This window comes from Nostoc sp. LEGE 12454, assembly GCF_056620565.1.
In genome coordinates this window covers 1-57,671 of sequence record NZ_JBWQXL010000033.1, presented here as the reverse complement: position 1 = coordinate 57,671, position 57,671 = coordinate 1, and the positions used below count along the sequence as shown (strand labels likewise).

Sequence of the window (57,671 nt, the reverse complement as noted above, 5' to 3'; positions counted from 1 at the left end):
ACGCCGCCTTCCCTAAAGTTACAAACTTGGCCCACTGCTGAAAAGTACGGGATGATTTGGGTTTGGACTGGAGAAATACCACAGCAACCTCTACCTTTTGTTCCAGAGTTAGAACAAAAAGAGTGTGATGTCGCCATCCATTCCCACTTTTTGCTGAACTGTCATCCCAATGTGGTGATGATTAATGCCATCGATGCTCAACACCTCAATACAGTTCACAAATTGCCACTAGAAATTATTTTTGAAAGACATGAACTGAACGAAAATGCAATTATCTTTAGTAATACTACACCCATCAAAGACAATTTCTCGTTCATTAAGCTCATCCGTCTTTTCTACAAAAATGTCATAACTTACAGTATTTGCTATTGGTACGGTAGTATTGGCATTGTGACACTTGGCCCTGATTTCTTCCATGTCCACATGATGGTTGCAGTTCGCCTCCACGAAGGCGGAAAAACTGAAGGTCAAGTTCTGTTGATGACTAAAAAACGTAAAGGAATTTTTGGTTGGTTATGTAATCGAGTTGTACTATGGCTGACTAAGATTACAGCTAAGTACTTTCTCATGGGTGACATCAAGATTCTTCAAACAATTCAGTTTGATTTGAAAACTCCCATCAAACCAGATCACTCAATTATGCAGTTTATTAACCATGTTGAAAAACAGCAATCCCTAATGTGGGGGACTTGGAAAGAAGGGCGATCGCGCGATGTGGAGAGCAAGCCCAGGCGTGAGAGATGGCAAGATACAATGAGTAATGACTAACATCATGTCTATATGACCAAAATTCCGTCAGACTGCTTGGCCAATTAAACGCACACGATATCATAACTATTGTCAACAATCTTTGCAAGAAATGAATCGTTTGTAGAGGCGTACATCTATACGCCTCTACCAATGTATGTCTAGCAAGTATTTTCTGAAATTATATAACAATTAATAAAAATTAAAAGTTTAACAAAGTTACTTTTTTACTGGACTACTAGATAAATAAAAAGAAGTGGCATAAGCCACTTCCTAATTCCCAGGTAGAACCTAAGTTATGAGTATAACGACTACAAAAAAATGAAATAGTATAAACAAACACCAATTAACTGAATATCTCTATTTTCCTTGTTTCTCGGTGAGTAAATCCTGATTTTCATGTACCAAATAACTGTATATTTACATAAGTCTCATGATTGTAATGCAGACTCAAGTTTATCAAGTTCATCGTTAAGATATGCTAGTTTCGCCTCTTCATCAAGAAGTTGCTGTTCTAATTGAAACTTAACTGCCGTAGCAGCCTCAATAGCTACAGCTTTCTTCATCTGCTTTAACTTCTCGCTGCGGATGTCAAACTCTGCCTGAAGTGCGTCTAGTTTTTGTTGCGATCGCACTGTAAAAATGCCATTATTTACACAGATTTAGGATATTGGTTACAAGGTAATTTTTATGAAAACCAATGAGCAACCAGCAAGAGCAAGACAATATTAATTTTTTAATTAAACAACTACACACAAGTCAGGATAACCCAGTTCTCAAACAGGTTGCTGAACGTTTGGGGTTTTTGGATGCTGGTAATGCAGATGTAATTAATGCCTTAATTGAGCTAGTATGCACCACACAAGATGAACCTACGCGCTGGGTAGGAATTCAAAGCTTAGGCAAAATTGGTACTGATAACAATGATGTTATTCAAACACTAATTAAGCAACTCAGTATTGTTCAGCCACCTACTTGTAGGGTAATAGCACAGAACCTAGCTAAAATTGCTGTTTGTAACGAACAGGCAATTACGACTCTGGCTAACCTAGCACGTAGCAGTTCTGATGAAGTAACTCGCGAAGCCATTGCTTATACCTTGGGGTACATCGGTAAAGGTAGCCAAGATGCAATTCAAACTTTGATTTATTTAATACACAATAGTTTTTATGATTATGCTCGCCAAACTTCTGCTAAGAGCTTAAAACGCATTGAGGATACTAGTCAAGATACTATCAATGCCATAGTTGAAACTGCGAGAACTGCACAAGAATATCGTACTCGCTGTACAGCATTATCAATTTTAGAACAAATTGCAGTGGGGAATACTGATGCAATTAATAAATTAACAGAAATGTTCTTATCTGGTAATTATGAGCCTATTATAGGCTATAAAAAACATTATAGTCAAGGATTAATTGCTCGTATTATCGCAAAAATTGATTATAAAACTATAATTAGGTTGGCAGAAAACAACCGTAGCCAAGAATTTATTTTCATATTAGCGGAAAGTTTAGGTTATGTTAATGTTGGAAATTTAGACGCAATTAATGCATTAATTAAACTATTACATCTACCTCAGTATGAAATAGCTATATCAGCAATTGTTTACAGCTTAGAAAAGATTGCTATTGGTAATGCAGATGTAATTACAGTTTTAATTGAAGTACTTCCAAGAACACATACTTTAATACGTCCTGCGGTTATTAGAGGTTTAAGTATGATTGGTGTCAATAACCAGATTGTTCTTCGTACTTTAATTGATTTAGCTTATAATGTTCAGGATTTAGAAGAACGCCGCGCTATAGCTAAAGCCTTCGGAAAAATGACAGTTACTAGTTCAGAGGCTGTTGATGCTTTAACTTCTTTAATGCGTATTTGTGATGACCATTATTTTTGGTGCCTTGCAACTGAAGCTCTCCAAAAAATAGGTATTGGTAATAATAATGCTATTGCCACATTAATTGAACTACTGCCAACGCTTAAAAGTGTTGATTATTGGAATGCCGTTAAGACGTTAGCAGAAATTGGAGTGGGAAATTCGGCTGCAATTGCTGCTCTTACAGAAATCTTTTCTACCTGCCAAGATGATAATCATCGGCGTTTTTTGACTGGTTTATTGGAAAAAATGAGAGAAAATCAATCCTAATAACTAATCGATCCCAGAATGTTTTAAGTTCTTCAATATTAGATCTCTGTAATTTTAATTATTTCCCATTTGACTAATATTCAGATATTCCAATTTATTGAATATCCCAATTTATCCAATAAATTCTGGGTCGTTTAATATTTCCTCCATCATTTCACCAAATGAGCGATAACGCTGTGCTCCAAATGAAGCAGTTGAAAAACTACAAAACCAAGCTTCCCATTCACCATCTATTGCAACGATCTGAGGATTTAGTAAAAATATCAGACCCATATCTTCACTGCTTATTTCCAATGCTGTTTGTAGATACTCTGGTCGGGATATGTCATCATATTGCTCATCGCCATAAACAAAATACTCTTCGTCTGTTAATGGTGATTCAGACCAAGTTTCGATTAATTTATCTATCCAATCTTGACGATCAAGAGCATACCATACAATATCTTCAGTTCCACAAAATTCTAGACCATATTCTGATATAGGACGCAACCCATTAGAAGCTTTCAGAAACTCCCGGTAAGAAGGTGGAAAAGTTACATTTAAACGAGCTTCGGTAGCAACTATTTCCTCCTCAGTTGCACCAGGATAACCTAAGTAGCCAGATTTCCGAACTTCTGGGGACAAACATTCTTCATCATAATTTTCAAGAAATATTTCTATTCGTTTTTGACTCCGTTCTCTAATACGGTTTTTCCAGTGGCTTTTTTTCATTATTTGTAATACTTTCAGAAAGCTAAACTGATGTTTAACATACCACTACTCACTTGAATTCAATACAACGATAATTTCTGCTAACCTAATTCCCAAAGGTTTCCAGTGGGGATTGGTGGAAGAAAAAGTACTATCCCCAGACACTGCTTGATAGTCATTGGGGAACTTTTCAGAAGCATTAGAAGCAGTATCTACTCGGAGAATGAGTTTGCCTTGATAACGGGATAATTTACTACTATCCAACAAAATAGTACCGCCGTAATCCCACGCCAATCCATAAAGTTTAAAATTACCTAATTTCTTGCGTAATTCACTCAAAGGGGTTCCCACTCCAATACCTTCGCGGGTTTTCCAAGCTGAACCCAGGTTACGCACATCTAGAGGTTTGGTACGAGTATTATCACTCCAAACTACCAAGAGCGATCGCCCCTGATTTAGATTTAACTGAGTAGCTGCAAAACTACCTATTCCTTCAGCACCAGAGATAGTTTTATCAACGAGATGGGATGCACCAAACAGTTTGACTAAATCCTGCTTGGTGGTTGTGCGTGTTATCGGTCCCACTCGTTCCCCAGGAACAATTAAGGTATCTTTTAAAGGTTGCGATTTAGCAACAGTAATTGGGTGATTTATTTGCTGGGGTAGTGCAAAGGCTGGGTTTGCTGAATAGTTTAGCAGTAAAGCTAAAGTAGCTGTAGCAATCCCTTTGATTGATAAATTCATAGGTTCTATTATTGGGTAGTAGAATATGAGTGATAAGTACTCATAATTTAACTACTACAAATTACCAATTAAAGATTCCCGATTTCCCAATCACTTTATTTCATCGCTCTAGTTGCGTTTAAAATTGCTAGCATTGCCACTCCGACATCAGCAAATACAGCTTCCCACATTGTCGCTATACCAAAAATACCCAATCCAATAAATAAACCTTTAATTGCTAAAGCAAACCCAATATTTTGCCAAACAATTTTACGAGTTTTTCTGGCGATTTGGATTGCTTCTGCCACTTTTGATGGTGCATCTGTCATGATCACAATATCGGCAGTTTCGATCGCGGCATCTGAACCTAATCCACCCATTGCCATGCCAACATCTGCTCTAGCAATCACTGGCGCATCATTAATGCCATCCCCAACAAAGGCAACTTTACCATGCTTGCCTGCGGTGCTGAGTAACTTCTCAATGGCATTAACTTTTTCTTCAGGTAATAACTCTGCTTCGTAAGTATCTATGCCTAGCTGTTGAGCAATCCGGGAAGCGATCGCTTGATTATCTCCTGTCAACATTACTGTTCTCTCTACACCCATTCGCTTGAGTGCTTGAATAGCAAGCCTCGCATCTTCTTTCAGTTCATCAGCAATGACAATATATCCAGCGTAAATATTATCCACTGCGATATGAATAACTGTTCCCTCTAACTGGCAATTATTATGAGCAATCTTCTCTCTGTGGAGTAGGCGATCGCTTCCTGCTATCACTAGCTTATTTTCAACCTTGGCTCTAATTCCATAACCTGCGATCTCTTCATAATCTCTCACCTCAAATTCATCTATTTTTCCACCATAAGCCTTACGGATAGATTGAGCGATGGGATGATTTGAGTGCGATTCTACTTTGGCAGCTAGTTGCAATAATTCTTGTCCATCAAAGCCATTTTCTGGTACTATTTTTGCTACTTTAAATACTCCTTTAGTTAATGTTCCAGTTTTATCAAAAACAACTGTATTGACTGCATTTAAAGTATCTAAAAAAGTAGATCCTTTAACCAAAATACCACGTCTAGCTGCACCTCCCACACCTCCAAAGTAACCTAATGGAATACTGATAACGAGTCCACACGGACAGGAGATAACTAGTAAAATTAGGGCACGATAAATCCATTCGGAAGATGTTGCACCAGAAATGAATAAAGGAGGTAGTATTGCAACTGCTAGAGATGTAAAAACTACGATTGGCGTATAATATCTGGCAAATTTAGTAATAAATTTTTCTGTTTCTGCTTTTTTACTTTTAGCATTTTGCACTAAGTCTAAAATCTTGGCAATGGAAGATTCATCAAAAAGTTTTGTTACTCTAATGCTGAGAACACCTATTTTATTGATAGTTCCAGCCAGAACTGTTTCTCCAATTCTTACTGTTCGCGGTACAGATTCGCCAGTTAATGCAGATGTATCAACTTGCGAGCTACCATCTATAACTTCGCCATCTAAAGGAATTTTTTCTCCGGGTTTAACAATGATAATATCCCCAATATTCACTGTTTCTGGCGATACTTTTTTTAGTTCCCCTTCTATTTGGATGTTGGCATAGTCTGGACGGACTTCCAATAATGCTTTGATGGAATTACGAGAACGGCTGACGGCAATATCTTGGAACAATTCTCCAATTTTATAAAATAACATGACTCCGACAGCTTCGGGTAATTTATGAATTGCGATCGCCCCTAGTGTCGCTACTGTCATCAAAAAGGTTTCATCAAATATTCTACCTCTGAGTATATTACGCCCAGCAGTTTTTAAAACACTCCATCCACTTAATAAATAGGCAGGGATAAAAAGCAGATATTCACCTATTGAATAAAGCGTATTGTGTAATTGATTTTCAAAAATTACACCAGGCGCATATAAACTTAAAATCGCAACCAAAGGCAATAGTTCATTTTTCAGATTAAATTCTCCACCGTGTTCGTGATTGTGGTCATGGTCATGGTTATGATTCTCATCATGATTGTGATTATGAACATGGTTATGATTCTCGTGATGGTCATGTTCACCGCTGCAACAATCTGAAGATTCCGAATGTACTTTCTGCTTCATTTTTTCTATGTAGGCTAGCAAATTAGTTGAGATATGAGCTTTTTTTTAAATGTAATAAAAAAAAGAAGTTTTTACAAGTTGATATTTTAAGAACGAGAATCTATCTCAAATTTATTGCTAAATATATACACCATCTTTTGATTAAAATTAAGATTTATAATCTTGTAAAGATAGCTATAGCGGCTTTCAATTGTATAGAATTATGTAAGATATAACTTTTGTTCGTAGTGAGCGATTTATTGCTCTGTATAAGAATTTAAACGGCTAGAGCCGCTAATTACTAGCTCTAATTTAATTAAGCTCTTATACTTACATCAAGCAAATAATAACCGTCTTGGCAATCTACAGCGGATTGAAATTTGCTGAATTACATAACGTGGCGTCTAAAAGCTAGACATCAAGCCTGTTTGATTGCTGAATTATGATGTAGTAAATAATTTACGACCAAACTGGTAAAGAGATGGAACTTTTTTGGATAACAAGTGTCTATCTAGCTATTCTTAGGGAAAATTCACTTGAAGTTTGAAAGTTAATCGAATACCCTAATCTAGTAGACAGTTTTCTCAAGGAAATCTATGAACAAAAGAATTCTTCTGAATTTGCTTTCCAGTTCCTCAATTTTTGTGTCGATGATGTCTACGCTGGTGGCATTTCATCCTGCCCATGCTAGTGGTAGCATTACACAGCGATTACTGCACACACAAGACGGTCGTACCTGTATCACTAACCCACATGGTGGAAAAGATTTTGTGTGCATTCGAGATTCAGAGAGAAAACGTCCCTATACCTCTACAAGTTCCTCAACTATTGTCACATCAGTATCAGATCGGAATATTGCCATGTTGAACTTTACTGAAGAGGAAAGCGATGCTGCAATTAGGGTATTTGGCTGCGACTGTCCATTATGTATAAATTCTTTGCGTCAGTTGCAGGGTACTGGAAACTTGGTGTACTAAGATTGAATAGCGCTGATAGCGACTATAACTTTTGTTAGATACACGCGATCGATACGCATAAAAAATATACGAAACCAAAAAAGCATTTTTAACTAAGTACCACTACTATTATTTGGTAACATTTAAGTTCGTTGCTGGGGCAATTCATGAATTGCCCCAACAGCAGCTATTTTTGCATAAGTACTCAGAGAAAAAGACGCACAGAAATTATTAAATACTCTGTGTCTGTCAGAGCGTCCTATTTATTCAACCACCTCATTCACAGGGAATCTATCAATCAACTGCATCGCCCGATAGGCATTACGCAAGAAAGAGTCTCGCAAATGGGGAATGTGGGGTATCTGCGACAATAAATCCAAAGTTCGGCGTAAAATTCTCACGACATCGCCTTCATCCAAGGTAGTGTTCTCGCAGAGTTCAGTCCACTCCATTCCCAGCGCCCATTGTTCGACTATGGCAATTAACTCAAATTCCAACCATATAGGTAGCGCTACGTTATACCGCCGTTGTCGTTGGAACATTTGGTGGCGAATTCCCCGCAATTTTTTCAAGGCTTCTGCCACTTCATTACTAAGCTCAAAGTTAACCTTGCTATCTGGGCGGGGCGTTTCCATCACCAAAGCCGCTGCTGCTGCTGCTAAATGATGCGGGTCTAAGTTGTCCAATTCACCACTAGCAAATACTAAACCCAGCCACAATTCATTTTCCCCGCGAATAGCGGCAGCGATTTGCCCTAATTGTGTGGGGACTAAGTTATCCAAAGCGTCAAAGTGTTGCAGAATGGCGATTAAATTGAGAAATTCTTCCCAATGACGTTGTGACTGTTGTTCTACTTGCCCTTGCAACTGTTCGAGTTCGGCTTCTAGTTCGACATAGCGGGCCCGACGTTTGAAAAGCGTTGCTGCATTGCCTGATTGATGTAGGGGATGAGCTTCTAATTGCTCTTGAACAGCTGTAACGTGACTGAGTTGTTCTGCTACTTCTGGTGCTAGATGCAAAGATTCTATCGGATTGGGAATACGCACAGCGATCGCAAAGCTTTCTTCGTTACCACGGCGTGACTGTCCTGGCTTCAAAGGCATCTCTGGTGGTGGTAATACATTAGGCGGCACTTCAATTCGCGGCAGTTCGGCATACAAATCGACTACATCCCCTGTAGTTGCCACATACCAGCGGTTATCGTGCCCCAAGCATACCAAGTAAGGAGCTTGACCAGAACCAGGTGATTTTCCTACTAAAACTGCCGTTACGGGTGAAGACACTGTGATATTTTTGCCCTTGAGACTCAACAGAGTTCCTGACACTGCAAAGCCCAACATCATCACCAATTCCTCTTGGCGGTTTTCCTGTGCTTGCTCTTGCAAGGTTTTCAATATCTGGCGTTCCACCTTTAGGCGTTGCCGCAATTTTTCATAAACAGCCAGTTCATTTTCATTAACCGCGGCGATTTGTTCATGAAGTTGAGCTAATTGGGTTTGCAATTCGGCAATCTCATCGTATTCCGGCCGTAAATGCAAGGTCGCCATGTACTGCCCAAAACTGCGCTCTATCAGTTCCCTAGTTTGCTCTAGGGTGTGGGTTTGCAGCAAGTTGAGTACCATGCCATAACTGGGCGTAAACTGGCTTACTAGAGGGTCAGGCTTGGATGTCCCCAAATACGCGGCTTCTTTAGCTCCTTCAAAGGGAGTTTGGACTGTCACCACATGACCTTGTTTATCCATCCCCCGGCGGCCTGCTCGTCCCGCCATTTGCAAAAATTCGGAAGCGTTTAACAGGCGGTGTCCAGTATCGGTACGCTTGGAAAGGGTAGAAATTACCGTTGTCCGAGCGGGCATATTAATTCCCGCTGCTAGTGTCTCGGTGGCAAATACGACTTTAATCAGCCCTTGCTGAAATAGTTCTTCTACCAGTGCTTTCCAAGCAGGTAAAATCCCCGCGTGGTGGGCAGCAATTCCCCGATACAGGGGGGCAATTTGTCCAGAACGCCCAGCTTCGGGATTACGGGCTAAAAAGTCATCAATCTGTTCCCGTAAAATTTGCGACTCTTCACTATTTACCAGCCATAAATCACCCACTTCCGCCACCGCTTTATCACATCCCCGGCGGCTGAAGATAAAGTAAATTGCTGGGAGCATATCCCGTTGCTCTAGCTGACTGAGGGTAAAAATTATACCCGGAGCTTCAGGTCTACCATTTCTCCCTCTGTCTCTTTCTCCCCCTTTCCCCTTCTTCTTCTGAAGTCGGGGGTTAATTTTGGTTTTGCTATCATTCAGTAGGGGAAATAACCCTTTGGGATTGCAAAAGTGGAATTCTAAGGGGACTGGGCGAAAATCGGAGTAAATCAGGTCTGTTGGGCCGTGAACGCGATTTAGCCAATCGGTGAGTTGATCGCTATTGGCAACCGTTGCTGAGAGGGCTGCCAGTTGCACTTCACGGGGACAATAGATGATTGATTCTTCCCAAACAGTACCGCGCTGCCGATCGTTCATGTAGTGGCATTCATCAAGTATCACCGCTTCAACGTCTACTAATGAGATGCCGATTTGCCCAATGGGTGTACCATAAAGCATATTTCGGAAAATTTCTGTGGTCATCACCAAAATCGGTGCATCTCTGTTAATAGAAGCATCTCCAGTTAACAGCCCGACTCGATCGAACCCGAATTTTTCTCGAAAGTCACGTAATTTTTGATTCGACAGCGCCTTCAAGGGAGTAGTATAAAATACGCGTTTTCCTCGCGCTAGGGCGCGATAAATGGCGTATTCCCCAACTAATGTTTTGCCCGAACCTGTGGGCGCACATACAACTACGGAGCGCCCAGCGTTCAGGGACGCGATCGCTTCTTTTTGAAACTGATCCAGTTCAAAGGGAAATATAAACCCTAAGTCAAGTTCTGGAGACGGTGCAGGATAATTCACTCAATCACATTTGCAACCAGATTGTTTACTATACTAACGAGTCTTTTGTCAACTTCGTTATTAGTCATTTGTCATTGGTCATTAGTCATTAGTTTTTCACGAAGGATAAAGGACAAATAACAAAGGACTCTTAAATTATTTTCCCAGCTCTTGCGATCGCTCTGTGGCAGCTTTGACTGCTTCAATTAAAGCGGAACGAAATCCTGCCTGTTCTAGCTTGGCAATCCCCGCAATGGTTGTACCACCGGGACTGGTAACGCGATCTTTGAGTTCTGCTGGGTGTATTTTGGTTTCCTGCAACAGTTTTGCTGTTCCCAGTACGGTTTGCAAGGCTAGTTGATTGGCAATTGTTCTAGGTAAACCTGCGGCTACTCCGCCATCTGCAAGTGCTTCTACCATGAGCGCCACGTAAGCGGGGCCGCTACCAGATAGCCCTGTAACTGCATCCATCAGCGCTTCTGAAACTTCCACCACTTCACCCACAGCAGAAAAAACTTGCTGTGCTATTTGGTGATGCTTGGCATTGGTATATGCACCTAAACAAATCGCTGTAACTCCTGCTCCCACTGTTGCCGGGGTGTTAGGCATTGCTCTAATCACTGGCAATTGCAAAAATGCAGCTTCTAGCTGACTTAAGGGCACACCCGCCAAAATAGAAATGATTAGAGGTGTATGTTCTCTATTAAGAATATCAATATGTGCTAATTCTTGAGCGATCGCGCTAAACACCTGCGGTTTCACTGCCAAAAATAGAACTTCTTTTGCTTCGGTGAAAACCTGGCTATTATCTGTCGTCACAGCAACACCGTATTGCTGCTTTAAAAAATCTAAGCGTGAAGATAGGGGTTCGCTAACTATGACTTCTGATGATTGATAAATTCCACGCGCGATAAGGCGGGATAAGAGCGCTTCTCCCATTACCCCACCACCAATTAGTCCAAATTTTATAGTCATTAGTCATTGGTCATTAGTCATTGGTCATTAGTCGTTTGTCATTTGTCACCATGAGCAAAACCCAGGACAAATGACAAAGGACAAAGGACTAACTACTAATTTAACTTTATTGTGCCATCCGGTTAGTTTCGTTGCCCCAGGTTTGATTTGGAGTACCTGTTGTCGGACGAGAGGGACGGACTGGTGGTTGTGGTACTTCATGAAGAACGCCACCTTGGGTACTAACTTGGACACAACTTGGTGTAAACAAAAAGATGCTCTCACCGATGCGTTCTTGATGTCCATCTAGTGCGTAAGTACCACCTGCTACAAAATCTACTGCTCGTTGAGCTTGATCTGGGTCCATGATTGTCAGATTTAATACCACTGACTTGCGTTCGCGCAACGCTTGAATTGCCTGGGGCATTTCTTCAAAGGTGCGTGGTTCGAGTACTAAAACTTCCGAAATTCCGTTAATTGCTCCTGGCATACCAATCACATTCCCCATTGGCTTTGAACCTGCTGTCATATCATCTCCCATTGTAGGCACTGGTTCCCGCCAGCGTCGATTTTGAGCGGCTGGACTCTCTTGTGGTGCTGGCTGGGGATTTTCTTGCTGATACAGATTTTGGTAATTGTTATTATTATCTGTTTCTGGTTCTTCTTCGTAATATTCGTATTCTACCTGCTCATTTAGACCCACAAAGTCTCTGAGTTTGGAAAAAATGTTGTTCATTGTGTGTGTACTCTCCTGGTGCGAATAGCCTGTAATGACTTGGCTGAGGATTAGTTGAGATAGGAGCGCTCGCTACATCGGTGGATACTTCACCAACTGTATTGCTAGTTGTAGCCCATACTACGGGTTTTGGCGATGAACTGACACTTATTGGAAAGGTCTGTGCATCGCCTAAACATAATAATGAGTAAAGATTATATCCTAAGGTTTATCCGAAGGAAACTTCTTTATACCCCATTTTCTATTGGCGATTGCTCTTGTCAATACTATATCCTTTGTTTCCGATTGCACCAGTCTGTTACAAAATTCTTGTCATCAAATCCTTAGCTTCTATTAATACTGAAGAGTAAGGCTGATGATTAATCGGCTAAGAGCGATCGCCAAACAAGATTGTTCCTAATCGTACCATCGTTGCGCCTGCTTGCACTGCCAGTTCGTAGTCGCCTGACATACCCATAGATAGGTGCTGCATTTTAATATGCGACCAGTTTTGCTCCTGTATTTCTTTGGCTAGCTGACGATTGCGATTAAACACACTGAGAATTTCAGAATCTTTTAATCCTGATGGCGGAATTGTCATCAAACCTTGAATTTGTAAACTTTTGTATTGATTGAGTGTGGGTAAATCAGCCAAAAGTTCTGGCACACTCCAACCAGACTTGTTGGGATCGGGGAGAATTTTCACTTGCAGGCAAACCTGGGGACTCACTCCTAGCTGTTGCGCCAATTGGTCTAAGCGCTGTGCCAGCTTCAAATTATCCACGGAGTGAATCCAAGGGAAATGCTCGATGGCTTTTTTGGCTTTATTGCTTTGCAAATGTCCAATAAAGTGCCAGATAATATCCGGTAAGTCTTGCAACTCGGCTTGTTTGCTGGCAGCTTCTTGGATACGACTTTCCCCGAAATCACGAATTCCTGCATTGTATGCAGACCGAATGGCCTGGACAGAAACTTGCTTGCTAACAGCAATCAATTTGACTGAAGTTGGCAGTGAGGAACGAATAGAAAGAATACGTTCGGAAATCGAACTGTTCATTGGAAGGTGCGCTGGAAAACACTCTGAAGCTGATCGTACTCCTGAGAATGCCCACTGCGCCGCAGAGTACGTAAGCGATTTTCCAACATCATTCTCGCCTCAGTACGTCCTAGAGACTGGAATTTAACACCTTTAACGTCATTTGCCACCAAAAAAAATAAGCGCTGGGCATAAAGTGTGGTGAACAAATCCTGGTTCTCATCAACCATACAGATTTTGTAGAGTAAACCCCAAGTTGGATGGTTTATGTAAGTTTCTGCGTTTTCTGGATTCATTTAAGAGTCAAGGTGTAGTCAAGGTGGAAGAGTATATATATCTTTTCGCAGTGAATTCCAAACATTCAGACGATAATACCAACATTCGTCAGAATATTTGATTAAAATGCGAAGCTGCGGTTACGAAGACCTCGATCTAGTTCCTAATGGGCAGATGAAGCTAGTGGTAGTGAAGCGCAATGGTACAACAGAAGCCGCGAAGCGTAGATTCAAAGAGTAGAGGCTGTTCGACAAATATCACCATCTGCTTTGGTGACTTCAATTTAGCAATCTGTAGGGACAAGGCACAAAATATTGCCGCTCCTCTGGTTGAAAGTTCGACGTGGGAAGGAAAAACACCCTTTGAAGTTCCCAACGGCAACGGCGAATTTTTCAACTTCTTTCCATACTGCCACAACTGTCGCCCAATGGCACAAAATTGGGGACTGGAAAGAAAACTATCATTTATGCCAAAAGGTCTATTGATTATCCAGTATTTTCAGTGGTGGAATTTGTGCCTGAGCGTTGTGCAGAGATTCATCAGGGTGTCGGTCAAAAATCTTGAGATTAATTTGTAGGGTTCGCGTAAGGCTGGTTAATAGCTAAAATCTACAGGAAATGGTAGGGGATCAATTTTATGGCTGGGTATCTGTTCAATTTACCCTACCATATTGTTACCTATATCTCAATACTTTTCGGTTAAGGCAAGAGACGCGATGAATCGCCGTCTCTACAATAATTAGTCTTTGGTAGAGACGGCGATTTAATTTTTTACTTCTGACTCCTGAATTCTGCTGTATTACCTCTTACCATTTTCTCAGTGCAAAATTACGCCTGAGTTCCTATAGCTAGTCGTATTCCCCAGAATAAGATTAAAGTTGCGATCGCCAGCCAGTCACGCCCTTTTAATCGTAAGTCGTGCCACTGGACTCGATGCTCATTCGGACTGGTAAAACCCCGCACCATCATGGCATTCGCCATTTGGTCGGCTCGTAAGAGCAGATTTTCTAAAAGTCTCTCTGCGACTGTCATCCAAACCTTAAATGCTCCTTTTAATCCCAGCTTTTTCCAATTAATCGCCCTTGTCATTACGGAGCGAAATAAGTTTTGCACTTCTTCTAAAACCAAGGGAATGAAGCGCAAGGACAAGGTTAAAGTTAAAGCAATTTCTGTGACAGGCAACTTGAAGCGTCGCAAGGGTTGCATTAAGCTTTCTATGCCAGATGTGATTTCTTCTGGTGCGGTTGTCAGCAGATAGAGGTTGGTACTGTAAATGACAGTAAATATAAGTGTACTTAGGCGTACAGCCAAACTCAATGAGTAACGAGTCACTTTAACCGGGCCTTTGTGAAATAGCACGTAGCTGTATGCTTTTTTCTCGGCTGGTGGCTCTTGAATATTATTAGAGAATGCTTGCTGGGTTAATATTTGTTCATTAGCTGGCAAGCGTGACTGATAATCTACACCCAGTCCATCAGGACTGATGGCTGCGATCGCTAGCACAAAAAACGATAGCATTAATAGCCAACCCATTTGCTGCTGCCATACGCGTCGAGGAATTCTGGCAATCAAGGTGGCAACGATTAATATTACCACCAGCAGCACCCGCCAATTGTTGTTGGCTAAAACATAGCTTGTTAAAAAGCTCATCAACCAGGCGAACTTGACTCGCGGATCGATTTTATGCAGCCAAGTTTGGGGTTGTTCTAAATAAAGTCCAAGTGGCAGCGATCGCAATAAATCCATTTTAGAGTTACGAGTGAGAAATGAAGAGTTAGGAGTTTTGACTTTAACTCATAACTTTTACCTTGTGCCGCTATCAAACTCAAGTAGATAGGGTTCTATAGTTAGCAATTTTGACTTTAACTCATAACTCTTGTACAGACGCGATTCATCGCGTCTTCTAACTTATTTTGACGCGAGTTGCTCTATTAACATTACCACTTTCGGCATCACGGACTTTCTTGCTCCGCCACAGCAAAATAATTGGCGTGCCTTTAAATCCTAGCTGTTGCCGGAATTGCCGTTCAATGTAGCGGCGGTAGTTGTCGTTGAAGCGTTTCGAGTCGTTGACAAATAGTGCGATCGTTGGTGGTTGGCTGCTTACTTGTGTACCATAATAAATCTTCCCTTGACGCCCACCACGGGATGCCGGTGGTGAATGCCAGCTGACGGCATCTGTTAAAACTTCGTTAATAACTGATGTGCTGACACGGCGTTTGTGTGATTCCGCCGCCGTTTTCACCAATTCTAAAATCTTTTCTACCCGTTGTCCTGACAAGGCACTTACAAAAATTGTTTCTGCCCATTCGGTAAAATGTAACCGTGATTGCAGAGTTTTTTCGTAGTCGTAGATTGTGTAAGAGTCTTTTTCGACAGCATCCCACTTATTAACGACGATGATGCAAGCTCGACCTTCTTCGATAATCCGCCCAGCTAATTTTTGGTCTTGCTCGGTGACTCCATCGACGGCATCTATTACTAATAAAACCACGTCAGCGCGACGAATCGCTTTGAAAGCCCGATTAATACTAAAGAATTCTGTGCCGTATTCGATGTGTTTCTTTTTGCGAATGCCGGCAGTATCAATCAAGCGGTAGGTTTGTCCGGCTCGTTCGATGACAGTATCAATAGCATCGCGGGTAGTGCCGGAAATGGGGCTGACAATTGCCCTTTCTTCCCCGACAAAAGAATTGAGTAAGCTCGATTTGCCGACATTCGGGCGTCCCACAATTGCTACTTTGATTTCATTCGTGTCTGGAATATCTTCAATAGCAGGGATGTGATTAACTAACTCGTCGAGTAACTCCCCTGTACCACTGCCATGAATCGCGGAGATGGGGTAAGGTTCGCCCAATCCCAATTCCCAAAACTCGGCAGCTTGCATTAAGCCCTGTTCTGGGGATTCACATTTATTTACAGCTAGTAGGACAGGTAAGGGTTGTTGGCGCATCCATTCGGCAATTTCTAAATCTGCCGAGGTGGGGCCTGTTTGACCATCGACTACAAAAATAGCGCCACAAGCTTCTGCAAGGGCTGTCATTGCCTGTTGGCGAATCAGTGGTAAAAATTCGGTATCATCATTAAAAACTAAACCACCGGTGTCTACCACTAAAAATTCACGACCATTCCAGAAAGCTGGAAGATAAGTGCGATCGCGTGTCACTCCCGGTTCATCATGGACAATCGCCGTTTGTTCCCCGGCGAGTCGATTAACCAGGGTGGATTTGCCCACATTTGGGCGTCCGATAATTGCAACAATTGGCAGTGCCATAAAACCAGGGTAAGTGAGAGGTGTAGTATATCACGTTCCTCCATTTTACTCGCTTTAAACTTGAAGTTTTAATAATTTGCCATCATTTGAGGCGATGTCTACGATGGGCTGTTTGGTAATGCCATACTTTGAAAAATAAAAAAGGTAGGAAGTCCTACCTTTTACCCAAAAAAAGCATTTTGTAACCAAATACCAAATTCAATATCACACACGCTTTTGACGTATCTATTGCAAACCTATGACGAGGATGTGACGTTTAATTTGTAGCTGATTTCGCGATTACTCCCAGTTGCAACCCAGGCGGATAGCTACCTTCTTCCTTGATGCGCTTAATTTCAGCATCGGTTATCTGCAAATTTAACTTTTGTGCCAGCGATCGCACAATATCTCCCCGGTCAATTACACCAGCTACAGCACCAGCAGGAGAAAGGACGGTAATTCTCGGTAACTGCTCATTTTCTAGCTTGTTAATTACCTCAGCGATCGCTGTTGATTCTGCAACGGTAGGTATTTCTGTCAACGGATGCACTATGCTGTGTAAGGTTTCGGTTTCCCATTCACTTCTTTGGGTTAAACGGAAATCGTCAATGGAAACTAGACCCCGGTAACGTCCATCAGAAGCGGCAAAATAAACTTGTGAGGGAGTGGTTTCTAAGAGGTATAAATCGGCAAAGGAACGTAATGTCTGGTCAGCATCAATTACGCGAAAGTCACGAGTCATCGCATCAGCCGCCACCACCTTGAGTAGGCTTTCTTGCAATGTAGTCATGTTGTCATAGGTGTTAGCGTTGCGGACAGCAAACCAACCCAACAGCGCAATCCACAAACCAACTACTAACTCTCTGGTGACGAAATCTACAACAAATCCGAGAGCGATCGCAGCATAACCCAATATTTGCCCAGCCCTTGCAGCCCAGTGTACGGCTTGAAAACGATTACCTGTAATTTGCCATAGTGCTGCTTTTAACACTTGCCCCCCATCTAGAGGTAAGCCGGGAATCAGGTTAAATAGAGCCACCACTAAGTTAATTCTCGCTAAATCTCCAACCATGACACTGAGGGGATTCGTATCAGGTATTACAATAGCTGCCAGACGGAGCAGGACAAATAGGATGATACTTACCAAAGGCCCAGCGATCGCTACTTGAAAGGCTTTGAAAGGAGTTTTAGATTCTTCTTCAATGGCAGCAATCCCGCCAAACATAAATAGGGTAATTGAATTAACTCTAATACCTTGCGATCGGGCTACCAAGCTATGACCCAACTCATGTAACAATACCGAAGCAAATAGCAGCAGTGCCATAACTATTCCAGCACTCCAAGCTATAACAGGCCCCCATTCCTGATAAGCTACCCCAAAATTCAGGGTTGCCAACCCTAAAATTACAAACCATAACGGGTCTAAAAACAGGGGAATTCCAAATAATGACCCAATTCTCCAATTTGTTTGCATTACATTGCCCTAAAACTAGATATCGTCAGTACTTTTTATACCGAATTACTACATTTATTCCTATACACATCTATGGTTGAGTATCAATTTGGTAGTAACAAATGACGAAATGCTCTTATTTCTAGAATAGACAATTAATGCCTGTCAGCAACACTCTTGAATTGGGAATTGGGCATGGGGCATAAGTTATTTCTTGCCTACTCCCCCTGCCCAAAATCGGTTTTAGAAGTTTTGCATTGATAGCGGGGTTACAAGTAACACCTCTGTCATCACAAAACTATAGACGACCGATGTTAGTCAGTCCTAAAACGATGCCAACGCCAATAATATGACCAAAAGCCATCGCAGCAACGAATGTTGGAATACTAATCGGCAGAATAGGGAACTTGGGGCCAACTAGGGGTTTTTCAATCCTAGTACTTAGTAAAACCATTACTAAGCTGCTGATGCTGATGATGATTCCTACTGTGGGATTCCACGCAGGTGTTGCGGGAACAGTTTCAGCTGCTGCTAATAAAATAGAGGAAATCAAGCTTTTGTCTCCTAAATGGAAAAGTTAATGTAGACCTACAAGATTATAAAATTACAAGGCCCAAAAATTTTTTAGATAGTTTAGACTTTTCTGATAATTAGTTTAAATTTGTTAAATATTCATGCGCGTTAAGATTTGCGGTATCACTCAACCACAGCAGTCTATAGCGATCGCCTCTCTAGGCGCAACGGCACTAGGATTTATTTGTGTGCCAAACTCACCTCGTTACGTAACTACATCCCAAATTCGGGCAGCAGTGGCAGAACTCTCGGCAAATATTGACACAATTGGGGTTTTTGCCAACGCTAGTATCGCTGAAATCAGTCAGATAGTTGCTGATTCTGGATTAACTGGTGTACAGTTACACGGAGATGAATCATCAGATTTTTGCTACCAATTGCGTCAAGCTTTACCCAATATTGAAATTATTAAAGCACTGAGAATTCGTAGTCTTGAGCATCTTGACACAGCAGATGATTACACCAAATACGTCGATACTTTGCTACTTGACGCCTACCATCCGCAACAACTGGGTGGTACAGGCAAAACTTTAGATTGGACGATGCTAGAGCAATTTAGCCCTAGTTGTCCTTGGCTTTTAGCAGGAGGATTAACAGCTGATAATATTGTGGAAGCCCTAAATCAGGTTAATCCTAGCGGCATTGATTTATCTAGTGGTGTGGAACGGACACCTGGAGATAAGGATTTAGATAAAGTAGCACTGCTATTTCACAGTCTGAAGAACATTGAGTTACTTAGAAGTTAGGAGTCATCAGTTGTAAATTAACTCCTAACTCCTAACTCAGCACGGGCTAAACGCCCCGCTACCGCTAACAGCACTCAGCACTTAAAAGAATGCTGGTTGGTGGCGAATCAAGTTAAAAAATTCTTCGCGGGTTTTGTGTTCCTCTTGGAACGCACCAATCATTGCGCTAGTGACAGTCCAAGAACCTGGTTTCTGAACGCCACGCATTACCATGCACATGTGGCTAGCTTCCATCACTACAGCAACGCCTTGAGGTTCTAGGACGGTCTGGATTGCTTCGGCAATTTGACGAGTTAGTCTCTCTTGTACTTGTAAGCGACGGGAATACATCTCAACAATGCGGGCCAGCTTACTCAATCCGACAACTTTTTGGTTGGGAATATAAGCAACGTGCGCTCTACCCATAAATGGCAGCATGTGGTGTTCGCACAGACTAAAGAAGTTAATATCTCTAACAAGTACCATCTCGCTATGCCCTTCATCAAAGATGGCATCGTTAACGAGTTCTTCAAGAGATTGGGTGTAGCCACTGGTCAGAAACCGCATTGCCTCGGCTACTCGTTTGGGTGTTTTCAGGAGTCCTTCGCGTTCGGGGTCTTCGCCAACTCCCAATATTAGTGTCCGCACGGCGTCCTTCATTTCCTCCAGATGTTCCTCTTTTGGTGGGGACACATCTGCTTGTCGCCCGTTGTGGGTGTTGCGATCGGGTCTAGGAGTTATGGCTTCTGCCAAATCGGGAATCAGAGGCGATTGAGAGCAATTGGAACCGTTGGAACTAGCAATAGTCATGATTCAGTCTTGGTTATGGTTTTAATTTAGTTATGAGTTATGAGTTATGAGTTAAAAATTCTAACTCCTAACTCCTAACTTCTAACTTCGCAATTAGAGTGCGCCAGCGCTGGGCATCAAGATTAATTCATCAATCACTGCCTGTTGTGGTAACAGAACTGTATGGAGAATTGATTGAGCCACAATTTCCGGGGTTAACATTTTAGAACGGTCTAAGTTGACATGGACTGTTTCTGTATCCCAAAGTTCGGTATTGACTGCGCCGGGACAAATAGCTGTGACACGAATGCCGTGAGTGCGTTCTTCTTGTGCCAGGGTTTGAGAGAGGGCTATCAAACCAGCTTTGCTGACGCTGTATGCTCCCCAACCAGGAAAGGGTTGCTTGGCGGAAATTGAGGCGATGTTGATAATTGTGCCTGTGCCCCGATCGCGCATTGAAGGCAAAATCCCCACAATGCACTGAAACACGCTGGTAAGATTCAAGTCAATTACCTGCTGCCAGCCTTCTAGGGGAATTTCGCTCAAAGCGCCTGTATAGGCGATGCCAGCATTGTTTACCAGAATGTTTATATCACCAAAGTCAAGGGCGATCGCTTGGATCTTGTCTTTGACTTCGGAGATCCGCGCTAAATCTACAGCGTAAGCTTTCGCTTCCACCCCAGTATGCTCTACGGCTTCTCTTACCGCCTCCAATTTATCCAAAGAACGGCTGACTAAGGCGACATCTATTCCCGCTTTCGCAAAGGCTAAAGCCGTTGCTTTCCCAATTCCACTACTTGCCCCAGTAATTAGGGCGCGTCGTTTTTGCTCAACACTCATGGTGTCTCCCAATTTTTTGGCAGTTCCCAAAACCTATTACCATCCAATTATTCACACTTCTCGGTTTGGATAGATTAAAGGAATCTAAAAATATGATGATTTTCATTAGGCAAATGCTATGATGCAGCACAACATTCCCCATATTGTGGGTTTTAGCAGTGAAGACAACAAGTTGTTGCCTGGAAAACCACGCCGTACATTTAAATTAGATTATTTACATAAGACAAAACCCACTCAATCAAATTGAGTAGATTTGCCAAACATGCAAATGCCTATGGCTAGATTGTTAAAAATCTTTAAGCACATAGGCAATTATAGCATTGCTGCTTTACTAATCAATCATTATGCAGTGCCGTTAGTGGGCAACTTCTGTAAAAACACCAATTTTGCGGAATTTTTCATAGCGCAGTTGGCGGCGTTCTGGAGCGGTTAAACGATTGAGTTCGTCTAAATTTTCCATCAGCACTTGCTTGAGAGTGGTAGCGGCTTTTAAGGGGTCGGAATGAGCGCCACCAGTGGGTTCAGGCAGTATTTGATCGATAATTCCCAACTTTTTCAGGTCATGGGAAATAATTTTTAGCGCCACAGCGGCTTGGGGAGCTTTACCAGCATCTTTCCACAAAATTGCAGCGCAGGCTTCGGGAGTGGCGACGGTATAAACGGAGTGTTCAAACATGAGTAGGCGATCGCCTACACCAATGCCGAGTGCGCCACCGGAACCACCTTCACCGATAACTGTGCAGATAATTGGCACATCTAAGCAAAACATTTCCCGTAAGTTGTAAGCGATCGCTTCTCCTTGACCTTGGTGTTCTGCTTCTACCCCAGACCAAGCTCCCGGTGTGTCAATAAAGGTTAGTATCGGCATACTAAACTTGTTGGCGTGTTCCATTAACCGCATAGCTTTGCGATAGCCACCAGGGTAAGGCATTCCAAAGTTACGGGCAATATTGTCTTTAGTATCGCGCCCTTTTTGATGACCCAACATCACCACAGGTTGCCCACTCAGACGACCAACACCACCAACTAAAGCCGGATCGTCACCACCACAGCGATCGCCATGCAATTCCATCCATTCATCACTAATTGCCTGAATGTAATCGAGAGTACTAGGGCGACGCGGATGACGAGCGACTTGCAATCGCTGGGACGGGGATAGACTAGTGAAAATTTCCTCACGTAGTTGCATGGCGCGTGCTTCTAGTTGACGAATTTGACCAGAAACATCAACGCCATTTTCTTCTGCAAGTTGCCGAATTTGATCGATTCGGGTTGCGAGTTCTGCTAGGGGCTTTTCAAAATCTAACAGTAGCGGTTTACGCTCGGTAGTTGCCATCGTAGGGGTTATAAGTACGAGTTATAAGTTATCTATCCTTTGTCCTTTGTCTTTTGTCTTTTGTCAGTTGTCCTTTGTCCTTTGTCCTTTGTCCTTTGTCAGTTGTCCTTTGTCCTTTGCAAATAACAAATGACTAATAACTAATGACTAATGACAAATGACTAATGACAAATGACCAATGACCAATGACTAAACCAGCAGCGGTCTAAATCCATGTTTCACTGATACCTTACCAATCTGCTCCATTTTGTCTACGGTAATCTGATTCCGTCCCCACGAAAAGTTCGTGTATAACTTCTCAAATTCCAACAGCATTGATTCGGCAAAACAAGCAAACAGCTGGCGGGCTGGCACGTCCATATTGACGATTTTCATAATTTTCCAGTCAATATCCAGGGAATGCTCGACAATCCCACCATTTAACACAAATACACCAGGATGCTGAACTTTTGTTGCTAAGTTTTTAGGATAGCCGCCATCAATCAATAAACAGGGTTGTTTCAAAGTGGTCGGGTCAATTTCTACGCCTCTGGGCATACTAGCAACCCAAACTACAACGTCAGCTTCAGGCAGTGCTTCTGTCAAACCCATGATTTTTCCTCGCCCCAGTTCGCCTTGCAGTTCTTTGAGGCGTTCTTGGTCGCGGGCGATCAACAAAAGTTCTTTGACATCTGTTTTCGCATCTAGCCAACGGGTGACTGCACTACCAATATCCCCAGTTGCCCCACATATAGCAACAGTGGCTTTTGACAGATCGATTCCCAATTGTTTTGAGGCTTCTTCCACCTGCTTACAAATAATGTAGGCAGTATGTGTGTTTCCTGTGGTGAAGCGTTCAAACTCTAGTTTAATGTTGCGGACTTGGCTAAACTGGTCTAACTTAAAGTTTTCAAAAATAATCGAGGAAAATCCGCCTAAAGCTGTAATGTTAATACCATGCTTTTGTGCGTGAGCCATCGCGTTGAGGATTTTGCGCGTCGCGGCTTTGATGCGCCTACTGGCCAGCATCTCTGGCAAAAAGCAAGATTCTACATACCGTCCTTCAATTTTTTGCCCAGTTACACTGGTGACAATAATGGTATCGACAATTTGCGGTGGGGCGCTACACCAAAAGTCTAGCCCTTGATCGGCATATTCTGGATATCCCAATTCTTTAGCTACCGATTGAGCGTGTTCTAAACTAGTCAGATGTCCAATTAGACCAAACATGTAGTGATTATTAGGCTTGTGCTGTCTTGAGGCGTGGAATATGTTAAATGGTTCAGCAGTCCTGAGTCCTAAGTCCTGAGCTTTGAAGTTCTGATAAATTTGAACTACTCAGCACTCTTGTACAGACGCGATTAATCGCGTCTGTACTCAGCACTCTATTTAAGCGGCTATGAGTCCGTAGGCTGACAAGCGCATGATATCGCGAGTCGTGAAGCCTATGTTACTTAATGCTTCACCGTATTGAATCATAAAGTCTTCTACTAAAGCATCTTTCTCCATTGCCATTGTGTGGGCATCACCCTCTACTTGGTTAAGCATTCTCCAGACTATAGGTAAGTTCTGGCGATTTGCAAGTTCAAGTTCAGCTTTGGATTCTGTAAAATTTTCTTTCAACCAAACTTCTCCAAAGTTGAGGTGGCTATACTCATCTTTTACTACTCCCTCCGTGATTTTGCGGGCAAAAGCGTCGGCAACGGGGATGTAAATGTTATATGCTGCGATCGCAAAACATTCGATAATCAAAGACTGAATCAACAGACAAGTGACGACCTTACCTTCCGCTGCTGCTGTTTGGAAATTCTGGTGTAGTCCCGAGAAAAATTCTTTGGCAAATTGCAAATCTGGGGTGACTTCCAAATTGCGCCCACAAGCTTCAAATCCTTTCTTGTGGCGGCTTTCCATCTTGGAGAGGCGAATCAATTCATCATGAGATTCTGGCAGCAGTTCGGCTAATGTGATGTAATTTTCATGGGCTTCTTGTTCCCCTTCAATCACGATCGCATTAATCCGGCTATAAGCATCTTTGTATGTTTCGCTCTTGAAATCTAATTCTTTAAATTGGTCTGCAAGCTGCTGCATGGTTATGTTTACTCCTGTAAACTTGAATTATTTGACACCAAGATTGATTTTCCCTATGAACTGAGGGTAACAATTACTGTGGTTTAATTTAACTTAACAAATAGACTATGTTTATAGATTAATTGTTGCTGGGGGCAATGCTCTAGTACTAGCGAAATAAATGCTTTGCATCTCAAGTTATGTCTAAACCAAACCCGAATCTGAAATCTGGCGATTTTTTGAGCCTAGTAATCTTACTGCTAGGGGCATTTATAGTTTTACTACCACTGTTTGTGGTCTTTCTCACCTCCTTTGCACCGACATCCGCCAGCCCAGAAAATTTGTTCAAAAATAACTGGTCTTTAGCAAATTACCGCGTTGCGTGGCAACAAGGAAAATTTTTGCTGGCGTTTGCTAATTCTACCTTGGTAGCGATCGCTGTGACGGCGTTTCAGATTGTCACTTCTGCTTTGGCTGGTTACGCCCTAGCACGATTGAAGTTTCGGGGACGCCAAGCACTGCTATTAGTCGTTTTAGCAACTTTAGTGATTCCCTTTCAGTTATTGGTGATTCCTATCTTTTTGGTATTGAAGTGGGGACACCTGATAAATACATACTGGGCGCTGATTTTACCCACTGCGGTTAGCGGATTTGGGATTTTCTTATTACGCCAGTATTTCCAGACAATTCCTGTAGAGTTAGAGGAAGCCGCAGCGATAGATGGGGCGAACCGACTGCAAATTTTGTGGCGGGTGATGTTACCTTTAGCTCGTCCGGCCTTGGTGACGTTGTTTTTGTTCACCTTCATCGGTGAGTGGAATGATTTGTTTAAGCCTCTAGTATTTACCACAAGACCAGAATTAAGGACAGTACAACTAGCGTTGGCTGAGTTTCAGGAGCAATTTACGAATAATTGGCCTTTGATGATGGCAGCAGTAACAATAGCCACAGTGCCAGTGATGGTATTATTTCTCATCGGTCAGCGTCAATTTCTTCAGGGTATTGCTGCGACAGGGATTAAGAATTAGTGGGGAAGCCGGTAAATGGAAGCCCGATTTTAGTTCCTAGACGAGATGCCCACTCTACAATAAATAATTTGAATTGGTGCGATCGCAAAATCAGCTGCAAAGAAAATCCCGCAGGGAAACATGAACTTTTATGACACTCAGCGTAATCATTGCTAACTAAACTGAAGCAATAATTATACACATCCCGTCAGGAACGAAAATACTCATGAGTTCTCAACAAGTTATAGACCCTGAAATATTACAGCAGTTACAAGAAGAGATTCAGCAGAAAATGGATGAAAGCCTAGAAAACGCTGACTTACATTCAGTGCTTGAAAAGTACGGCTTATTAGAATATAGAGTCTTGAGAATTCATTGGCAGTGTAATCTCGATCCCAATCAACTCAAATCTGATGATGCAGGTAATGAACAGCAACCCAATGCATTATTGCCAGAAACTCCAAGACCTTCAATACCAGAAATTGTGTTAGTCAAAAAAGCATTGTGTATCCCTTGCCCATCAACTGGCAGCCCTTTAGGCTGTTACTGCTAAATAATTTAATCTTCAGACTACAAAGAGTTTATTCTAGTGAATGTAAAAATACTAAACTTTGCATTTATGTAGTAGTTAGGCTACAAAGATAACATCAGCGTACTAACATCACTACTTAGCAAAAAGCAGTATTTTAATAAACTCTGATGTTTTGAGCGCCAGTTTTTCATGTCTCAAAATCGAAGCAGTTGCCACTGGAAGTTAGGAATAGTGAGTACTTTAGTAATTGCTAGAGTGCTCACTTTTGCTGAGAGTTTTGCCTTAGCTCAAATTCAAAAAGATGCCACACTTGGATCTGAAAGTTCAATCATTACACCACAGCTAATCAATGGTCAGCCTATAGACCAGATCGATGGTGGAGCAGTTCGTGGTACAAACCTGCTCCACAGCTTTGAAAAATTTTCTATCTCTGCGGGAAGGACAGCCCATTTTAACAATGCAATCAATATTCAGAACATCATCAGTCGGGTGACAGGCAATTCTGTTTCTAATATAGATGGCATTCTCAAAGCTAACGGTACAGCCAACGTATTTTTGATTAATCCTAACGGCATTGTTTTTGGATCTAATGCTTCTTTAAATATTGGCGGTTCATTTGTGGCTAGTACGGCGAGTAGTTTTAACTTTGCTGATGGTATAAAGTTTAGTGCTACATCTGGTCAAACTACACCTCTACTCACAGAAAGTGTTCCTATAGGTTTACAATTCGGAACAAATGCTCGACCTATCCGCAATCAATCCCAAGCAAGTCCCAATAATGCAATTAATACCTTTGGACAAGGTGTTGGTCTACAAGTGCAGCAAGGCAAAACCTTAGCACTGATAGGTGGTGATATAACGCTAGAGGGCGGAAATTTAACGGCAAGTGGGGGAAGAATTGAGTTAGGAAGCGTTGCTGGCAATAGTTTGGTTAGTCTGAATTCAACAAATCAGGGTTGGGCGCTAGGATATGAGGGTGTTCAAAATTTTCAGAATATCGAACTCACCCAGCAAAGTGAGATTCCATCTACTGTAGATACCAGTGGCAAAGGTGGCGGTAATATCCACCTGCAAGGACAACGAGTACTGGTAACTGACGGTTCACAAATTTTGGCTTTTACCCTGGGAGCGCAACCAGGAGGAAATTTAACAGTGAACGCTTCCGAGTCTATAGAACTTGGACTAAATGCGTTCTTGTCTACTGGAACTTTCGACACTGGAAACTCTGGAAATATAAATATTACTACTAAAAAGTTGATTGCCAAAGATGGAGCGCAAGTCTTAATGTTCAATGTTGGTTCGGGATTGGCCGGGCAATTGACCATTAACGCCTCAGATTCCGTAGAACTAATCGCAGGCATCCCCATTTCTCCTTTGCCAGATGGTAGTGATTTAACATCCAGTGGATTATTTAGTGCAACTTATGGCGCTCAAAATGCTGGCACCATAACAATTAATACTGGAAAGTTACGTATCGAGGGAGGGGCAGCAATATCAACAAGTTCTGAGGGTGTACTTAGGCGTTTTTCTAATCAATTTATACCAGCTACAGGAAATGGAGGAGATTTGATAGTGAACGCCTCTGAGTCCGTAGAATTAATGGGAACCTCAGCAAACGGTTCTAGGCTCAGTAGCTTGTTTGCTGGGACTCAAGGGACTGGAAATGGCGGTAACTTGACCCTAACTACAGGGCAATTGATTATCAAAGATGGGGCGGCAATAACTGTCAGCAGTGAAGCTCGAAAAAATGTTAACTATCAAGGCGGTGTACCCAATTTAGGTCTAGCAGGCGAACTCAATATAAGCGCTCGTTCCATCCTGCTGGATAAAGGAAAACTCACATCTAATAGTGAGTCAGGTAAGGGCGGTGACATTGGGGTACAGGTGCGGGACTTATTACTGATGCGTCGCAACAGTCAAATCTCTACTAATGCCGGAGGTGATAAAACTGGCGGTAATATCACCATCAATGCACCTAATGGCTTCCTCGTCGCCACTCCTTTCGGAAATAGCGATATTACCGCTAACGCTAACTTTGGCTCTGGTGGTAAAATCGCGATCGCCGCTAAAAATACCTTTGGGTTTGTGTCACGCACCCGTGCAGAGGTGGAGAGGCTCGATCCAAAAGATATAAACCCGAATAACATCCCAACAAGTGACATCACTGCATTTTCTCAGCAAAATCCTTCATTAAGTGGCACTGTACAAATCAACTCACCGGATGCTGACCCCAGTAAAGGATTAGTGGAACTACCTGTAAATCTGGTTGATGCTTCGCAGCAAATTGCTGCTGGTTGTAGTTCTGGTGGAGAAATAGGAAGAAGTTCATTTGTTACTACAGGGCGTGGAGGAATACAAGCCGATCCTACAGAGCCATTGATAGCTGATGATGCAGTGTTGGCAGATTGGATCGCACTCCCTCCAGAGAGTCAGAATCGGGCTGAGGGTATTCAGAAAAGAGCGGTTATTCAGGCGCAGCGAAATACAGAAGAAAAATCACAGAAGGTTAATTCTGTCAATGAGCCTACTCAAATTGTAGAAGCCCAAGGCTGGGTAGTGGATGCTAATGGAAACGTGGTTCTGGTTGCTCAAGTACCTACTGCATCGCCCCATAACTCCTCGCTCGTCGCTACATCTTGCGGTGCTAATTAAAATTTGAGATTCTCATAACTTTTGTTGGTGCGTTCGCGTAGCCCATCGTAGACATCGTTTCTTTGCAATGAACTTTATTATATGAGCGATCGCTAAACTCAGGTGTGGTGCCTTGGTATAGCCTGCGTAGACATCGCTGCTTTGCAATGAGCTTTATACAAGCGTATAGCCTTAATCAAACGTGAGTTCGACGGATAGAAAACGGCAAAAAGCTTGCTAGATATGAAACATGAGAAACTGAGCGACTTGCCTTGACTTGTGCCGACGTGAAATGGGATAAACAAGACAAGCTTAAAGTAAACAGCGTTCAATCGTCGCTACAACTGATTGAGAAAGAGTATCGAAGTCGTAACCACCTTCTAAGCCAAACAGAATTTTACGAGTTAGCCCCAAACAATAATCAGTAAATAAAGCGTAGTCTTCTGGCTGTAAATTAATACTTGCCAAAGGATCTTCTGCATTGGCATCGTAACCAGCACTCACAATTAGTAAATCTGGCTGGAAGTTCGCTAAAAACGGTACTACCTGTTTTTCAAATAGTGGTTGATATATTGCAATATCACTACCAGGGGGTACTGGTAAATTTAATACGTTATTGTGAAAACCTCGTTCTGTCGATCTTCCCGTACCGGGATAGCATGGGTACTGATGTAGAGAACAGTAGGCGATGCGTGCTTCAGTTTCCACGATCGCCTGAGTACCATTACCATGATGTACATCCCAATCAAGGATGGCGACGCGGTTAATTCCAGGTTGTTCTAAAGCAAATAAAGCGGCGATCGCGGCATTAGAAAATAAACAAAAGCCCATCCCTGCATCACTTTCAGCATGATGTCCTGGGGGACGCGCTAGTACAAAAGCTGGATTAGCCGACTCTAAGACAACCTCAACTCCATCCAACCATGCACTGACTGCCAACAATGCCACATCATAACTGCGTGGGGAAACTGGCGTATCTCCATCCAAAGGGCCGCCGCCACTAGAAGCGATTTGCCACAGTTTTTTGATGTATGCTGGGCTATGTGCTCTAACCAACGAAGACATCAGCGATGGCTGTTCTGATGCTGGTGTAGGCAAGTGCCAGGTGATTTTATCAGCAAATGTAGCTGCTTTTAGGGCATTGGCGATCGCACTTAAACGTTCTGGTTTTTCGGGATGGTATTTTCCAGTCTTGTGATCTAAAAATTCGTCGGAATATATGACTGGTAGCATAGGACGAAAAAGGTCGGCAGCAAGACAATGAATTTTATTGTATCCTCACTGGTACAAAGAGTTTTCCCTTGTACTAAATCTTTGGTCGTTTACTTTCGAGGACTTCTGTTGCTTTCTGTTCAGGAAGTGGGCGGTAGAATAAAAAGCCCTGTACCTCCTCGCAGTTGATAGATTTCAAGAATTCCAATTCCTCTTCTTTCTCTACCCCTTCGGCTGTTAACTTTAATCCCAAACTGTGTCCCAAGGTAACTATGGCCTGGATAATATGAGCTACTTTGGCATCCTGCGTCAAATATTGAATGAAAGATTTATCTATTTTCAGATTGTGGAGTGGCAAAAGTTGTAGGCGCGAGAGCGAGGAATGACCTGTACCAAAGTCATCAATGGAGATGTAAATACCCATCTGCTGTAGCTCCTCTAAAACCCTTCTGGTAAAACCCAAGTCCTCAATCGCTGTGGTTTCCATAATTTCTAATTCTAAAAAGCGCGGCTCCAGACCCGTTTGTTCTAAAACCTTAGCTATAGTCTCTACCAATTTGGGTTGGCGGAACTGCTTCAGAGAAAGATTGACAGCGATCTTAATCGGTGGCAATCCAGCATCTTGCCATGCTTTATTTTGGCTACAGGCCGTCTGTAAAGTCCATTCGCCGATGGGGACAATTAATCCACTTTCTTCGACCAAGGGAATGAATACACTGGGGGCGACCAATCCCATCTCTGGGTGCTGCCAACGCAACAGAGCCTCCATACTAGTAATTTCTCCTGTGGCAATGTTCACGCGAGGCTGATAGTAAAGCTTAAATTCATTGCGTTCTAGGGCATAGCGCAAGCTCTTTTCTAAAGTCAATAGTTCAGGATTTTTAGCACTCAGAGAAACACTGTAAAATTGGTAGTTATTCCGCCCTTTGTCTTTGGCGTAGTACAAAGCAGCATCTGCGTGCTGGATTAGTGTTTCGGTGTCAGGGCTGTTGCTATCAAGTAAGGCAATACCGAGGCTAGCAGTTACATAAAGTTCATGCTCTTGGAGATGAAAAGCATCCTCTAAGGCTTGTAAGATTCTCTGCGCCACCAAAGTTACCTCTTCAATATCATTGACTCGTGGGAGTAAAATAGTAAATTCATCGCCTCCCCAACGGGCTACAGTGTCTCCACCTCTGAGTGAGTCTTTTAATCTTTGAGAGACGCTTTGTAACAATTGGTCTCCCAGAGTGTGCCCCAGAGTATCATTAATGACCTTGAAGCGATCCAAATCGAGGAAGATCACAGCTAAACTTTCGCCATTGCGAGTGGCGTTGGGCAGAGTTTTACTGAGCAGCTCGTTAAATAGGAGACGATTGGGCAACCCTGTCAGCAAGTCATGGAGGGCTTGATAGCGAATCTTTTCTTCTACTTGCTGACGCTGCCGCGCACCAATGATACTGGCGGCCATGGTCAAAAGAGTAGATTCTTCATGCTTTGACCAATGACGTTCAAAGGTGCAGTCTGCCAAGCCAAGATACCCCCAGAAATCATTATCCAAGCGAAGAGGTACCAAGAGAAGGGATTTAATGCCATCTCGAATCAGGAATTCTTGTTCGGCGACAGGAAATTTTTGAGTGATGCCGCTAATCGACTGGCCGCTAGAGAGAACTGTGTACCAACGGGCTAATTCAGGAGCTTGATAAAGCTGATTCTGCCAATGGTGGTAGGTAGATTCAATCTTAGATTGTGTCCATTCAAACCGTAGGCTGACTGCCATTTCCTCTGTAATAGGATGGAGATGGTTCTGAAACAGATAGGCACGATCTGCCTTGGCAGCTTCACCCACTACAGCTAGAGCTAGATCGATACCAGTTTCGTAATTCATTTCTCCTAGCAAATAATTGGCAGCTTCTGCAACTGCTTGTAGCAAGCGATCGCGCTGGCGCAGTTCGGCTGTAGCTTGCTTTTGCTCTGTAATATCTCTAATAATAAAAGTTCTAATTAAATCACTTTCCGGAAGATAGAGAACGGATTGTTCAAAAACTTCCGTACCTACTTCCACCTCTCGCACAAAAGAATTGTTTTCTAGATTGTTAACTCCAATCAACAGTCCCGTTAAAATTGGGTGTTCTGTCCCAACTTCCCTAAGATTGGGAAACTTGATAGCTGCGGCTGGATTGAGATACGTAATTCTTCCCTCGAAATCCATCTCAATAATTGGATTGGGAATGAGTTCAGGAAAGGATGCTAGGCGAGCTAGAGCAGACTCACTAGCTGCTTCAAAGCTGGGATCGATGGCTAAAGTTTGAAACGGATTGGCAGGACTGGCTTGCTCTGATAAAAAACCAGATAAGTCTTCAACATCAAAAGATTCAGAAAATGCTTGTTCGGAAATGTTGGAAATAGCATAATATTTAGCCTGAGCTTTATTACTGCCAAAAGCTATGATATCTCCATGCCTAAGATTATGAGAAAAGCATTTAGTGCCATTTACAAATAAGCCATTAGTACTTCCTTTCCCCTTATAGTTACCATCAATAATCTGGAAGCCGTATTGGTCAGTTTCTGGAACAGTGACTCGCAATAAAATTGCATGTTGCATTGATACCGATCGGGAAGCCAAGACAATAGTGTTTGCAGGATGCCGCCCCAGAGAATAAGTAGTCTCTCGCAAGGGGACAGTTCGCCGCCCTTCTAGGTCTTGGATGACCAACAGATGGCGTATTTTTTCCCGCTCATTTCCTTGCATGGCTGTTCCTCAAATTTCTCATATAATTAATATTTATGTCTTAGTCTGAAAAAGACTGCTCCTATAAGTCCAGAATTTCAGGCTGCACTTATGGGAAAACTTGCTCAATCAAAGTTCTCACCATCTGCGTAGGCGAGCATTTACCGCAGGCATTGCAAAATTGGTATGAGGGTGTAAACGAGCCTTTACCTTCATGATTGACCGCACTCAGCGCTAACGGAACTCAGCACTCTTCTTTTTATAGAATGAGTTGGCTAATTGTTCAATCAGTTTTTGTAGTAGAAATTATAGTTTTTTCTCTACTCATAGATAAGTTATAAACTTTGTTCCTTCGTCTATATCATCTAACCTTGTCTTTCTTAGGATACCCAGATTAACAATTCAAAATTAAAAGTTCAAAATTGTACCCTTTATAAAATACCTAATCTCCAACCTCATAAACTTAGAGACTTTTTATGTCCTATATATAGATTATTAGTCCAAGAACTTAGGGATATAAGATAGAGAGGTATGTTTAACTTTTCCTTCCCCTGATAATGGGGTTGAAAAAGTGAGCATTAGTTAAGCATGGTTAATGAGTACGAATTCATACCTATTATTTACAATCGAATGCTGAAAGTAAGTGTTTTGAGCATTGGATGAGCATTTTAGAGAGAGTGAAGGCTGAAAGTGTTGATATTATGTCGGTTTATCGTAATCTGCAAGAAACTCACTTAAATCGTGCCCGCGCCAGTCTCAGACAAGCGCTTTCTTGGTATGGATATCTTCGCAAGTCAGGACAGTTATCATCTAACCCAGAATTAGTAGGTTTGATGAAACCAGAATTGGAAGCTTTGAATGCCACACTCAACAAGCTGGATTCAAACGTCATTAGAATTGCCGTCTTTGGTTTGGTGAGTCGAGGAAAGTCAGCAGTTTTAAATGCCTTGTTGGGAGACAAGATTTTGCAAACTGGGCCCCTGAATGGTGTCACCCAATGGCCCAGGTCCGTGCGCTGGCAGCCCAGTGAGAAGGTACTAGTAGAGTTAATTGATACCCCTGGATTAGATGAAATTGAGGGGGAGTCACGGGCGGATATGGCACGAGAAGTAGTACATCAGGCGGATTTGATTTTGTTTGTCGTGTCTGGTGACATCACGCGCACTGAGTATCAAGCGCTGCTGCAATTAAGGCGATCGCAAAAACCCCTGATTTTAGTGTTTAACAAAATAGACCTCTACCCAGATACAGACCAAGGAGCAATTTACCAAAATTTACAACAACTGGGTGCAGGGCATCCTGAAGCAAAGCCTCTACTACCTGATGAAATTGTGATGGTGGCAGCGGAACCAGCAGCAATGGAAGTCCGCGTTGAATGGCCTGATGGGCGTGTCACTTATGAATGGGAAACACCACCACCGCAAGTAGACGAACTCAAAGAGATAATTCTGAATATTCTGAATCGGGAAGGGCGATCGCTTCTGGCTTTAAATGCACTGATCCAAGCACGGGATGCAGAAGCCGCGATCGCTCAAAAAACCATCGATTTACGCGAAAAGGAAGCCGAAGAAATTATTTGGCAATTTACCAAATACAAAGCTTTAGCAGTAATGCTCAATCCCATCGCCTTCTTAGATATCCTTGGCGGAACTGTTGCTGATTTAGCTTTAATTCGCGCTCTCGCTAGATTGTATGGTTTGCCGATGACTAGCTATGAAGCCGGGAAAATTTTAAAAACGATTTTATTTAGTTCTGGCGGCTTGCTACTTGGAGAGTTAGGTAGTAGTTTTGTTTTGGGTTTAGGTAAAAGTACGGCTGCAATCGCCAGTGGTGACAATCCCAGCAATATTACTGCTTTTGCTAGCAGTGCGATCGCTCAAGCTGGTATCGCAGGTTATGGCGCATATTCCGTTGGCAAAGCTGCTCAAGTCTATCTCGAAAAAGGCTGCACTTGGGGACAATTAGGTGCTAGCAGCGTCATTCAAGAAATTCTCTCTCAAGTCGATCAAAATACAATACTGTATCGTTTGCGACAAGAGTTAAACATAAAGTATTGAGAATAATTAAAAACTGCTATCTTTTTGTTACCGTTTATAAGCGTTTATCAACTTCTATCAAAGTCTTCTGACAATTAACTGACATTCTCAATTTGGGATGCAAGATTGAGAACATGACCACCTCTGCTTGCGATCGCAACTAGTGGAATTCCCGTACCTTTTTTAATCAAAAAATGACAAGAGGGTAATCCCACTCAATTTTGCGAAAAAGATGGCGGTGTTTACCACTACCTCTTGTGGGAAGCCTATCTAAACTAGAAATGCGAGCTGATTGAGGTCATTAAAAGCTCGCAGCTAATAACTCTGTCTGTAAATTAAAGGTGAAAGTATCATGACAACTACCCTAAAATTTGAAATTGCTGGGGCGGCAACTCTTGAAGAAGCCATTACTAATGCCATTACTGAAGCCCGGACAACTTGCGATCTAGATGGCAGCAATTCTGCTGGTTGTGCTGTAGCCTGGGACATTGTAGAAGAATTGCAAGCCGAAAAATCTCATCAACACCAAGCAAAATCCAAGAAAACCTCTTTGGAAAATTACTGCGATCGCCATCCAGATTCCGTAGAATGTCTAATCTACGACCTTTAATAAGCAAGAATTCAGGAGTCAGGAGTCAGAATTCAGTATGAATTGGAGTCCGAGTGGAGATGATTACGTGGGTTAAAGTCCCCCACTAATTGATTCTGAATTCTGCATTCTTCTTTAACTCTTGCGTAAATCAGTTGTTGCTGATTGCGTTATTTGCTTAATTGCCTCTAAATCAAGTGGTGGTGTTTCACTTTCCATTGCCAACCACAAAAGATATTCGATATTCCCAGCCGGGCCAACGATCGGCGACCAAGTTAAGCCTTTGTATTTCCATCCTAATTCGTGGGCAGCTTGCAACACCTGGAAAATGGCATCAGCTTGGTCGTTTGGATCGCGTACAACACCTTTTTTACCCACACGGGATCTGCCAACTTCAAACTGTGGCTTGACTAACAACACAGCTTCTCGGTTAGCTTGAGTTAATTGCCACAAAGCAGGCAAAATCTTAGTTAAAGAAATAAACGATACATCCACCACCGCCAAATCAGGAATCGCGTCATTTTCGCCATATAATTCATCCGGTCGTAGTTGGCGTAAATTGGTGCGTTCCCGCAAAATCACCCGCGGATCGTTTCGCAACCGCCAGTCAACTTGTCCGTAACCGACATCAATACCGTAAACTTGTTTTGCTCCAGCTTGCAAAAGACAATCAGTAAAACCACCAGTAGAAATCCCACCATCTAAACAAATGCGCTCTACTACAGGAATGGCAAATACTGACAAAGCTTTGGAGAGTTTTTCACCGCCTCTAGAAACAAAAGGCGATCGCTTTTTAATATTTATTTGAGCCGAAATATCAACTTCAGTACCAGGTTTATCAACTAACTGCTGATTAACAGTAACTTCCCCCGCCTGAATTAGCCGCTGTGCTAAGGCGCGAGAAGAACATAAATTTAATTCTACTAATAGTGTGTCGAGTCGCTGTTTAGCCAATTAACTAGACTCTCCTGGTAAGATTAAAGCCAAAGCACGATTGATAATTTCTTCCCGGTTAACCAGCTTTTCTAATTCTTGGACTTCATAACGACCTTCTTCTACTTCTAGGGAAGCTTCATTACTGGCATTTAAATAAGCTTCTGCTAAGATTTCTAACAATTCTTCTGGCGTGAGATAATAGCCTCCAGCTTTACGCCGCTTATTTTCCCGTTGAATTTCCAGAACCGAATTCCGAATTGAGACTTCCCAAGAACGAGTTGTGCGGCTTTCAGCTTGTTGTTTAATCAAATGCAACAACAGAATCACTGCATAGCTACGAATCGTCTTAATTATGTCATTTCGGCTCATTTCCTCTAATTCTTCAACTATAATTAATGCTCCTTGAACATCGCCCTTAACAAGTAAGTCTTTCAGGGTTAATAATTCTTCCATCATCAGCGCCTCAAGTATCGGCAACTTCTATTGTGGCTTATAGAGGTTCTAGTTCAGATAACAGAAGCTAATGCGTTTAATCTATGAGCGATCTCGCTACTTAAATGTATTATTCTTTGCAAATACATAATATTCAGATAATTAAGATACAGCAAAATCGGTGTATTGCCGTAGTTCAGCAGGATGGAAACCCAAGACAATATCTTCGCGCAAAATACCCGCTTCTAATAATGCCTCTGCAACTGGCTGGGAAGTCCCATCATATTGAATCCACACTTTATCATTAATAATATCTATATGTACCACCGAACCATGTACGCGGCGCACTCCATCCCAGCCAATGTGTAACACTTCGTAGTGGTCTCGCTCCAAATCAATGACTGCTTCTGTCTCTATTTGACCGTTAGCAGGCTTGTGACTAGCATAGTCAAATATCAACTGACGAATAATTTCACGATACCGAGCTAGCTTATCCATCTGATAATCCTTTCTAGTTGCTCGTCAAAGACAATTAGGTTTATTCCTATACTATTAAGAATTAGCTGACCAAAGCGTTCGGAAAATATACCTTCGTAAACCCGCTTGGGAACTGCTAAATAAAGTTGGCGTTTTGGTTGTAGTTCTTTAAGCACGCTACGATAAACTTCATACTGTCCTACAGCTTCCTGGAGGTCATTCACGGGAGAAGGACTCAGAAAACTTTTGATTTCAACAGCTATTTTTTGATCGTCTCTCTCAGCAGCAATGGTAACTCTTTCTGCTCCAATATCTACGTAAAGTTCTCTACCCCCGTATGCCAGGTATAAGGGATTGTTGGTTATTGTCCAACCATCTGCAATAAGTGCTTTAATGACTGCGGTGTGGTAGATGTCTCTGGCTGGCATTAGTCGAAATATAGCTCCAAAAACACAGCTTTAATCTAGCAAAGTTATTTTACAGAGGCGCGATCGCAAATTCAAATAAATAACTAATAGAAATATAAGATGTTCCTTTGAGGAGTCGAAGAAAAGCCGCACCATGCAGAAATTCTAAATCGTTAATACTCATAGAACTATTAGCCCAAAATTATTTATATCAATAATAAATATCATAAAAGCAGGTATAAAATTATTTAAGTACTACTAATTAATTTGTCAAACAAAATTTTTTTGTATTAATAAAAGTAAACGCACCTTGCCAATCAAGCCAAAGTGCGATATCTAAGTCCACTTAAGATTACAGGAACTTTGTTTGTATAGTTCCACGATTTCTGATTGCCAGAGCTAGATGCTAAATATCTATTTCGCTCAACTCACGTGTGATGTGATCGAATGGTTCATCTACAAAAGCAGTATTAACCACACCTGCTGCTGCTACTTGCCCCTTAATTAGATCCTTGAGAATCTGGATACCGCGAACTGTAGGCCCAATAGGCACTCCTAAAGAATTGTAAGTTTCCCGCAGCCCTTGCAGCACTCGCTCATCCAATACATTGGTGTTCCCAGCAACCAGCGCATAAGTGGCGTAGCGCAGATAGTAGTCCATATCGCGCAGACAAGCTGCATAACGACGAGTTGTATAAGCATTTCCACCAGGGCGAATCAATTCTGGCAGTTCTTCAAATAACTGCAAACCAGCTTGCTTGACAAGTGCAGCCGCATTAGAATTAATTGCCGCCGCCGCTTGTACTCTTGCTGTACCACTATCAAAGTAAGACTTTAGGCTATCGATCGCATTCCGGTCAAAATATCGACCAGCTAGGTCATAATTCTTAATTAAACTTGTTACTGCATCGCGCATTCCTTCTTCTCCCAATCATTGCTATTTATGGTTTGATATTTATTTGGCTGCACTTATGCACCAGTAAAGTTTTGTGCTATTAAAAATAGATTCGGCACAAAAACAATCTATCCACTACATAAGGATTTTATGTCAAAGTTGACCCCTATATGATGAACTTTCCAGTTTTGTACAGATGATCGCCGAAAGGTTAATATAACCTGATAATCCAGATATCTGTAGTACAAGCTACAAAATCAGCTAATGTCTAGTATTTAAGATATTTCTGGTGTGTCACGGCCTGATTGAGATCGGCAGGGTTAGGATGCAATGTAAGATTCTGGTTTACTTTAGGAAATTGGTAGAGAAGGAGTAACAATGACAACACCACAAGAAGTCTTGGAATTGATCCGAGACCAACAAATTCAGCTGATCGATCTCAAATTCATCGATACAGTAGGGACTTGGCAGCACCTCACACTGTACCAGAACCAAATCGATGAGACTGCATTCACTGATGGCGTACCGTTTGACGGTTCCAGCATCCGGGGTTGGAAAGCGATCAACGAATCGGACATGACGATGGTACTCGACCCCAACACTGCTTGGATCGACCCCTTCATGGAAGTGCCAACACTAAGTATAATTTGTAGTATCAAAGAACCCCGCACGGGTGAATGGTACAACCGTTGCCCACGCGTTATCGCCCAAAAAGCAGTAGATTACTTGGTTTCTACTGGTCTTGGTGACACAGCTTTCTTTGGCCCTGAAGCTGAGTTCTTTATCTTTGACAATGCTAGATTTGCCCAAACCGCCAACGAAGGCTACTACTTCTTAGACTCCCAAGAAGGTGCTTGGAATTCCGGTAAAGTCGGTACAGATGAAAAACCTAACTTGGGCTACAAACCACGCTTCAAAGAAGGTTACTTCCCAGTTTCACCGACGGATTCTTTCCAAGATATCCGTACAGAGATGCTGTTGACGATGGCACAATTAGGTGTGCCCATTGAAAAGCATCACCACGAAGTTGCTACTGGTGGTCAGTGCGAACTAGGTTTCCGTTTTGGTAAGTTGATCGAAGCGGCTGACTGGTTGATGATTTACAAATATGTCATCAAGAACGTTGCCAAGAAATACGGCAAAACCGTCACCTTCATGCCAAAACCAATTTTTGGCGATAACGGTTCGGGAATGCACTGTCACCAGTCCATCTGGAAAGATGGCCAACCTCTGTTTGCAGGTGATAAGTATGCTGGTTTGAGCGATATGGGATTGTACTACATTGGTGGTCTTCTCAAACACGCACCAGCGCTGTTGGCAATCACCAACCCTAGCACCAACTCATACAAGCGCCTAGTACCTGGTTATGAAGCTCCTGTTAACTTGGCTTACTCCCAAGGGAACCGTTCTGCTTCTATCCGTATTCCTTTATCTGGTACTAACCCCAAAGCCAAACGTTTGGAATTCCGTTGTCCAGATGCTACTTCTAACCCCTATTTGGCATTTGCTGCAATGCTTTGTGCTGGTCTCGATGGCATCAAGAACAAAATCCATCCTGGTGAACCCTTAGATAAGAATATCTATGAACTCTCTCCAGAAGAACTGGCAAAGGTTCCTTCAACTCCAGGTTCTTTAGAGTTGGCGTTGCAAGCACTAGAAAAAGATCACGCCTTTTTGACTGAATCAGGCGTCTTCACGGAAGACTTTATCGAAAATTGGATTGACTACAAGCTAGGTAACGAAGTCAAACAGTTGCAGCTACGTCCTCATCCCTACGAGTTTTACCTCTACTACGATGCTTAATGAGAGTCGTATTTAACTAAAAAGTAATAATTCTTGCCACCCTAAAGTAAAGGGTGGCTTTTTTTTCCAGACTTGTCAGTTGAGACATTCAATCAAAAAATCCAACTTATGACTCCTGAAACTTAGCTCATGGAAGCGTGGCTGGGGCCATAAATCATCCGGCTGCTAGCATCTACTTTCCCTTGAATCGGATTCCAGTAGTGAGATACTTCTTCAGGAAGACCAAGTTCTTGTGCCGCACGCATCAGCATTGATTGTTGGCGATTCTTGACTTGTTGGTGTTCGCGCACCATTAATGCACGAGATTTATCTGCGATAGACATAATCATAGTCCTCTCTATTTGTGAATATATAATTTTTGGTTCGTCTATAAACTACTATAGCGAAAATTCTGTAACATAAGCTACTTTTTAGAAAAGTTTATATTTGCGTTTGCTGACAATATTAGGTATTTTTCCCCAAAGCTCGAAAAATCTTTCCTAATCTACTTTTGATGGCTAAAATCATCTGGCTTCAGATTTGTCTCACCTGAGAACCTTTACCTTTCCAACAGTCAATAATTTTTTCGTTACAATTATTTACATAGAAGTATCAAAACTTTAGCTATTTTTATGCCTGAGAGTTTAACTAAGCTGACTTATCAAACCTTTCAGCAGAGCAAAAATTACTTTGGTCTGGCTCACAAAATATTAAGTTCACAGTTGAGGAACCTGGTGTATCCGACACTTGAACAAAAGACCAGACCCATCCCGAATCAGCTTTTACTCAAACTTCAACAGAGATTGAATCAGTTGCTGGAAACAGACTGGCAAGATGCTCAAAAAGGTGTGTACCCGGAAAGTTTGTTGTTTGACAACCCTTGGGATGACTTTTTCCGCTACTATCCCTTGGTATGTCTAGATTTACCTCAAACCTGGGACCGGGTTCAACAACAGAATTACCAAGATTTTTCGCCCGAAATTCATACAGATGGTTATCCCAGCTACTACGTGCAGAACTTCCATCACCAAAGCAATGGCTACTTGAGTGACTTGTCAGCTAATTTATATGACTTACAAGTAGAAATTCTTTTTGGTGGGGCAGCCGATCCAATGCGACGGCGGATTCTCGCTCCCCTCAAGCAAGGACTGAAAGCAATTGATTCGGTTGCACCACGGCAAACCCGTATTTTGGATGTAGCTTGTGGAACTGGGCGGACTCTAAAGTTAATTCGGGCAGCATTGCCGCAAGCATCCCTGTTTGGCACAGATTTATCACCAGCTTATTTGCGTAAAGCAAATGAACTACTATCCCAAATTCCAGGAGAATTGCCGCAACTTTTACAAGCCAATGCCGAAGAGTTACCCTATCTAGATAACTATTTTCATGCTGTAACTTCTGTTTTTCTTTTCCATGAGTTACCAGCAACTGTACGTCAGACAGTCATTGAGCAATGCTTCCGGGTAACAAAGCCAGGAGGAGTCTTTATTATCTGTGACTCAATTCAGTTGAGTGATTCACCTGAGTTGGAATATATGATGGATTCTTTCCCTGAAACTTTCCATGAACCATACTACAGGCATTACACTACTGATAACTTACTAGAACGTTTACAGAGAGTAGGCTTTGAGAATATTGAGACGCAAGTCCATTTTATGAGCAAGTATTTTATTGCTCATAAGCCAGCATAAAATCTTCTCAAACATTTTCTTTAAGTAAACTTTATCTAAAAAGGGCAAATGCAAAATTTTGCATCTGCCCTTGGGTGTAGAATAATTAAGAGAACAAAGAGGAGATCGCAGATACTTCTTAATATTTATTTCATTGGGAGCGATCTGCGAGAAGAAGGAATCAGGGGCAAGAGTAAGTTAGCCCCTTTGGGGAAGTTAAAAGTCAAAAGTCAAAAGTCAAAAATAGTAAGATTCGCTGCCAAGTGCAATAAACCTATACTACTTATGCGAATCTATACTGTAGATCGGCTCAGATGCAGCGCAAGAGATTTTATGCTTCGGCAAAGCACGCCAAAGCGAAGATCAATTATTTCTTGATGTAGATAGCCAGCCACTCAATGTATGAGAAAACTTATTTGGGAATAAAGTGAAGTTGCCTTAACACTAGTTTTCTCAACAAGCAAAATGTCTGAATTAGATGTGCTTTAGATTAACTAATAGCCTAAGTAACATCTATTTCTAGAACAGTTGAGGATTGAAACGCAAAGCTTCCCACCAAATATGAGCAACAGTTGTGTACCTTTTAAGAAGTTGGTGATGCTGTTAATCGAGGCACTTAATTTAATTTGCGTTTTGCTCGCCAGGATTGACGTTAACTATATATACAAAGCTTGCAGTTGAAATACTAAGCGATCGCTGAAGACTTTCGTGTATCAACTGTATATATCTCTGCCAGAAAAGCTGTGTAAAAGACGTTAGCACAACATCCTGTTTCCTGGTAATTCTGTTCCTTTGGGAAAAGAGGCATTACCCTACAGTAGTTAAACCACAGCATAGATAGTTCGGACTTTTTGTGTCACTTCTCTGCGCCCACTACCGCGATGACGTGGCGCATCATCTGAAGCTTGTTCAGATGCCGCCGAGAGCCACTGTTCCGAAGTAGGCGGGGAAGGCAGCCCTGTTGATAAGTGATTGACCATTGCTTGGCAGTTAAAAGCTAAGGGGCCGAACACCAGACTCGAGACTAAAAGTGAAATGGCAGCACGCATAGCAGATGTCTATTTTGGAACTCTCCACTTCACTGATACTTAGCTTTTTGATTAATATCCGGACAATTCATCAAAAAGTATTCTGTTTTACTGAAAATAAACTCTTCTTATCCTCCGTTTAAATGTTCAACTAATAACCAATTACCGGAGTGATTGTAACGACCCCACAATGTAACTAATTGTTCGTGGGGATAAGCGCGTAATTGCTCGTCGATATGCGATCGCAAAGTCACAAGCTGCCAATTTAGCCCTTGATATGCGGCTGGGGCTGTGACAGTGAATCTGTATTCCTGCTGTTCCAAGCGGTAAAAAATCCCTTTGAAACAGTTACTTTCCTGAATTAATGCTTTATCAAAAGCAGAGTCAGGGCAATCGCCACTAACTGGATAGGCTTGTGGGTTATCTAAGTAATACAGTTGCCAGTGCCGCCAATCCGAACGATTGGGGGGAAGATTAAACAAAGGAATAATTAGCGCTTTTGAGCGATTATCTTCTAATAAAGCCGTTTGCAGCTTTCTAATAGGTAAATCCCTCGGCTGGCAGTTTAATTCAACACATATCGCCGCCGCCATCCCTGCTGCTTGGCCAATTCCCATAACCACAGGTTGTAATCTGGTAGCGCCATTGGCAATGTGGGAGACAGAAATATTCTTTTCACACACTAAGAAACCATCTGTTGTGGCTGGAATTAAACAACTGTAGGGAATTGTAAAAGGAGTTCCAGTCCAACGCCCTCCCCAGCGGATGGATTTAGGTTGCAGTGGGAATTGAACACCAGGATAATGATGGTCATTGGCGTAGTTACCAACTGCGATCGCATCATTAAATATAGATGCAACTCTACCTCTGGCGATCGGCAAAATATCCTGTTCTCGGACAGTAGTTAGCCCCACTAAGCGGCGGCTTTCCCGGTAATAAGGATGCAGTGCAAAAGCTGTAGAGGTGTGAGGAAATACTTTTTCTGCTAAACCATAGCGACGACCAAGCTGTTTTTGGATAAAATGGGCAAAATTTTGGCTGTGCCAGCGAGATTCTTGGATGAATTCACCTCTGGATACATCTGACTCTATCAATCGCCCTACCCCTTCGCCGTAGTCATTGCCACAGATTGGCCAATTCATCATAAACAGGCCACCAGGCAAACGTCCATAATTTAAAAATGTCTCTGCTCCATAGCCATCCCAAGCACCTGTAAACTGTGATGGATTATAGTTAGGCGCAGATGGAATCTCTGGTGCGTAGGCGTAGCCCGTCGTAGACATCGCTTCACCAAAGTCCTGCATAATCACTACATAAGTAGGCGCTTGCACAGGATATTTCTGGGTTAAAGAGTTAAAAGTCACTGGGGCGCTGGGTTCTCCCCACTCAGATTGCAATTCCCAACCCCAACGGTAAGGGATGTCAGCTAAAGCTAATAAATCTCCTAATTCTGTACCGTCAAGAATAATCTTGGCTGTGACAGCAAAATCAGCAAAGCGGACACTAGTTATAGAATCACCTTGTCGGAATACCTCTAAAGGCACTTGTCCAGAAATCCAGTGCAGATTGGGCAATTCCTGCACCCAATCTGCAAAAATCTCTGCTCCAATTTGAGGATCGTAACTAAAAAAGCTTACCCAACTGTTATCTAATCCTCTCGGCTGTCGTTGTCGCAATTCCTGCAAAAATGCACCCCATAACCCCGTTTGAAAGGCTTCTAATTCATTGCCATCGGGTACAGATACACCAGCCGAAGTTAGCATTCCTCCCAACCAAGGAAATTCACTCACCAAAATGGTTTTAGCTCCGCGTCGCGCCGCTTGGATAGCAGCCACAGTGCCTCCGGTTCCACCGCCGACAACTAAAACATCAGCTGTATATGTTTGATGAACCATCACTTAACCTCACTGGAGTTCCGACATATTCTCTCCAGATAGCTTGGCATCAGACAAGATAATTTATTTTATTTTTCGGATATTTCGTTTATGTAGTGTGTATTATAAGATTTTGAACAAAGCTTAGGGCAAGAATTAGAACAGGCTAAGACAGAGAAATCACAAATCTGATAGCCTAACGTTGACTGCTAATGTTACATCTAGTATCGTTAAGCGGGGAAAAACCAACGTGAAAGCACAGGTATTTAGAGGCGTTAATCAACTTTCTTACGAAGATATCCCAGTTCCAACTCTAGAAGCAGATGAAGTGCTGGTACAGGTGCGGGTTGTGGGGTTGTGTCAGTCAGATATTAAAAAAATTCGTTATCCGCTGTATGAACCGCCGCGCATTTTTGGACATGAAACTGCCGGCACGATCGCAGCAATAGGCAATAATGTCAAAGGTTGGCAAGTTGGACAACGGGTAGCAGTGATGCACCACATCCCTTGTATGCGTTGCGCCTACTGCCTAAATGATAATTTCTCTATGTGTGATGTTTACAAAAACATCTCCACAACCGCAGGCTTTAACGCCAGTGGTGGCGGTTTTGCCGATTATGTCAAGGTTCCCGGACATATTGTGGAAAATGGTGGGTTAATTCCCATCCCGGATAACATCAGTTTTGAAGAAGCGAGTTTTGTAGAACCAACTAACTGCTGTTTGAAGGCAGTGAAAAAAGCCCAAATCGCCCCAGGACAAATTGTGTTAGTTACTGGCGCTGGGCCAATTGGATTAATGTTCATTATGTTGGTGAAGTATTTCGGAGCAAAAGCGATCGCTACCGATTTACTACCCTCTAGAATTGAAAAAGCCTTGAGTGTCGGTGCAGAAGCAGCTTTTGATGCTCGCGATCCCGATTTACCCGCCAAAATATCTGCCTTAACTGGTGGACTAGGTGTTGATGTTACCCTGCTGGCTGTTCCGAGTGAGAAAGCTTTCTTTCAAGCGCTTGATAGTACCCGCAAAGGCGGTAAAATCTTGTTTTTCGCCGAATTCCCTGATGAAGTGGAGATTCCCATCAACCCGAATATCCTCTACCGTCGGGAAATTGACTTGATAGGCAGTTACAGTTCATCTTATCGACTTCAGAATTTGTCAGCTGATATTGTATTTAATCAGCGAATTGACGTGCAAGCGTTGATTAGCGATCGCTATCCATTAAAAGATTTATCAGCAGCTGTGGAAGTTGCGATCGCACCCACACCGGATACTTATAAAATCTTAATTTATCCGCAAAAGGAAGATTAGGGAGATAGGAGAGTGTTAAAACTAGAAGTTTAAAGTTCCGTCTGAGATTCAACGACGAAGCTCAAAGGTTCAACGATGAAGCTCAAAGGTTCAACGATGAAGCTAAAAGGTTCAACGATGAAGCTCAAAGGTTCAACGACGAAGCTAAAAGGTTCAACGACGAAGCTCAAAGGTTCAACGACGAAGCTCAAAGGTTCGACGATGAAGCTCAAAGGTTCAACGATGAAGCTAAAAGGTTCGACGATGAAGCTCAAAGGTTCAACGATGAAGCTAAAAGGTTCAACGATGAAGCTAAAAGGTTCGACGATGAAGCTCAGAGGTTCGACGATGAAGCTAAAAGGTTCAAAGTTAAACCTTAAAAACTCAAGTTTCATCCTCATCTCTCTCACTTTCCCCTTGTCCCCAACAAAATGCTTATTACCCTACTTTTCGTCGCTCTACTAGCTTTCTACGTCGCCTGGAATCTCGGAGCAAACGATGTTGCTAATGCGATGGGAACCTCCGTAGGTTCCAAAGCTGTCACCCTCAAGCAGGCACTAATAATTGCTGGGGTTTTAGAGTTTACGGGTGCTGTGTTGTTTGGACATGAGGTAACGGAAACCCTAGCAACAAAAATTGCTAATCCCGCCTTATTCGCAGCTACACCCCAAATATTCGTAACTGGAATGGTAACGGTACTAATATCCTGTGGTGTGTGGTTGCAAATTGCCACATCACGCGGTTTACCTGTATCCTCTTCTCATGCGGTTGTTGGTGCGATCGCTGGATTTAGTTGGGTAGCTTTGGGAGTAGGTGCAATTGATTGGTCATCAATTGGCTTAATTACCATTGGCTGGGTTTTAACGCCGTTAATTAGTGGTGCGATCGCTGCTTTATTTTACAGTCTAATAAAGCACTGGATTTTAGATCAACCCAATCAAGTAGTCCAGTTACAAGAGTGGATTCCCTGGTTGAGTACTCTGCTGCTAGGTGTCTTCGGCGTGATTGTCTTACCATCGCTCACAGAACCGCTAACCAATTTTGTAATTGAGCAAGTTGGTTTTACAATCCCTTCTCATGACATCCCCCTATTAACCGGTGCAATCGCAGCAGTTGGACTCACAATCATGAGTTGGCGACAACTGGGAGATAAGAGAGACAAGGGAGAAATACTCCCTAATCCTGTAGAAAGATTATTCGGTCGATTTCAACTACTAAGTGCTTGCTTTGTCGCCTTTGCTCATGGTTCTAATGATGTGGGAAATGCGATCGCTCCTTTAGCTGCGATCGTTTACATCAATCGCACTGGTAGCGTACCTACTGATGGTATAACTATCCCGCTTTGGATTTTAATTCTTGGTGGTGCTGGTATTGTTGGTGGTTTAGCTGTCTGGGGAAAAAAAGTCATTGCCACTATTGGCGAAAACATCATTGCCTTGCAACCTAGTAGTGGATTTTGTGCCGAACTGGCAACTGCTACCACCATCCTCATCGCTTCTCGGCTAGGTTTACCAGTCTCCACTTCCCACGCTCTTGTCGGTGGTGTAGTTGGTATTGGATTAGTGCAAAATCTCAAGTCGATTAAGTTTCAAACACTAAAAGGCATTGCCGCCGCATGGCTAATTACAATCCCCGTGAGTGCTGCCCTTAGCGCTGCCATTTTCAGCATCGCCCAGATTTTATTCTTCTAAGAATTATTAATATTGTCCAAACTTTTCCTCTATTGGAATTTACTCAAAGCAAAACACAGACTGCAACAATGCCAAAAAAAGCGTGCTTTTGCAGAATTGCTGCTCATTCATTAGAATGTTGTGCAGGGGATAACGTAACTTAGAATTTCCACAGAAGGATACTTTAATCCCCATTTAGAGATATAAACTGTCATACCAGTTACATTCCACACAAATTACAATTAGTTTCGCAAGTCAGACAATTTGGTGGGGATATCTAGCGACGAGTCGCCTACGCACACGCATCTGTGAATCTTTGCCAATTATTATTGGCAGCAAAATAATAAATATTTATTTGGAGTGAGATTTCTTTAAAAGAAAAAATTTCATTGGCAAATAATTTATGAAAATTAAACTGACCAAAAATAAAAGTCTCTATTTAAGGGACTTCCAAGCGTGGCGATCGATCCAAAATCCCTTCGGTTGGGCAATCCCTTAGACGCTCTAGCGTCGCTAACTATGGGAATCGCCAATACGGGTGCTACCTACCTCACCAAAATTCCAAATCTAATGGTTAAATACTTATCAATGCTGAAGAGAACACGGTGTAGTAAGCTGTGGGCAAACTTAGATGCTTTGCTAACTTGTGTTCAGTATGACAGAATTACGTTGAAATGCGGAAGTGCTGTTAAAATTTTTAATTTATCTGACAAAATACAGGAAATTAGGATGACCGCCAATAAAGTGTACGGGAAGCAGCTTTATCGTCAAAGTGTTAGAGGTTAGAAGCTAATGGGGCGATTCGAGAAGCAACCAGAAAACCCAAGAGTCAGAGGGGAGCTATCTAGAGCAGCAGAAAATGCTCTTTGGGCTGTAGTTGAAGACTTAGAAAATCTTCAGCAGAATGTCCTCAGAGGCTTGCAGGAAGACGTAAAGCGGCTTCAGTCAGAAAAAAATCGGTTATCTGATGAGATTCAAAGCTTGGTAGAGGAAAAAGAGCATTTACAACAAGTGCGCCAAATCACCGAGCAGCAAGTGTTAATTCGGCAACTGGCAGAAGTTCTGGCAAAGCATATATCTTCACAACTGCAATCCTCTCTGGCAACTTTAGCTAATCAAGGCATAGAGGGCCAATCTTACGAACAAGCCGCGTTGAAGTCTGCTGAAGTGAGCAGCAATGTAGTAGGTGAAATTAATGAAAAAGTCGAACACATGTTTGACAGTCTGGATGACACCGTTACTGTTACCTTTAATTCCTTACAACAGGAACTGAAAAACTATCAAAGTAATCTTTCCCAACAGCTGTCACGGATGTATAGCCAGCAGCAGCAAGGGGAAACGATTTTGACGGAGTTTGTTAACCGCCTGCATGGAGAACTAGATAAAACTATAGAAGAAACTTCACGCAAATCAGCAACAGCAGGTATACCTACTGTTTTGCAGTTTACGGAGCCACAAAAAAACAGTTCTGTTGAAACATCCTTACCAGAGTTTGAGGAAGTTGTAAGAAATTCCCTTGAGCCAATTTCACCGATCTCCAATCAATTTTCACCAAGGGAAACAACATTAGAACCGCCGATTGTTAGAGAAAACACCGCGAATCCAATTTCTTCTCCCAGCAAGGATTTATCGGTAAGGGAAATAACATCAGAGCCGCCAATTGTTAGAAAAAATACCGCGAATCCAATTTCTTCTCCCAGCAAGGATTTGTCGGTAAGGGAAATAACATCAGAGCCGCCGATTGTTAGAGAAAATGTCGCGAATCCAAGCAAGGATTTGTCGCCAAGGGAAACGCCATCAGAATCTACTGCGGCTGTAGTTCCGCCACCAAAAGATAATGCCACCGAGCCAATTTCTGTCCTAAATCAGGAATCGCCGGAAAACGAAACGAAATCAGAGCCTCCGCTCGCATCTGTACTACAGCCGAGAATAATCCGACCTTCTCTCAAGATTCCTACTGAACCACTTTCTGTCCGCCGTAAGAACGTATCGCAAAGCAAAGCTGAACCCTCATCGATCGCTGCGCCAGAACCGCAGGTGGAAGCAAAATCCCCACAATTGCGATCGCCTAATTCCCCTGGCTTACCGACACTCAAAATCGGTTTGTTTTTGATCGTCTTATCGGCAGTGGTATCGTCGCTTTACAACGTAGCCATCAAAGTGATTTTCCACGAAGGTTCCCAGATTTTTGGAGTATTAGAGGTAGAGCAATTGCTACCGCCGACTTTGGGCAATACTCTGTTAATTTTGACGCTACGATTTATGGTAGTCGTACCATTGATGGTACTTTTGTCTCCGATATTGCATCCAAGACTGTGGCAAGATTTGGAAAACTTGTCTGCTTCAGTCCGAGGAAATTCCACACCTGCCAATGCAGCTACCAAGCAGATTTTGGTGTTGTCAATTGTGAGTGGGTGCTTTTTGTTTTTATCTCAGGTACTAATCTATATTGCGATCGCTCAAATCACAACTGGAATGGCGATCGCACTGTTCTTTATCTATCCAATGGTTAGCGGTCTATTTTCGTGGTTTCTGTTTCGCGATCGCCCCACTCTATTCCGCATCGCCGCGATCGCCGCGATTTGCTGCGGTGAATTGTTGGTTTTATGGGGTTCTCCCAGCATCGGTATCGGTAATACTTCAATGGGAAGCAGCACCGCCATTCTTTCGGGTGTGGCTTTTGCTGCCTATATAATTCTGACGCGAGTCTGCGCTAGCAAACTGCATCCCGTGACTTTTACTTTAATCAACTTCACTACCATGTTGTTGTTGAGCTTTATCTGTTTGATGCTACCTTTGCCAAGCAGTTGGAACTTGGTAGTAATTGACCCCTCTAAAATGCTGGAACTGGTTTTAAGCGCGTTTATTTTAGGCGTGCTGACCCTTGCAGGTTATTTGCTCAATAATGTTGGTATTAGTAAACTAGGTGCCTCGCGATCGGCGCTCATCGGTGGTACCATCCCAGTTTTAACCGTGATTTTCGCTGGGTTAATCATTCAAGAAAATTTGGATATTGTGCAAATTCTGGGAGTGTTATTTGTAACCTTTGGCGCGGCTGCTTTCAGCTTTGAAACAATGCGAAATCAGGTTAAACCCTCTAGTCCCACGAATTAAATGGCGAGTTCAATCAGCTTAAGGGTGATGGGAGCTACTTTACTCCCCATCACTCTCAGCATCAATCCTGACGCTAATGCACCCACTTATAACTTCAAGATCCCCGACTTCTCAAAGAAGTTGGGGATTTAAGTTTTTACGAAGAATTTCAGAATGCTGTATAGGTGCAGATAACACTTAATACAATACAGTTCAGTTAAGCAATTTTTTCCTTCTCTTTCTTCTCTCTGCGTCCTCTGCGCCTTCTCTACGAGACGCTACGCGTTGGCGAAAGCCTCTCGTAGAGAAGGCGGTTCGTTAAAAAATAGACTTGGATAACAGAGTTTTAGCCTTAACCCAAGCGTATTGACACTTAATAGATTCGGCAAGCAGTATTCAGAATAAATCGACTTGTAATATATTTTTAGGAATTTAGCCTGATACAGGTAGGGAAAACACGTATATGTAAGCAATATGAGTAGTACTGACTCCAACAATTGAGCACAAGTACTTGCTCGGAGAGAATATTCGCAAGGAGTTAAGACTATTGCAGCATATTTTGGAACTAAGAGATGGAGAAGTCGCAGAAATGTTTAGAAAAACTCGTTGTTTCAAGCCAAACGTACTTAGTTGAGATTAGGCGGTCGGCCTACCTATTTTTTCAGTATCGGAGGCAAAGTAAGTGGGCAAGAATAGACTAACTTATGTTAAGCAATGTAAATTACATGAAATTGCCTTGTAGTGAGAGCTAAATTCCTTATCTTTCGGTTTTATTTGTCCCTAATGGGGAAGTCTATCAGACCGCACTAAGTCACTACAAATCTTTAATTATTCACACCCACTTACTAATTGTGTTTCGTAAGATGGTATCTTTATTTCTGTCGTTTTATACAAGTCAACTTAATCTGCGATCGCCAAAACACCCAGAAAAAGAAGCTTTTATCGTAGCCTACTACGGATTATCACTCTTTTTTAGCAACAAGCTATCTACGTAATTTAAGTCTCTGAAATATATAAAATAGCGAGGTAAAACATACTTGAAAGTAGCTAATAAATCAGTTAAATCATGAAAACTTAAAATTTTTTCATGAAAGAAATATAAATCTCTGGCAAAAAAAACTCTAAACAATCATCGGATGGAACCCAAGATGTTTTATTATATGTATAGCTATTAACTAATCTTTCAGTTATTAGCACGAGCGAAAAAACCTTATGTATACGCGATTCAGTTGTAATTAATCGCGGCTTTTTGTGTCCGACAATCAATATAAAATAATAAATAAAACTTGGATTTAAGAGTAGATATAAAAATATCATCAAACCTTGATTTATGCAAAATATAAAGTATTTAAATAGTCATTATTTCTCAGCTTTAAAATGCATAATTTTATTTCAAAACCAAAAAATAGTGATATGATTAGGAACAATATTTGAAAAACAACAGGTATTTTGAAATTGGAATTATTTGCTCTACTTGATGTCTATTATTTTCCCTCAAACCAACGGCTGATAGTGCCGAGACATCACTGGAGGTTGTGAACGAGATGATAGTTCACAACGAACTGTATACCTCAACCTCTAAATGTGGCTACACCTGGTAAGCGATTTGTTTTGAGACTATTCCCAATTATTTATAGTCACTTATGTACTACAAATAATTCGCAAAATCTGCAAAAAAGCATCTTTTTCTAGTAATAGATATCCCAGATTAACCGCGCAAACTAGTTTTTACTCTGAGTCGGCATAGTGCCATAATTAAGTGTAAGCAGCTTGACGTTGTTGCTCTTGAAAGATGAAAAAAACCAGAAAACTGAAAGGCTTTGGAGATTAATTGCAGCATAGTTGACTGTTGGGACATAAACCACTGTTAAGCTAGATTTGATGGTGTCTCTAATTTTCCGGTTAGATGCAGAGACAGTTATAGTCACAACTACCAACTCTGCTTTTTTACCAGGAAATATGCGAAAACGGTAGTTTGCGCTACCACCGATATCATCGTTATCGCATACTAATATAGTTTGAAGTAAAGACAGCCTTCAGCCAGGTGTATACTACCTATTTTCACTCGATTAAAAATTGTGTAAACGTGCTATTCAATTGTCTGTAATATGAGTAACGACATAGATCTGATCAAACGTCTTGACCCCAGTGCGATGGATCAGATCATGCTTTATCTGGCTTTTAGTGCCATGCGGACGAGTGGGCACAGGCATGGGGCATTTTTAGACGCAGCCGCAACAGCAGCAAAGTGTGCAATTTACATGACCTATCTAGAGCAGGGACAAAACCTGCGAATGACAGGGCATTTGCATCACTTGGAGCCAAAACGAGTAAAAATTATTGTAGAAGAAGTCAGGCAGGCACTAACAGAAGGCAAACTGTTAAAAATGCTGGGTTCTCAAGAACCTCGCTATTTAATTCAATTGCCTTATGTCTGGCTAGAAAAATATCCTTGGCAACCGGGGCGATCGCGCGTTCCTGGTAGTAATCTGACAAGTGAAGAAAAAAGACAAATTGAGCAGAAACTGCCCAGTAATTTACCTGATGCTCAGTTAGTTAGCTCCTTTGAGTTTCTGGATTTAATCGAGTTTTTACACAAGCGATCGCAAGAAGACTTGCCACCAGAACACCAAATGCCTTTGAGTGAAGCTTTAGGTGAGCATATTAAGCGCCGTCTGCTTTACTCAGGAACGGTAACACGGATTGATTCTCCTTGGGGAATGCCCTTCTACGCGCTTACCCGTCTTTCTTATACCCCAACAGACGATGAAGAACGTACACACATCACCGTGGAAGATACTGCTCGGTATTTCCGCATGATGAAAAATTGGGCAGAACGGCGACGAAATGCCATGCGCTTGCTGGAAGAACTTGATATTCTCCCAGAAAAAATGGATCGGGCTATGGAAGAATTGGATGAAGTTATCCGTGCCTGGGCTGACAAATATCATCAAGACGGTGGTATTGCAGTAGTTTTACAGACGGCTTTTGGTGAAAGAGAAGACTAGTAACGCAAGGCGGAAGTCAAAAGTTAACACTGAGCGAAGTCGAAGTGTCAAAAGTCAAAAAGCTTAGAAAACAGGCTTTTGAACGATTTGGAATAGTTGCTTTATTTACGCCGTGCTGTACTAGTACAACTAACTGTGCAAACTGTGCAAAATCCTAAATTCTCAAAGCTGAAAAACTGACGTGAGTTCAACTAACCTCTCTCCAACTCCTCTTTGCGTTGGAGAGGAGAATTATAATGTTTTTCATTTATTTGAATGAAATGCTTACCTTGTCAGTGGACACTTTGGGAACAGTGCTAGATATCGTATGCCCACAAGTGGCAGAAGTGCTACCGAAGTTTGTCCTAGCTAATAGAACGTTTGACGAAAGTTGCATTAGTGTACAATCCGCCTGAAAGTTCGCATGATATCTTTGTAGTCTGGATAATACCAGGTGTTGACATCATCGAGAAAGGCAAAAGGACGGCTTTTTTCGGCGAGGTGGAGAAACTTCTTCAACCTTTTGATGATGATATAGAGACCAAAGTAAGAAATATAGTAACTATTATTGCTTCAATTTCAGCTTGTTCTGACTTGGAACTAGTGCGACAAAGCGATCGCTTTCTCTACGATCGAACTACCGATAATCCAATACGCTTGGGTTAGCGCCAAAAACCTTAAGTTGTGTAGGTTGGGGAGCCACTGCGCCTTTGCGGTTTCCCGACTTGTTCGCGTAGCGCGTCTCCCCTTCCAATACGCTTGGGTTAAGGCTAAAACTCTTTATAAAAGTCAAATTTTTTAACGAACCGCAGAGGCGCAGAGGAAACAGAGAGAAGAAAAAAATGCTTAACCCAAGCGTATTGACTGATAATCTTTTCTTTGACGCAGATGAGATTGGTAAAGCTGCACAAGTTCAAATCGCCCAGTTCTCGAATCAGGCAATACTAACTAATGTAAATATTACTGTCATTGCCTAACCAAAGCTATATAGTCAGCAAAGGTAAATTATCCAGTCAGGTTGAAGCATTGTAAATATATAAGGCTGGGTTTCGCTGTTGCTCAACCCAACCTAAACATTAAAATCAGATGATTTATTTTTTGGTAGTTCCTGAATCAGGTTGGCAAATAGCTACTCTAAATTCAACCTGTATATCAATTACACAAAGCACTGTAATCTAATTAGTGCCCGGTTGGGTTGGAATAACTGGTTGAGTTGGAATAACTGGTTGAGTTGGAACAACTGGTTGGTTTGGAACAACTGGTTGGTTTGGAAATGGGGTAGTTTCTAAACTTGGACTTGAACCCGCAGGAATTATCGTTGGCGGTGTAGACGAAGATGAAGCACCGATAACACTATCATCAGCACTGATACAAGTATCTAGCGCTTGAGTAGCGGGAAAGTCGATTTGACTACGCAAGCCAACCACACACTGGCCAAAGCGCACGGGTAACAAACTGCGTCCACAATAATCTAAAACTGTCGGATTAGCTTCTTCCTTAGTACTTAAGCTGACACCAACTACACAGGTTGCTAACTCTTCAGGACGCCGGGCCTTCCCACAAGAAGAAAGCGCATCTGTCGCAGCAATTTGGGTTTCCTTATCAATTTTTACCACGCAAGCAGCCAAATCTTTTGGACGCAGTGCTGCTGCACAACCTTCTGATGCCGCTTCTGCGTTTACACCCACACTCAAAAGGCGACCCGCACAGACACTATAATCATTCCTGTAGGAGGCAGCAACAGCCACATTAGGCAAGATTGTTAAACATCCAGCTATAGCCAAAACTGGTAATGTTAAAATCCTGGAGGTGGAACTGCCTTGTTTGTTCTTAACTCTGCTAACCACTTTTTTGCTCATTGACATTGACATTGCCATTCTCCAAACACCCAAAGTTATGCTAACTCAAATATCTTAAAAATCCTCTGTAATCTAAGAATTTCAGAGGTAGTAAAGTATAGACATAATTAATTATGTCGAAAATTGTGTTAATATAGCTGTTTGAAAGATAAGTAGGCAACGTAAAAAGTATTTCAGAGTAAGAATACTGCGTAAACCAATCTGATGATTGAGTAGCCTACGAAACTAAATAAACACAAAAAACTTATTGGCAGTAGTACGGCGGGGCACGTCGGAATTCAGGCTTGGAAGCCAGTGTGTCGGCTCAACCGACTTAAAGCAACTGGTGTAAAGGAGATGCCTCTACATTGGTAAGATACGTCATACCAAAGCAAGCACCTTCAAAAAACCAAGAATCCGCTGATTTATCATCAGTGGAATGTCAAAATGGTTTGGGTAAAGTTTAAACAGGATTAGATTAAGGAAACTCATGTCCCGATATAGAGGGCCCCGCCTCAGAATTGTCCGCCGCTTGGGCGACTTACCAGGATTAACTCGTAAAAGTGCCAGACGCGCTTACCCACCTGGGCAGCATGGCCAGAATCGCAAGAAGCGCTCTGAATATGCTATCCGTCTAGAGGAAAAGCAAAAGCTCCGCTTCAACTATGGTTTGACTGAAAAGCAATTGCTCCGTTATGTGCGGAAAGCCAGACGTGTTACTGGTTCTACCGGACAAGTGCTGTTGCAATTGCTAGAGATGCGCTTGGATAATACCGTTTTCCGCTTGGGTATAGCCCCGACTATCCCAGCAGCTCGTCAACTGGTAAATCACGGTCACGTAACTGTTAACGGTCGTGTCGTGAATATTGCCAGCTACCAATGCCGTCCTGGCGAAGTAATTGCCGTCAGAGATCGGGCACAATCCCGGAAGTTGGTGGAAGCTAACTTGCAATATCCCGGTTTGGCAAACCTCCCCAGTCATTTGGAGTTTGACAAAAATAAGTTGGTTGGTAGAGTCAACAGCGTTATTGAGCGCGAATGGGTGGCACTACAAGTTAATGAACTACTTGTGGTGGAATACTACTCACGACAAGCGTAATATTCATTTGTCCTTAGTCATTTGTCCTTAGTTATTTGCAAGGGACAAATGACCAATGATTATCCACCAATTTGCGACATGGTGCGGGTATATGCACCTGAAATGCCAGAATCGCGCCCTTTAAAGTTAATTTCTGGTTTGATTCCGAGTAAATGTCTCACCTGTTCTTGTAATTGAGCGGTACTGACACCAGAACGCAGAGCCGTTTTTAAATCTATTTGACCAGTTTCATTTAATAAACAGGGACGCAGCCAGCCATCAGCACTCAGGCGCATCCGATTACAACGATCGCAAAAACATTCTGACATCTGACTAATAAATCCTAGTGTCCCCTTCGCACCAGGAATTTGAAAGACATCAGCAGGGCCAGCACCACGAACTTGTGATTCTGTCAAGCCCCAGCGATCGCGAATGCGTTCTCGTAAATCGGCTGAAGATACCCAACCGCGATCGCCAAATAAATGCACGTTACCAATGGGCATAAATTCAATAAATCGAACGTGCCACTGTTTATCAATTGTGAGGGCGGCTAAATCGAGAACTTCGTGGTCATTAACCCCAGGAATCACCACCACATTCAGCTTCAGGGGGTCGAATCCGACCTGATGGGCAGCTTGAATCCCATGCCAAACTTGTTGCCAACGAGAACGCCCCTGATTACCAATAATTTGGTCAAAAATATCGGGATCGAGAGAGTCCAGACTAATATTAATTCGTCGCAGACCAGCATTGTAGAGGTTTTGCGCCATCGGAGCCAGCAAAAAACCGTTGGTGGTCATTGAAAGGTCTTGAGTTTGGGGTAAAGTTGCGATCGCACCGACTAAATCCACCACACGCGGACGCAATAAGGGTTCACCCCCAGTCAAACGAAATCGGGTAAAGCCTACTGGAATAAATACCTCTTCAATTAAGGTGAGTAGTTCTTCATCAGTCAATAACTGTTGCTTGAGAATATAATCCAGTTCTACTCCCTCTGGCATACAGTACTGGCAACGAAAATTGCAGCGATCGATTAAGCTAATGCGGAGGTAGTCTACCTGGTTCATCGTTTTATTTTTATTCTCTCTGATTAATTAACAGTAAACCAAAAAGTTTTTCCAAAAGGGCGATCGCTAAAATACTGATAGCTTATAATACTAGTAAACACAGAATCCTCTAACCAGCAGACATAGTATAGATTATGATTACTTATGATTGGTTGGTC

The 57,671-nt window shown here is 42.2% G+C and carries 53 protein-coding genes (1 of these 53 running past the window's edge); 20 read left to right on the top strand and 33 right to left on the bottom strand.

Annotation, left to right across the window (positions count from 1 at the left end; all coding sequences use genetic code 11):
* On the top strand, nt 1-768 hold the 3' portion of the coding sequence (locus AC1F2U_RS25630) for an aromatic ring-hydroxylating dioxygenase subunit alpha (RefSeq protein WP_480263645.1). The gene continues 321 nt to the left of window position 1, outside the view; only the last 768 of its 1,089 coding nucleotides appear in the window; the start codon falls outside the window, past its left edge; the stop codon is at nt 766-768.
* Nucleotides 769-1,178: 410 nt separating this feature from the next.
* Here AC1F2U_RS25630 and AC1F2U_RS25625 read toward each other — a convergent pair whose 3' ends face one another.
* Nucleotides 1,179-1,382: a hypothetical protein gene (locus tag AC1F2U_RS25625; RefSeq protein WP_480263644.1), complete on the bottom strand. Its 204-nt coding sequence runs from the start codon at nt 1,380-1,382 to the stop codon at nt 1,179-1,181.
* Nucleotides 1,383-1,447: 65 nt separating this feature from the next.
* Between AC1F2U_RS25625 and AC1F2U_RS25620 the strand changes: the two genes are divergently transcribed.
* Nucleotides 1,448-2,896 carry a HEAT repeat domain-containing protein gene (locus tag AC1F2U_RS25620; protein WP_480263643.1) on the top strand — a complete coding sequence of 483 codons (1,449 nt, stop codon included), beginning with the start codon at nt 1,448-1,450 and terminating at the stop codon, nt 2,894-2,896.
* Between the two features lie 111 nt (nt 2,897-3,007).
* On the opposite strand, the gene AC1F2U_RS25615 is transcribed toward AC1F2U_RS25620, so the two are convergent.
* From AC1F2U_RS25615 to AC1F2U_RS25605, 3 genes are all read right to left on the bottom strand, one after another.
* Complete coding sequence (locus tag AC1F2U_RS25615; protein ID WP_480263642.1) at nt 3,008-3,607, bottom strand: SMI1/KNR4 family protein; 600 nt, start codon at nt 3,605-3,607, stop codon at nt 3,008-3,010.
* A 45-nt stretch (nt 3,608-3,652) separates the two neighbouring features.
* Nucleotides 3,653-4,330 carry a hypothetical protein gene (locus AC1F2U_RS25610; RefSeq protein ID WP_480263641.1) on the bottom strand — a complete coding sequence of 226 codons (678 nt, stop codon included), beginning with the start codon at nt 4,328-4,330 and terminating at the stop codon, nt 3,653-3,655.
* A gap of 95 nt (nt 4,331-4,425) precedes the next feature.
* Nucleotides 4,426-6,426 carry a heavy metal translocating P-type ATPase gene (locus AC1F2U_RS25605; RefSeq protein WP_480263640.1) on the bottom strand — a complete coding sequence of 667 codons (2,001 nt, stop codon included), beginning with the start codon at nt 6,424-6,426 and terminating at the stop codon, nt 4,426-4,428.
* A 575-nt stretch (nt 6,427-7,001) separates the two neighbouring features.
* On the opposite strand from AC1F2U_RS25605, the gene AC1F2U_RS25600 reads away from it, so the two are divergent.
* On the top strand, nt 7,002-7,382 hold the full coding sequence (locus tag AC1F2U_RS25600; protein WP_334842189.1) for a hypothetical protein: 381 nt from the start codon (nt 7,002-7,004) through the stop codon (nt 7,380-7,382).
* Nucleotides 7,383-7,624: 242 nt separating this feature from the next.
* Here AC1F2U_RS25600 and AC1F2U_RS25595 read toward each other — a convergent pair whose 3' ends face one another.
* The 5 genes from AC1F2U_RS25595 to pipX form a co-directional block, all read right to left on the bottom strand.
* On the bottom strand, nt 7,625-10,300 hold the full coding sequence (locus AC1F2U_RS25595; RefSeq protein ID WP_480263638.1) for a DEAD/DEAH box helicase: 2,676 nt from the start codon (nt 10,298-10,300) through the stop codon (nt 7,625-7,627).
* 135 nt (nt 10,301-10,435) lie between these two features.
* Nucleotides 10,436-11,254 (bottom strand): pyrroline-5-carboxylate reductase, encoded by an 819-nt coding sequence (proC, locus tag AC1F2U_RS25590; protein WP_480263637.1) that lies wholly within the window; start codon nt 11,252-11,254, stop codon nt 10,436-10,438.
* 106 nt (nt 11,255-11,360) lie between these two features.
* Nucleotides 11,361-11,969 (bottom strand): cell division protein SepF, encoded by a 609-nt coding sequence (locus AC1F2U_RS25585; protein ID WP_334842184.1) that lies wholly within the window; start codon nt 11,967-11,969, stop codon nt 11,361-11,363.
* A 367-nt stretch (nt 11,970-12,336) separates the two neighbouring features.
* Nucleotides 12,337-13,005 (bottom strand): YggS family pyridoxal phosphate-dependent enzyme, encoded by a 669-nt coding sequence (locus tag AC1F2U_RS25580; protein ID WP_480263635.1) that lies wholly within the window; start codon nt 13,003-13,005, stop codon nt 12,337-12,339.
* On the bottom strand, nt 13,002-13,280 hold the full coding sequence (gene pipX, locus AC1F2U_RS25575; RefSeq protein WP_069068710.1) for a transcriptional coactivator PipX: 279 nt from the start codon (nt 13,278-13,280) through the stop codon (nt 13,002-13,004). Before pipX ends, AC1F2U_RS25580 begins: the two co-directional genes overlap by 4 nt.
* Before the next feature lie 179 nt (nt 13,281-13,459).
* Here pipX and AC1F2U_RS25570 point away from each other — a divergent pair, with 179 nt between their 5' ends.
* The gene (locus tag AC1F2U_RS25570) at nt 13,460-13,837 is read left to right on the top strand and encodes a hypothetical protein (protein ID WP_480263634.1); all 378 of its coding nucleotides are present in this window, start codon (nt 13,460-13,462) and stop codon (nt 13,835-13,837) included.
* Between the two features lie 250 nt (nt 13,838-14,087).
* Here the strand turns inward: AC1F2U_RS25570 and AC1F2U_RS25565 are convergent, their stop codons facing one another.
* The 4 genes from AC1F2U_RS25565 to psaK all read right to left on the bottom strand — a co-directional run bounded on the left by AC1F2U_RS25565 (nt 14,088) and on the right by psaK (nt 18,518).
* The gene (locus AC1F2U_RS25565) at nt 14,088-15,005 is read right to left on the bottom strand and encodes an energy-coupling factor transporter transmembrane component T family protein (RefSeq protein WP_480263632.1); all 918 of its coding nucleotides are present in this window, start codon (nt 15,003-15,005) and stop codon (nt 14,088-14,090) included.
* A gap of 157 nt (nt 15,006-15,162) precedes the next feature.
* Nucleotides 15,163-16,533, bottom strand: coding sequence for a ribosome biogenesis GTPase Der (der, locus tag AC1F2U_RS25560; RefSeq protein WP_480263631.1), 1,371 nt, complete (start codon nt 16,531-16,533; stop codon nt 15,163-15,165).
* Nucleotides 16,534-16,789: 256 nt separating this feature from the next.
* Nucleotides 16,790-17,986 (bottom strand): site-2 protease family protein, encoded by a 1,197-nt coding sequence (locus AC1F2U_RS25555; RefSeq protein ID WP_480263629.1) that lies wholly within the window; start codon nt 17,984-17,986, stop codon nt 16,790-16,792.
* A 277-nt stretch (nt 17,987-18,263) separates the two neighbouring features.
* Nucleotides 18,264-18,518, bottom strand: a complete 255-nt coding sequence (psaK, locus tag AC1F2U_RS25550; RefSeq protein ID WP_094349748.1) for a photosystem I reaction center subunit PsaK — start codon at nt 18,516-18,518, stop codon at nt 18,264-18,266.
* A gap of 121 nt (nt 18,519-18,639) precedes the next feature.
* On the opposite strand from psaK, the gene AC1F2U_RS25545 reads away from it, so the two are divergent.
* A complete protein-coding gene (locus tag AC1F2U_RS25545) occupies nt 18,640-19,284 on the top strand; it encodes a phosphoribosylanthranilate isomerase (protein ID WP_480263627.1) in 645 nt (214 codons plus the stop codon).
* 81 nt (nt 19,285-19,365) lie between these two features.
* Here AC1F2U_RS25545 and folE read toward each other — a convergent pair whose 3' ends face one another.
* The 5 genes from folE to AC1F2U_RS25520 all read right to left on the bottom strand — a co-directional run bounded on the left by folE (nt 19,366) and on the right by AC1F2U_RS25520 (nt 24,295).
* Nucleotides 19,366-20,073: a GTP cyclohydrolase I FolE gene (folE, locus tag AC1F2U_RS25540; RefSeq protein WP_480263626.1), complete on the bottom strand. Its 708-nt coding sequence runs from the start codon at nt 20,071-20,073 to the stop codon at nt 19,366-19,368.
* Nucleotides 20,074-20,166: 93 nt separating this feature from the next.
* Nucleotides 20,167-20,892: an SDR family oxidoreductase gene (locus tag AC1F2U_RS25535; RefSeq protein WP_480263625.1), complete on the bottom strand. Its 726-nt coding sequence runs from the start codon at nt 20,890-20,892 to the stop codon at nt 20,167-20,169.
* Between the two features lie 355 nt (nt 20,893-21,247).
* The gene (locus AC1F2U_RS25530; RefSeq protein WP_094349744.1) at nt 21,248-22,228 is read right to left on the bottom strand and encodes an acetyl-CoA carboxylase carboxyltransferase subunit alpha; all 981 of its coding nucleotides are present in this window, start codon (nt 22,226-22,228) and stop codon (nt 21,248-21,250) included.
* Between the two features lie 189 nt (nt 22,229-22,417).
* Nucleotides 22,418-23,437, bottom strand: coding sequence for a long-chain acyl-[acyl-carrier-protein] reductase (locus AC1F2U_RS25525; protein WP_094349743.1), 1,020 nt, complete (start codon nt 23,435-23,437; stop codon nt 22,418-22,420).
* A gap of 159 nt (nt 23,438-23,596) precedes the next feature.
* A complete protein-coding gene (locus tag AC1F2U_RS25520; RefSeq protein ID WP_480263624.1) occupies nt 23,597-24,295 on the bottom strand; it encodes an aldehyde oxygenase (deformylating) in 699 nt (232 codons plus the stop codon).
* A 179-nt stretch (nt 24,296-24,474) separates the two neighbouring features.
* Between AC1F2U_RS25520 and AC1F2U_RS25515 the strand changes: the two genes are divergently transcribed.
* The 3 genes from AC1F2U_RS25515 to AC1F2U_RS25505 all read left to right on the top strand — a co-directional run bounded on the left by AC1F2U_RS25515 (nt 24,475) and on the right by AC1F2U_RS25505 (nt 28,465).
* Nucleotides 24,475-25,302, top strand: a complete 828-nt coding sequence (locus AC1F2U_RS25515) for a carbohydrate ABC transporter permease (RefSeq protein ID WP_480263623.1) — start codon at nt 24,475-24,477, stop codon at nt 25,300-25,302.
* A 205-nt stretch (nt 25,303-25,507) separates the two neighbouring features.
* Nucleotides 25,508-25,834, top strand: a complete 327-nt coding sequence (locus AC1F2U_RS25510) for a hypothetical protein (RefSeq protein ID WP_480263622.1) — start codon at nt 25,508-25,510, stop codon at nt 25,832-25,834.
* Nucleotides 25,835-26,002: 168 nt separating this feature from the next.
* Nucleotides 26,003-28,465: a two-partner secretion domain-containing protein gene (locus tag AC1F2U_RS25505; protein WP_480263621.1), complete on the top strand. Its 2,463-nt coding sequence runs from the start codon at nt 26,003-26,005 to the stop codon at nt 28,463-28,465.
* 291 nt (nt 28,466-28,756) lie between these two features.
* Here AC1F2U_RS25505 and AC1F2U_RS25500 read toward each other — a convergent pair whose 3' ends face one another.
* Nucleotides 28,757-29,677 (bottom strand): histone deacetylase family protein, encoded by a 921-nt coding sequence (locus tag AC1F2U_RS25500; RefSeq protein ID WP_414517406.1) that lies wholly within the window; start codon nt 29,675-29,677, stop codon nt 28,757-28,759.
* 73 nt (nt 29,678-29,750) lie between these two features.
* Entirely contained in the window at nt 29,751-32,387 is a 2,637-nt protein-coding gene (locus AC1F2U_RS25495; RefSeq protein WP_480263620.1) for an EAL domain-containing protein, read from the bottom strand.
* A 638-nt stretch (nt 32,388-33,025) separates the two neighbouring features.
* Here AC1F2U_RS25495 and AC1F2U_RS25490 point away from each other — a divergent pair.
* Together AC1F2U_RS25490 and AC1F2U_RS25485 are read left to right on the top strand one after the other, a co-directional pair.
* On the top strand, nt 33,026-34,423 hold the full coding sequence (locus AC1F2U_RS25490; protein ID WP_480263618.1) for a DUF697 domain-containing protein: 1,398 nt from the start codon (nt 33,026-33,028) through the stop codon (nt 34,421-34,423).
* 331 nt (nt 34,424-34,754) lie between these two features.
* Nucleotides 34,755-35,012: a Calvin cycle protein CP12 gene (locus AC1F2U_RS25485; RefSeq protein WP_322709875.1), complete on the top strand. Its 258-nt coding sequence runs from the start codon at nt 34,755-34,757 to the stop codon at nt 35,010-35,012.
* 114 nt (nt 35,013-35,126) lie between these two features.
* On the opposite strand, the gene AC1F2U_RS25480 is transcribed toward AC1F2U_RS25485, so the two are convergent.
* The 5 genes from AC1F2U_RS25480 to apcB form a co-directional block, all read right to left on the bottom strand.
* A complete protein-coding gene (locus AC1F2U_RS25480; RefSeq protein WP_480263617.1) occupies nt 35,127-35,945 on the bottom strand; it encodes a TlyA family RNA methyltransferase in 819 nt (272 codons plus the stop codon).
* Nucleotides 35,946-36,380 (bottom strand): DUF29 family protein, encoded by a 435-nt coding sequence (locus tag AC1F2U_RS25475; protein ID WP_480263654.1) that lies wholly within the window; start codon nt 36,378-36,380, stop codon nt 35,946-35,948.
* Nucleotides 36,381-36,521: 141 nt separating this feature from the next.
* The gene (locus AC1F2U_RS25470; protein WP_194043486.1) at nt 36,522-36,857 is read right to left on the bottom strand and encodes a XisI protein; all 336 of its coding nucleotides are present in this window, start codon (nt 36,855-36,857) and stop codon (nt 36,522-36,524) included.
* The gene (locus AC1F2U_RS25465) at nt 36,845-37,264 is read right to left on the bottom strand and encodes an element excision factor XisH family protein (protein ID WP_480263616.1); all 420 of its coding nucleotides are present in this window, start codon (nt 37,262-37,264) and stop codon (nt 36,845-36,847) included. Before AC1F2U_RS25465 ends, AC1F2U_RS25470 begins: the two co-directional genes overlap by 13 nt.
* Before the next feature lie 385 nt (nt 37,265-37,649).
* Nucleotides 37,650-38,159 (bottom strand): allophycocyanin subunit beta, encoded by a 510-nt coding sequence (gene apcB, locus AC1F2U_RS25460; RefSeq protein ID WP_480263615.1) that lies wholly within the window; start codon nt 38,157-38,159, stop codon nt 37,650-37,652.
* A gap of 357 nt (nt 38,160-38,516) precedes the next feature.
* Here apcB and glnA point away from each other — a divergent pair, with 357 nt between their 5' ends.
* Entirely contained in the window at nt 38,517-39,941 is a 1,425-nt protein-coding gene (gene glnA / locus AC1F2U_RS25455) for a type I glutamate--ammonia ligase (protein WP_480263614.1), read from the top strand.
* A gap of 122 nt (nt 39,942-40,063) precedes the next feature.
* Here the strand turns inward: glnA and gifA are convergent, their stop codons facing one another.
* Complete coding sequence (gifA, locus tag AC1F2U_RS25450; protein WP_012411649.1) at nt 40,064-40,264, bottom strand: glutamine synthetase inactivation factor IF7A; 201 nt, start codon at nt 40,262-40,264, stop codon at nt 40,064-40,066.
* A 288-nt stretch (nt 40,265-40,552) separates the two neighbouring features.
* On the opposite strand from gifA, the gene AC1F2U_RS25445 reads away from it, so the two are divergent.
* Nucleotides 40,553-41,611 carry a class I SAM-dependent methyltransferase gene (locus AC1F2U_RS25445; protein ID WP_480263613.1) on the top strand — a complete coding sequence of 353 codons (1,059 nt, stop codon included), beginning with the start codon at nt 40,553-40,555 and terminating at the stop codon, nt 41,609-41,611.
* 664 nt (nt 41,612-42,275) lie between these two features.
* Here AC1F2U_RS25445 and AC1F2U_RS25440 read toward each other — a convergent pair.
* The 3 genes from AC1F2U_RS25440 to AC1F2U_RS25430 form a co-directional block, all read right to left on the bottom strand.
* Nucleotides 42,276-42,398: a hypothetical protein gene (locus AC1F2U_RS25440; RefSeq protein WP_480263612.1), complete on the bottom strand. Its 123-nt coding sequence runs from the start codon at nt 42,396-42,398 to the stop codon at nt 42,276-42,278.
* 13 nt (nt 42,399-42,411) lie between these two features.
* Nucleotides 42,412-42,639, bottom strand: a complete 228-nt coding sequence (gene patX / locus AC1F2U_RS25435; RefSeq protein WP_480263611.1) for a heterocyst-inhibiting protein PatX — start codon at nt 42,637-42,639, stop codon at nt 42,412-42,414.
* 107 nt (nt 42,640-42,746) lie between these two features.
* A complete protein-coding gene (locus AC1F2U_RS25430) occupies nt 42,747-44,513 on the bottom strand; it encodes an FAD-dependent oxidoreductase (protein WP_480263610.1) in 1,767 nt (588 codons plus the stop codon).
* Nucleotides 44,514-44,742: 229 nt separating this feature from the next.
* Between AC1F2U_RS25430 and AC1F2U_RS25425 the strand changes: the two genes are divergently transcribed.
* Nucleotides 44,743-45,801 (top strand): zinc-dependent dehydrogenase, encoded by a 1,059-nt coding sequence (locus AC1F2U_RS25425; protein ID WP_480263653.1) that lies wholly within the window; start codon nt 44,743-44,745, stop codon nt 45,799-45,801.
* Nucleotides 45,802-45,830: 29 nt separating this feature from the next.
* Here AC1F2U_RS25425 and AC1F2U_RS25420 read toward each other — a convergent pair whose 3' ends face one another.
* Nucleotides 45,831-46,175 (bottom strand): hypothetical protein, encoded by a 345-nt coding sequence (locus AC1F2U_RS25420; protein WP_480263609.1) that lies wholly within the window; start codon nt 46,173-46,175, stop codon nt 45,831-45,833.
* Between the two features lie 36 nt (nt 46,176-46,211).
* Between AC1F2U_RS25420 and AC1F2U_RS25415 the strand changes: the two genes are divergently transcribed.
* The 3 genes from AC1F2U_RS25415 (at nt 46,212) to AC1F2U_RS25405 (ending at nt 51,538) form a co-directional block, all read left to right on the top strand.
* A complete protein-coding gene (locus tag AC1F2U_RS25415) occupies nt 46,212-47,471 on the top strand; it encodes an inorganic phosphate transporter (protein WP_480263607.1) in 1,260 nt (419 codons plus the stop codon).
* A 771-nt stretch (nt 47,472-48,242) separates the two neighbouring features.
* Nucleotides 48,243-50,564 carry an EamA family transporter gene (locus tag AC1F2U_RS25410; protein WP_480263606.1) on the top strand — a complete coding sequence of 774 codons (2,322 nt, stop codon included), beginning with the start codon at nt 48,243-48,245 and terminating at the stop codon, nt 50,562-50,564.
* 842 nt (nt 50,565-51,406) lie between these two features.
* On the top strand, nt 51,407-51,538 hold the full coding sequence (locus AC1F2U_RS25405; protein ID WP_480263605.1) for a hypothetical protein: 132 nt from the start codon (nt 51,407-51,409) through the stop codon (nt 51,536-51,538).
* Nucleotides 51,539-52,264: 726 nt separating this feature from the next.
* Here the strand turns inward: AC1F2U_RS25405 and AC1F2U_RS25400 are convergent.
* Nucleotides 52,265-52,471: a hypothetical protein gene (locus tag AC1F2U_RS25400; RefSeq protein WP_480263604.1), complete on the bottom strand. Its 207-nt coding sequence runs from the start codon at nt 52,469-52,471 to the stop codon at nt 52,265-52,267.
* Between the two features lie 180 nt (nt 52,472-52,651).
* Here AC1F2U_RS25400 and hetR point away from each other — a divergent pair, with 180 nt between their 5' ends.
* From hetR to AC1F2U_RS25385, 3 genes are all read left to right on the top strand, one after another.
* Complete coding sequence (gene hetR, locus AC1F2U_RS25395) at nt 52,652-53,551, top strand: heterocyst differentiation master regulator HetR (protein ID WP_480263602.1); 900 nt, start codon at nt 52,652-52,654, stop codon at nt 53,549-53,551.
* 378 nt (nt 53,552-53,929) lie between these two features.
* Nucleotides 53,930-54,196, top strand: coding sequence for a hypothetical protein (locus AC1F2U_RS25390; RefSeq protein ID WP_480263601.1), 267 nt, complete (start codon nt 53,930-53,932; stop codon nt 54,194-54,196).
* 176 nt (nt 54,197-54,372) lie between these two features.
* Complete coding sequence (locus tag AC1F2U_RS25385) at nt 54,373-54,507, top strand: hypothetical protein (RefSeq protein ID WP_480263600.1); 135 nt, start codon at nt 54,373-54,375, stop codon at nt 54,505-54,507.
* Between the two features lie 198 nt (nt 54,508-54,705).
* On the opposite strand, the gene AC1F2U_RS25380 is transcribed toward AC1F2U_RS25385, so the two are convergent.
* A complete protein-coding gene (locus AC1F2U_RS25380; protein ID WP_480263599.1) occupies nt 54,706-55,401 on the bottom strand; it encodes a hypothetical protein in 696 nt (231 codons plus the stop codon).
* A gap of 457 nt (nt 55,402-55,858) precedes the next feature.
* Here AC1F2U_RS25380 and rpsD point away from each other — a divergent pair, with 457 nt between their 5' ends.
* Nucleotides 55,859-56,467: a 30S ribosomal protein S4 gene (gene rpsD / locus AC1F2U_RS25375; protein ID WP_190942045.1), complete on the top strand. Its 609-nt coding sequence runs from the start codon at nt 55,859-55,861 to the stop codon at nt 56,465-56,467.
* A gap of 59 nt (nt 56,468-56,526) precedes the next feature.
* Here rpsD and moaA read toward each other — a convergent pair whose 3' ends face one another.
* Nucleotides 56,527-57,513: a GTP 3',8-cyclase MoaA gene (moaA, locus tag AC1F2U_RS25370; RefSeq protein WP_480263598.1), complete on the bottom strand. Its 987-nt coding sequence runs from the start codon at nt 57,511-57,513 to the stop codon at nt 56,527-56,529.
* Between the last annotated feature and the right edge of the window lie 158 nt (nt 57,514-57,671).

What these genes read in the sequence shown, in the direction of transcription:
- AC1F2U_RS25410 (WP_480263606.1), top strand. Translation starts at nt 48,243, where the DNA reads ATGGGGCGATTCGAGAAGCAACCAGAAAACCCAAGAGTCAGAGGGGAG.
- gifA (WP_012411649.1), bottom strand. Translation starts at nt 40,264, where the DNA reads ATGTCTATCGCAGATAAATCTCGTGCATTAATGGTGCGCGAACACCAA.
- AC1F2U_RS25515 (WP_480263623.1), top strand. Translation starts at nt 24,475, where the DNA reads ATGTCTAAACCAAACCCGAATCTGAAATCTGGCGATTTTTTGAGCCTA.
- AC1F2U_RS25485 (WP_322709875.1), top strand. Translation starts at nt 34,755, where the DNA reads ATGACAACTACCCTAAAATTTGAAATTGCTGGGGCGGCAACTCTTGAA.
- AC1F2U_RS25610 (WP_480263641.1), bottom strand. Translation starts at nt 4,330, where the DNA reads ATGAATTTATCAATCAAAGGGATTGCTACAGCTACTTTAGCTTTACTG.
- AC1F2U_RS25415 (WP_480263607.1), top strand. Translation starts at nt 46,212, where the DNA reads ATGCTTATTACCCTACTTTTCGTCGCTCTACTAGCTTTCTACGTCGCC.
- moaA (WP_480263598.1), bottom strand. Translation starts at nt 57,513, where the DNA reads ATGAACCAGGTAGACTACCTCCGCATTAGCTTAATCGATCGCTGCAAT.
- AC1F2U_RS25495 (WP_480263620.1), bottom strand. Translation starts at nt 32,387, where the DNA reads ATGCAAGGAAATGAGCGGGAAAAAATACGCCATCTGTTGGTCATCCAA.
- AC1F2U_RS25615 (WP_480263642.1), bottom strand. Translation starts at nt 3,607, where the DNA reads ATGAAAAAAAGCCACTGGAAAAACCGTATTAGAGAACGGAGTCAAAAA.
- AC1F2U_RS25555 (WP_480263629.1), bottom strand. Translation starts at nt 17,986, where the DNA reads ATGCAAACAAATTGGAGAATTGGGTCATTATTTGGAATTCCCCTGTTT.
- AC1F2U_RS25420 (WP_480263609.1), bottom strand. Translation starts at nt 46,175, where the DNA reads ATGAAACTTGAGTTTTTAAGGTTTAACTTTGAACCTTTTAGCTTCATC.
- glnA (WP_480263614.1), top strand. Translation starts at nt 38,517, where the DNA reads ATGACAACACCACAAGAAGTCTTGGAATTGATCCGAGACCAACAAATT.
- AC1F2U_RS25490 (WP_480263618.1), top strand. Translation starts at nt 33,026, where the DNA reads ATGAGCATTTTAGAGAGAGTGAAGGCTGAAAGTGTTGATATTATGTCG.
- patX (WP_480263611.1), bottom strand. Translation starts at nt 42,639, where the DNA reads ATGCGTGCTGCCATTTCACTTTTAGTCTCGAGTCTGGTGTTCGGCCCC.
- AC1F2U_RS25505 (WP_480263621.1), top strand. Translation starts at nt 26,003, where the DNA reads ATGTCTCAAAATCGAAGCAGTTGCCACTGGAAGTTAGGAATAGTGAGT.
- AC1F2U_RS25380 (WP_480263599.1), bottom strand. Translation starts at nt 55,401, where the DNA reads ATGTCAATGTCAATGAGCAAAAAAGTGGTTAGCAGAGTTAAGAACAAA.
- AC1F2U_RS25570 (WP_480263634.1), top strand. Translation starts at nt 13,460, where the DNA reads ATGGTACAACAGAAGCCGCGAAGCGTAGATTCAAAGAGTAGAGGCTGT.
- AC1F2U_RS25620 (WP_480263643.1), top strand. Translation starts at nt 1,448, where the DNA reads ATGAGCAACCAGCAAGAGCAAGACAATATTAATTTTTTAATTAAACAA.
- hetR (WP_480263602.1), top strand. Translation starts at nt 52,652, where the DNA reads ATGAGTAACGACATAGATCTGATCAAACGTCTTGACCCCAGTGCGATG.
- apcB (WP_480263615.1), bottom strand. Translation starts at nt 38,159, where the DNA reads ATGCGCGATGCAGTAACAAGTTTAATTAAGAATTATGACCTAGCTGGT.
- AC1F2U_RS25465 (WP_480263616.1), bottom strand. Translation starts at nt 37,264, where the DNA reads ATGCCAGCCAGAGACATCTACCACACCGCAGTCATTAAAGCACTTATT.
- AC1F2U_RS25600 (WP_334842189.1), top strand. Translation starts at nt 7,002, where the DNA reads ATGAACAAAAGAATTCTTCTGAATTTGCTTTCCAGTTCCTCAATTTTT.
- der (WP_480263631.1), bottom strand. Translation starts at nt 16,533, where the DNA reads ATGGCACTGCCAATTGTTGCAATTATCGGACGCCCAAATGTGGGCAAA.
- AC1F2U_RS25475 (WP_480263654.1), bottom strand. Translation starts at nt 36,380, where the DNA reads ATGGAAGAATTATTAACCCTGAAAGACTTACTTGTTAAGGGCGATGTT.
- AC1F2U_RS25470 (WP_194043486.1), bottom strand. Translation starts at nt 36,857, where the DNA reads ATGGATAAGCTAGCTCGGTATCGTGAAATTATTCGTCAGTTGATATTT.
- AC1F2U_RS25535 (WP_480263625.1), bottom strand. Translation starts at nt 20,892, where the DNA reads ATGAGTGTTGAGCAAAAACGACGCGCCCTAATTACTGGGGCAAGTAGT.
- AC1F2U_RS25525 (WP_094349743.1), bottom strand. Translation starts at nt 23,437, where the DNA reads ATGTTTGGTCTAATTGGACATCTGACTAGTTTAGAACACGCTCAATCG.
- proC (WP_480263637.1), bottom strand. Translation starts at nt 11,254, where the DNA reads ATGACTATAAAATTTGGACTAATTGGTGGTGGGGTAATGGGAGAAGCG.
- rpsD (WP_190942045.1), top strand. Translation starts at nt 55,859, where the DNA reads ATGTCCCGATATAGAGGGCCCCGCCTCAGAATTGTCCGCCGCTTGGGC.
- AC1F2U_RS25605 (WP_480263640.1), bottom strand. Translation starts at nt 6,426, where the DNA reads ATGAAGCAGAAAGTACATTCGGAATCTTCAGATTGTTGCAGCGGTGAA.
- pipX (WP_069068710.1), bottom strand. Translation starts at nt 13,280, where the DNA reads ATGAATCCAGAAAACGCAGAAACTTACATAAACCATCCAACTTGGGGT.
- AC1F2U_RS25520 (WP_480263624.1), bottom strand. Translation starts at nt 24,295, where the DNA reads ATGCAGCAGCTTGCAGACCAATTTAAAGAATTAGATTTCAAGAGCGAA.
- folE (WP_480263626.1), bottom strand. Translation starts at nt 20,073, where the DNA reads ATGACTATTGCTAGTTCCAACGGTTCCAATTGCTCTCAATCGCCTCTG.
- AC1F2U_RS25530 (WP_094349744.1), bottom strand. Translation starts at nt 22,228, where the DNA reads ATGGCAACTACCGAGCGTAAACCGCTACTGTTAGATTTTGAAAAGCCC.
- AC1F2U_RS25580 (WP_480263635.1), bottom strand. Translation starts at nt 13,005, where the DNA reads ATGAACAGTTCGATTTCCGAACGTATTCTTTCTATTCGTTCCTCACTG.
- AC1F2U_RS25385 (WP_480263600.1), top strand. Translation starts at nt 54,373, where the DNA reads ATGCTTAACCCAAGCGTATTGACTGATAATCTTTTCTTTGACGCAGAT.
- AC1F2U_RS25510 (WP_480263622.1), top strand. Translation starts at nt 25,508, where the DNA reads ATGAGTTCTCAACAAGTTATAGACCCTGAAATATTACAGCAGTTACAA.
- AC1F2U_RS25445 (WP_480263613.1), top strand. Translation starts at nt 40,553, where the DNA reads ATGCCTGAGAGTTTAACTAAGCTGACTTATCAAACCTTTCAGCAGAGC.
- AC1F2U_RS25545 (WP_480263627.1), top strand. Translation starts at nt 18,640, where the DNA reads ATGCGCGTTAAGATTTGCGGTATCACTCAACCACAGCAGTCTATAGCG.
- AC1F2U_RS25585 (WP_334842184.1), bottom strand. Translation starts at nt 11,969, where the DNA reads ATGAACAACATTTTTTCCAAACTCAGAGACTTTGTGGGTCTAAATGAG.
- AC1F2U_RS25565 (WP_480263632.1), bottom strand. Translation starts at nt 15,005, where the DNA reads ATGGATTTATTGCGATCGCTGCCACTTGGACTTTATTTAGAACAACCC.
- AC1F2U_RS25430 (WP_480263610.1), bottom strand. Translation starts at nt 44,513, where the DNA reads ATGGTTCATCAAACATATACAGCTGATGTTTTAGTTGTCGGCGGTGGA.
- AC1F2U_RS25405 (WP_480263605.1), top strand. Translation starts at nt 51,407, where the DNA reads ATGGTATCTTTATTTCTGTCGTTTTATACAAGTCAACTTAATCTGCGA.
- AC1F2U_RS25500 (WP_414517406.1), bottom strand. Translation starts at nt 29,677, where the DNA reads ATGCTACCAGTCATATATTCCGACGAATTTTTAGATCACAAGACTGGA.
- AC1F2U_RS25440 (WP_480263612.1), bottom strand. Translation starts at nt 42,398, where the DNA reads ATGCCTCTTTTCCCAAAGGAACAGAATTACCAGGAAACAGGATGTTGT.